The 57,671-nt window shown below is 67.2% G+C and carries 45 protein-coding genes and 2 pseudogenes (1 of these 47 running past the window's edge); 23 read left to right on the plus strand and 24 right to left on the minus strand.

From position 1 onward, the window contains the following. The first annotated feature begins 160 nt into the window (after positions 1-160). The 9 genes from A5651_RS06000 to katG all read left to right on the plus strand — a co-directional run bounded on the left by A5651_RS06000 (position 161) and on the right by katG (position 17,197). The gene (locus tag A5651_RS06000; RefSeq protein WP_066977272.1) at positions 161-559 is read left to right on the plus strand and encodes a GtrA family protein; all 399 of its coding nucleotides are present in this window, start codon (positions 161-163) and stop codon (positions 557-559) included. A 31-nt stretch (positions 560-590) separates the two neighbouring features. Further along, positions 591-1,961 carry an FAD-binding oxidoreductase gene (locus tag A5651_RS06005; protein ID WP_066976742.1) on the plus strand — a complete coding sequence of 457 codons (1,371 nt, stop codon included), beginning with the start codon at positions 591-593 and terminating at the stop codon, positions 1,959-1,961. A gap of 13 nt (positions 1,962-1,974) precedes the next feature. Then, the gene (locus tag A5651_RS06010; protein ID WP_066976745.1) at positions 1,975-2,757 is read left to right on the plus strand and encodes a decaprenylphospho-beta-D-erythro-pentofuranosid-2-ulose 2-reductase; all 783 of its coding nucleotides are present in this window, start codon (positions 1,975-1,977) and stop codon (positions 2,755-2,757) included. A 1-nt stretch (position 2,758) separates the two neighbouring features. Then, positions 2,759-4,615 carry a galactan 5-O-arabinofuranosyltransferase gene (locus tag A5651_RS06015; RefSeq protein WP_197496557.1) on the plus strand — a complete coding sequence of 619 codons (1,857 nt, stop codon included), beginning with the start codon at positions 2,759-2,761 and terminating at the stop codon, positions 4,613-4,615. An 11-nt stretch (positions 4,616-4,626) separates the two neighbouring features. Next, complete coding sequence (locus A5651_RS06020) at positions 4,627-7,854, plus strand: arabinosyltransferase domain-containing protein (protein ID WP_066976748.1); 3,228 nt, start codon at positions 4,627-4,629, stop codon at positions 7,852-7,854. Positions 7,855-7,878: 24 nt separating this feature from the next. Next, positions 7,879-11,160 carry an arabinosyltransferase domain-containing protein gene (locus A5651_RS06025; protein WP_066976750.1) on the plus strand — a complete coding sequence of 1,094 codons (3,282 nt, stop codon included), beginning with the start codon at positions 7,879-7,881 and terminating at the stop codon, positions 11,158-11,160. A gap of 32 nt (positions 11,161-11,192) precedes the next feature. After that, on the plus strand, positions 11,193-14,405 hold the full coding sequence (locus tag A5651_RS06030) for an arabinosyltransferase domain-containing protein (RefSeq protein WP_066976752.1): 3,213 nt from the start codon (positions 11,193-11,195) through the stop codon (positions 14,403-14,405). Between the two features lie 70 nt (positions 14,406-14,475). Then, the gene (locus A5651_RS06035; RefSeq protein WP_066976754.1) at positions 14,476-14,931 is read left to right on the plus strand and encodes a Fur family transcriptional regulator; all 456 of its coding nucleotides are present in this window, start codon (positions 14,476-14,478) and stop codon (positions 14,929-14,931) included. Positions 14,932-14,968: 37 nt separating this feature from the next. Continuing rightward, entirely contained in the window at positions 14,969-17,197 is a 2,229-nt protein-coding gene (gene katG / locus A5651_RS06040; protein WP_066976756.1) for a catalase/peroxidase HPI, read from the plus strand. 81 nt (positions 17,198-17,278) lie between these two features. Here the strand turns inward: katG and A5651_RS06045 are convergent, their stop codons facing one another. The 12 genes from A5651_RS06045 to glf all read right to left on the minus strand — a co-directional run bounded on the left by A5651_RS06045 (position 17,279) and on the right by glf (position 36,787). Next, a complete protein-coding gene (locus A5651_RS06045; RefSeq protein ID WP_066976758.1) occupies positions 17,279-18,832 on the minus strand; it encodes an acyl-CoA carboxylase subunit beta in 1,554 nt (517 codons plus the stop codon). Further along, positions 18,829-24,132, minus strand: a complete 5,304-nt coding sequence (gene pks13 / locus A5651_RS06050) for a polyketide synthase Pks13 (RefSeq protein WP_156662677.1) — start codon at positions 24,130-24,132, stop codon at positions 18,829-18,831. The genes A5651_RS06045 and pks13 overlap by 4 nt, the downstream gene beginning before the upstream one ends. A gap of 106 nt (positions 24,133-24,238) precedes the next feature. Beyond that, a complete protein-coding gene (gene fadD32 / locus A5651_RS06055) occupies positions 24,239-26,128 on the minus strand; it encodes a long-chain-fatty-acid--AMP ligase FadD32 (protein ID WP_066976760.1) in 1,890 nt (629 codons plus the stop codon). A 257-nt stretch (positions 26,129-26,385) separates the two neighbouring features. Beyond that, a complete protein-coding gene (locus tag A5651_RS06060; RefSeq protein WP_066976763.1) occupies positions 26,386-27,393 on the minus strand; it encodes a cutinase family protein in 1,008 nt (335 codons plus the stop codon). A 40-nt stretch (positions 27,394-27,433) separates the two neighbouring features. Next, positions 27,434-27,922 carry a hypothetical protein gene (locus A5651_RS06065; protein WP_066976766.1) on the minus strand — a complete coding sequence of 163 codons (489 nt, stop codon included), beginning with the start codon at positions 27,920-27,922 and terminating at the stop codon, positions 27,434-27,436. A 22-nt stretch (positions 27,923-27,944) separates the two neighbouring features. Then, positions 27,945-28,841, minus strand: coding sequence for an alpha/beta hydrolase-fold protein (locus tag A5651_RS06070; protein WP_231988581.1), 897 nt, complete (start codon positions 28,839-28,841; stop codon positions 27,945-27,947). 127 nt (positions 28,842-28,968) lie between these two features. Further along, complete coding sequence (locus tag A5651_RS06075; RefSeq protein ID WP_066976769.1) at positions 28,969-30,045, minus strand: esterase family protein; 1,077 nt, start codon at positions 30,043-30,045, stop codon at positions 28,969-28,971. A 202-nt stretch (positions 30,046-30,247) separates the two neighbouring features. Then, entirely contained in the window at positions 30,248-32,197 is a 1,950-nt protein-coding gene (gene zomB, locus A5651_RS06080; protein WP_066976771.1) for a flagellar motor control protein ZomB, read from the minus strand. Next, positions 32,175-33,089, minus strand: coding sequence for a decaprenyl-phosphate phosphoribosyltransferase (locus tag A5651_RS06085; protein ID WP_066976773.1), 915 nt, complete (start codon positions 33,087-33,089; stop codon positions 32,175-32,177). Before A5651_RS06085 ends, zomB begins: the two co-directional genes overlap by 23 nt. A gap of 38 nt (positions 33,090-33,127) precedes the next feature. Continuing rightward, complete coding sequence (locus A5651_RS06090) at positions 33,128-33,676, minus strand: phosphatase PAP2 family protein (protein ID WP_066976775.1); 549 nt, start codon at positions 33,674-33,676, stop codon at positions 33,128-33,130. Then, entirely contained in the window at positions 33,669-35,594 is a 1,926-nt protein-coding gene (locus A5651_RS06095; RefSeq protein WP_082943612.1) for a glycosyltransferase, read from the minus strand. The genes A5651_RS06090 and A5651_RS06095 overlap by 8 nt, the downstream gene beginning before the upstream one ends. Then, on the minus strand, positions 35,591-36,787 hold the full coding sequence (glf, locus tag A5651_RS06100; RefSeq protein ID WP_066976777.1) for a UDP-galactopyranose mutase: 1,197 nt from the start codon (positions 36,785-36,787) through the stop codon (positions 35,591-35,593). The genes A5651_RS06095 and glf overlap by 4 nt, the downstream gene beginning before the upstream one ends. A 165-nt stretch (positions 36,788-36,952) precedes the next feature. Between glf and A5651_RS06105 the strand changes: the two genes are divergently transcribed. After that, entirely contained in the window at positions 36,953-37,900 is a 948-nt protein-coding gene (locus A5651_RS06105; protein ID WP_066976779.1) for a hypothetical protein, read from the plus strand. A gap of 161 nt (positions 37,901-38,061) precedes the next feature. Beyond that, a complete protein-coding gene (locus A5651_RS06110) occupies positions 38,062-39,657 on the plus strand; it encodes an N-acetylmuramoyl-L-alanine amidase (protein ID WP_066976781.1) in 1,596 nt (531 codons plus the stop codon). Between the two features lie 9 nt (positions 39,658-39,666). Here the strand turns inward: A5651_RS06110 and A5651_RS06115 are convergent, their stop codons facing one another. Genes A5651_RS06115 through A5651_RS06125 form a run of 3 tightly spaced genes read right to left on the minus strand, consistent with a single transcriptional unit; the run spans position 39,667 to position 42,010 of the window. Next, positions 39,667-40,482 (minus strand): Cof-type HAD-IIB family hydrolase, encoded by an 816-nt coding sequence (locus tag A5651_RS06115; RefSeq protein WP_066976784.1) that lies wholly within the window; start codon positions 40,480-40,482, stop codon positions 39,667-39,669. Further along, the gene (locus tag A5651_RS06120; protein WP_066976787.1) at positions 40,479-41,231 is read right to left on the minus strand and encodes a 1-acyl-sn-glycerol-3-phosphate acyltransferase; all 753 of its coding nucleotides are present in this window, start codon (positions 41,229-41,231) and stop codon (positions 40,479-40,481) included. Before A5651_RS06120 ends, A5651_RS06115 begins: the two co-directional genes overlap by 4 nt. A 2-nt stretch (positions 41,232-41,233) precedes the next feature. After that, on the minus strand, positions 41,234-42,010 hold the full coding sequence (locus A5651_RS06125; RefSeq protein ID WP_066976790.1) for a 1-acyl-sn-glycerol-3-phosphate acyltransferase: 777 nt from the start codon (positions 42,008-42,010) through the stop codon (positions 41,234-41,236). A gap of 91 nt (positions 42,011-42,101) precedes the next feature. On the opposite strand from A5651_RS06125, the gene A5651_RS06130 reads away from it, so the two are divergent. Together A5651_RS06130 and A5651_RS06135 are read left to right on the plus strand one after the other, a co-directional pair. Continuing rightward, positions 42,102-43,679, plus strand: coding sequence for a Rieske 2Fe-2S domain-containing protein (locus tag A5651_RS06130; protein WP_066976793.1), 1,578 nt, complete (start codon positions 42,102-42,104; stop codon positions 43,677-43,679). Next, complete coding sequence (locus tag A5651_RS06135) at positions 43,676-44,017, plus strand: hypothetical protein (protein ID WP_066976798.1); 342 nt, start codon at positions 43,676-43,678, stop codon at positions 44,015-44,017. The genes A5651_RS06130 and A5651_RS06135 overlap by 4 nt, the downstream gene beginning before the upstream one ends. A 134-nt stretch (positions 44,018-44,151) precedes the next feature. Here the strand turns inward: A5651_RS06135 and A5651_RS24825 are convergent. Together A5651_RS24825 and serS are read right to left on the minus strand one after the other, a co-directional pair. Beyond that, positions 44,152-44,456, minus strand: a pseudogene (locus tag A5651_RS24825) (glutathione-dependent formaldehyde dehydrogenase); the annotation flags it as partial. A 35-nt stretch (positions 44,457-44,491) separates the two neighbouring features. Then, positions 44,492-45,749 (minus strand): annotated as a pseudogene (serS, locus tag A5651_RS06145) (serine--tRNA ligase). An 81-nt stretch (positions 45,750-45,830) separates the two neighbouring features. Here serS and A5651_RS06150 point away from each other — a divergent pair. The 3 genes from A5651_RS06150 to A5651_RS25910 are packed head-to-tail and all read left to right on the plus strand — an operon-like array spanning position 45,831 to position 47,867. Further along, a complete protein-coding gene (locus A5651_RS06150) occupies positions 45,831-47,246 on the plus strand; it encodes a septum formation family protein (protein ID WP_066976803.1) in 1,416 nt (471 codons plus the stop codon). Between the two features lie 6 nt (positions 47,247-47,252). Beyond that, on the plus strand, positions 47,253-47,603 hold the full coding sequence (locus A5651_RS06155; RefSeq protein ID WP_066976806.1) for a metallopeptidase family protein: 351 nt from the start codon (positions 47,253-47,255) through the stop codon (positions 47,601-47,603). A 54-nt stretch (positions 47,604-47,657) separates the two neighbouring features. Beyond that, positions 47,658-47,867, plus strand: a complete 210-nt coding sequence (locus A5651_RS25910; RefSeq protein ID WP_231988582.1) for a hypothetical protein — start codon at positions 47,658-47,660, stop codon at positions 47,865-47,867. Here A5651_RS25910 and A5651_RS06160 read toward each other — a convergent pair. Together A5651_RS06160 and pheA are read right to left on the minus strand one after the other, a co-directional pair. Continuing rightward, complete coding sequence (locus A5651_RS06160) at positions 47,822-48,508, minus strand: histidine phosphatase family protein (RefSeq protein ID WP_066977282.1); 687 nt, start codon at positions 48,506-48,508, stop codon at positions 47,822-47,824. The genes A5651_RS25910 and A5651_RS06160 overlap by 46 nt on opposite strands. Further along, on the minus strand, positions 48,505-49,413 hold the full coding sequence (pheA, locus tag A5651_RS06165; protein WP_066976809.1) for a prephenate dehydratase: 909 nt from the start codon (positions 49,411-49,413) through the stop codon (positions 48,505-48,507). The genes A5651_RS06160 and pheA overlap by 4 nt, the downstream gene beginning before the upstream one ends. A gap of 112 nt (positions 49,414-49,525) precedes the next feature. Between pheA and A5651_RS06170 the strand changes: the two genes are divergently transcribed. The 3 genes from A5651_RS06170 to A5651_RS06180 are packed head-to-tail and all read left to right on the plus strand — an operon-like array spanning position 49,526 to position 52,324. Next, complete coding sequence (locus tag A5651_RS06170; protein WP_066976813.1) at positions 49,526-50,332, plus strand: DUF2470 domain-containing protein; 807 nt, start codon at positions 49,526-49,528, stop codon at positions 50,330-50,332. 5 nt (positions 50,333-50,337) lie between these two features. After that, positions 50,338-51,099 carry a CPBP family intramembrane glutamic endopeptidase gene (locus A5651_RS06175; protein WP_066976816.1) on the plus strand — a complete coding sequence of 254 codons (762 nt, stop codon included), beginning with the start codon at positions 50,338-50,340 and terminating at the stop codon, positions 51,097-51,099. 22 nt (positions 51,100-51,121) lie between these two features. Continuing rightward, on the plus strand, positions 51,122-52,324 hold the full coding sequence (locus A5651_RS06180) for an LCP family protein (protein WP_369803913.1): 1,203 nt from the start codon (positions 51,122-51,124) through the stop codon (positions 52,322-52,324). On the opposite strand, the gene A5651_RS06185 is transcribed toward A5651_RS06180, so the two are convergent. The 3 genes from A5651_RS06185 to A5651_RS06195 are packed head-to-tail and all read right to left on the minus strand — an operon-like array spanning position 52,321 to position 54,564. Further along, complete coding sequence (locus A5651_RS06185; RefSeq protein ID WP_066976819.1) at positions 52,321-53,160, minus strand: glycerophosphodiester phosphodiesterase; 840 nt, start codon at positions 53,158-53,160, stop codon at positions 52,321-52,323. The two genes, A5651_RS06180 and A5651_RS06185, sit on opposite strands and share 4 nt — an antisense overlap. Before the next feature lie 4 nt (positions 53,161-53,164). Further along, positions 53,165-54,196, minus strand: coding sequence for a DUF4328 domain-containing protein (locus tag A5651_RS06190; protein WP_066976822.1), 1,032 nt, complete (start codon positions 54,194-54,196; stop codon positions 53,165-53,167). 23 nt (positions 54,197-54,219) lie between these two features. Continuing rightward, entirely contained in the window at positions 54,220-54,564 is a 345-nt protein-coding gene (locus A5651_RS06195; RefSeq protein ID WP_066976825.1) for a rhodanese-like domain-containing protein, read from the minus strand. A 347-nt stretch (positions 54,565-54,911) separates the two neighbouring features. Between A5651_RS06195 and A5651_RS25650 the strand changes: the two genes are divergently transcribed. Then, on the plus strand, positions 54,912-55,067 hold the full coding sequence (locus A5651_RS25650) for a hypothetical protein (protein ID WP_197496560.1): 156 nt from the start codon (positions 54,912-54,914) through the stop codon (positions 55,065-55,067). Between the two features lie 58 nt (positions 55,068-55,125). Here A5651_RS25650 and sodN read toward each other — a convergent pair whose 3' ends face one another. Then, positions 55,126-55,548: a superoxide dismutase, Ni gene (gene sodN, locus A5651_RS06200; protein WP_066976828.1), complete on the minus strand. Its 423-nt coding sequence runs from the start codon at positions 55,546-55,548 to the stop codon at positions 55,126-55,128. Between the two features lie 85 nt (positions 55,549-55,633). Here sodN and A5651_RS06205 point away from each other — a divergent pair, with 85 nt between their 5' ends. From A5651_RS06205 to A5651_RS06215, 3 genes are all read left to right on the plus strand, one after another. Beyond that, positions 55,634-55,912: a S26 family signal peptidase gene (locus A5651_RS06205; protein WP_231988595.1), complete on the plus strand. Its 279-nt coding sequence runs from the start codon at positions 55,634-55,636 to the stop codon at positions 55,910-55,912. 102 nt (positions 55,913-56,014) lie between these two features. Further along, positions 56,015-56,548: a peptidase gene (locus A5651_RS06210; RefSeq protein ID WP_066976834.1), complete on the plus strand. Its 534-nt coding sequence runs from the start codon at positions 56,015-56,017 to the stop codon at positions 56,546-56,548. Positions 56,549-56,993: 445 nt separating this feature from the next. Further along, on the plus strand, positions 56,994-57,392 hold the full coding sequence (locus tag A5651_RS06215) for a helix-turn-helix transcriptional regulator (RefSeq protein ID WP_066977288.1): 399 nt from the start codon (positions 56,994-56,996) through the stop codon (positions 57,390-57,392). Between the two features lie 51 nt (positions 57,393-57,443). Here A5651_RS06215 and A5651_RS06220 read toward each other — a convergent pair whose 3' ends face one another. Then, positions 57,444-57,671 carry the end of a hypothetical protein gene (locus A5651_RS06220; RefSeq protein ID WP_066976838.1) on the minus strand. The gene runs 954 nt beyond the window's last position, so 228 of the gene's 1,182 nt are visible here — the last part of the coding sequence; its start codon lies off the right edge, out of view; it ends in the stop codon at positions 57,444-57,446.

A 57,671-nucleotide genomic window follows, 5' to 3' on the forward strand; every position in this document is an offset into this window, starting at 1 on the left:
GCCATACCCCCACCCAGTTCCGGTGACCGCGCACTGATGATGCCCCGGCGCAAACGAACCCGCGCCGCCGACAACGCCGCCCGCATCACCGCCGAACGCACACTCAACCAACTCGACACTCCGCCCTTCTGAGTAGGCTGCCCGGGTGACCGAGCCGCCGATGCAGCCGAACCTGACGTTGACCACGCAGATATGGCGGTTCGTCGTGACTGGCGGGTTCTCGGCGATTGTCGACTTCGGGCTGTATGTGGTGCTCTACCGGATCGGCGGCATGCAACCAGACCTGGCCAAGATCATCGGCTGGATCGCGGGCACCACCACGGCGTATCTGCTGAACCGGCGCTGGACGTTCCAAGCGCCCCCGAGCAGGGCCCGGCTGGCCGCCGTGTGGGCCCTCTACATCACGACGTTCGTCGTGCAGGTCGGGCTCAACCACCTCTTCCTGCGGCTGCTCGACTACACCCCGACCGCCGTCGTCGTGGCCTTCGTCATCGCACAGGGCACGGCCACCGTGATCAACTTCGTTGTTCAGCGGTCGGTCATTTTCCGGCTGCGCTGAGGCGGAAGCGTCGCACGGTACCCTCGTCACGATGTTTCCGACCACCTCTCGACGCCTGACCGGCTGGGGCCGCACCGCCCCGTCAGTGGCTCAGGTGCTCTCGACGCCGGATCAGGAACTCATCGCCAAGGCCATCGCACACGCGGCCCACGGCGGCACCCGCGGTGTGATCGCCAGGGGCCTCGGCCGGTCCTACGGAGACAACGCGCAGAACGGCGGCGGCATCGTCGTCGACATGACGGCGCTGAACAAGATCCACTCAATCGATCGCGACAGCCACCTTGTCGACGTCGACGCGGGCGTGAACCTCGACCAGTTGATGCGCGCCGCGCTGCCCCTCGGCCTCTGGGTGCCGGTGCTGCCGGGCACCCGCCAGGTCACCGTCGGCGGCGCCATCGCCTGCGACATCCATGGCAAGAACCACCACAGCGCAGGCAGCTTCGGCAACCACGTGCGCTCGATGGAACTGCTGACCGCCGACGGCGAGGTCCGCCACCTCACTCCCGACGGCACCGACGCCGAATTGTTCTGGGCTACCGTCGGCGGCAACGGCCTGACCGGAATCATCCTGCGCGCCACCATCGCGATGACCCCGACGGAGACGGCGTACTTCATCGCCGACGGCGACGTCACCACGGGCCTTGATGAAACGATCGCCTTCCACAGCGACGGCAGCGAATCCAACTACACCTACTCGAGTGCATGGTTCGACGCCATCAGCGCGCCCCCGAAGCTGGGCCGCGCCGTAATCTCCCGCGGTTCGCTCGCCACCGTCGACCAGCTGCCGAAGAAGCTGCAGGCCGACCCACTGAAATTCGATGCGCCGCAATACTTCACCACGCCCGACATCTTCCCCAACGGCCTCGGCAACAAGCTGATCTTCGGGGCGATGACCGAACTGTGGTACCGCACCGGCAAGACCTACCGCCGCAAGGCGCAAAACCTGACGCAGTTCTACCACCCGCTTGACATGGTCGGTGAGTGGAACAGGGCCTACGGCGCAGTCGGTTTCACCCAGTACCAGTTCGTCGTGCCCACCGAGGCAGTCGAGCCGTTCAAAAACATCATGTACGACATCCAACGCTCGGGGCACTACTCGTTCCTCAACGTGTTCAAGCTGTTCGGCCCCGGCAACCAGGCGCCGCTGAGCTTCCCGATCCCCGGCTGGAACGTCTGCGTCGACTTCCAGGTCAAAGCCGGCCTCAATGAATTCCTCAACGAACTCGATCGACGCGTTCTCGAGTTCGGCGGGCGGCTCTACACCGCCAAGGACTCCCGCACCACCGCCGAGATGTTTCACGCCATGTATCCGCGGATCGACGAGTGGATCGCCGTGCGCCGCAAGGTCGATCCCGACGGCGTATTCGCCTCCGACATGGCCCGACGTTTGGAGCTCCTGTAAATGGTGTTGTCGCATGGTATTTGACGCCACAGGTAACCCGCAGGCCATTCTGCTGCTCGGCGGCACCTCGGAGATCGGACTGGCCATATGCGAGCGCTATCTGCGTAACGCGTCCGCCCGCATCGTGCTGGCCGACCTCCCCGACCACCCGAAGCGCGACGACGCCATCACCCAGATGAAGGCGGCCGGCGCCAAGTCCGTTGAGTGGATCGACTTCAACGGACTCGACACCGACAGCCATCCCGAGGTAATCAACCAGGCCTTTGCCAACGGTGATATCGACGTGGCGATCGTCGCGTTCGGCCTGCTCGGTGACGCCGAGGAACTCTGGCAGAACCAGCGCAAGGCGGTCCAGATCGCCGGAATCAACTACACGGCAGCGGTTTCGGTGGGTGTGCTGCTCGGCGAGAAGATGCGCGCACAGGGCTCCGGCCAGATCATCGCCATGAGCTCGGCGGCCGGAGAGCGGGTGCGGCGCTCCAACTTCGTCTACGGCTCCACCAAGGCCGGCCTCGACGGCTTCTACCTCGGCCTCGGAGAAGCGTTGCGCGAGCACGGAGTCCGCGTGCTCGTGATCCGGCCGGGCCAGGTCCGCACCTCAACCACCATCGAGCATTGGAAGGCCACCGGCACCAAGGAAGCGCCGTTCACCGTCGACAAGGAAGACGTCGCCGAGTTGGCGGTCACAGCTTCGGCCAAGGGTAAGGAGCTGGTGTGGGCGCCGGGAACGTTCCGGTACGTGATGATGGTGTTGCGGCACATCCCGCGGCCCATCTTCCGCAAGCTGCCCATCTGATATGACCGTGCTCGGCCGGATGACGGTGGCGGTCGTCGTCGCGCTGATCGTCTCGGCCGTCGCGCTGATCGCCATCGCCCGGGTGGAATGGCCCGCCTACAACTCGTCCAACCAACTGCACGCGCTCACCACCGTCGGTCAATTCTTTTGCCTGGCAGGGCTACTCGCATCGGGCTGGGTCTGGCGCCGCGGCCGCCGCGTCATAGCGCATGCGGGCGGGCTGATCTTCCTGTCCGCATTCTCGGTCGTCACGCTCGCGATGCCGCTGGGCGCCACCAAGCTCTACCTGTTCGGCATCTCCGTCGATCAGCAGTTCCGCACCGAGTACCTGACCCGCCTCACCGATACCAGCGCGCTGCGCGACATGACCTACTTCGGCCTGCCGCCGTACTATCCGGCCGGCTGGTTCTGGGTCGGCGGGCGCGCCGCGGCGCTGACCGGAACCCCCGCGTGGGAGATGTTCAAGCCGTGGGCGATCACTTCCATCACGGTCGCGATCGTGCTGGCATTCGTGGTGTGGGGGAGCATGATTCGGTTCGAGTACGCGCTGATCGTCACGACCGCCACCGCCGCCGCGACGCTGGCCTACTCGCCTGCGGAACCGTACGCCGCCGTCATCACCGTGCTGCTGCCGCCGGTGTTCGTGCTCGCGTGGTCCGGGCTGCGCGGGCGCACACGCTCCGGCGGTTGGGCGGCCGTCGTCGGTGTCGGTGTGTTCCTCGGCGTCGCCGCCCTGTCCTACACGCTGCTGCTGGCCTACGGCGCCTTCACCGTCGTCCTCATGGCCGTCGCTCTCGCGCTCGCCCGCCGCAGTCTGGAACCGCTCATACGGGTGGCAGTCATCGCGGCGATCGCCGTCGCCATCGCCCTGATCGGTTGGCTGCCCTACCTTTTGGCGGCCCTCCGCGGCTCACCCGCGGACTCCGGCACGGCCACGCACTACCTGCCGCCCGACGGCGCGCAGCTGTCGTTCCCGATGCTCGAGTTCACGCTGCTCGGCGCGCTCTGCATGCTCGGCACGCTCTGGCTCGTCGTACGCGCCGGTAGGTCGACGCGTGCCGGTGGGCTCGCCTTCGGTGTGGTCGCGGTCTACGTCTGGTCGCTGCTGTCGATGCTGGCCACCCTCGCCGGCACGACGCTGTTGTCGTTCCGGCTGCAGCCCACGTTGACCGTCCTGCTGACGGCGGCAGGCGCGTTCGGCTTCATCGAGCTGACGCTTGCGATCGCACGCCGCTACGAACAGCCAACCCATCGCCGAATCGTCGCAGCCACATCCGCTGTCGGCGTGCTCGGCGCCCTGACGTTCGCCCAGGACATCCCCGACGTGCTGCGCTCCGACATCGTCGTCGCCTACACCGACACCGACGGCTACGGCCAGCGCGCCGACCGCCGCCCGCCCGGCGCCGAGAAGTACTACCGCGAGATCGACGCGAAAATCCAGGAGGTGACCGGCAGACCGCGCAGCGACACCGTCGTGCTCACCGCCGACTACAGCTTTCTGTCGTACTACCCCTATTACGGGTTCCAGGGGCTCACGTCGCATTACGCCAACCCGTTGGCCCAGTTCGACGAGCGCGCCTCGGCGATCCAACGGTGGTCGACGCTAGAGCACCCCGACCAGTTCATCGCCGAGCTCGACGCGCTCCCGTGGCGGCCGCCGACGGTGTTCCTCATGCGTCGCGGCGGGGCGGGTGACACCGACGCCAGCTACACGTTGCGCCTGGCCGCCGACGTCTACCCTAACCAGCCCAACGTCCGTCGCTACCAGGTAGCGCTCGACGCCGCGTTGTTCGACGATCCGCGGTTCACCGTTTCCGAGATCGGACCGTTCGTGCTGGCGATCCGACTGCCCAATTAACATCTAGCCCCGTGGTCCACGACCGAAGGCCGGAAACCAATCACCGCACTGCGCGGTTGATCGCCGTCATCGCCGGTCTTCTGGGCGCCGCGCTGGCCGTGGCCACTCCGTTCCTTCCCGTCAAGCAGACGACCGCGCAGTTGAACTGGCCGCAGAACGGCGTCCTGCAGAGCGTGAACGCGCCGCTCATCGGCTACGTGGCCACCGACCTCGACATCAGCGTGCCCTGCTCGACGGCCGCCGGCCTGGCTGGTCCGCAGAACGCGGGCCGCACGGTGCTGCTGTCCACGGTGCCGAAACAGGCGCCCAAGGCCGTTGATCGCGGCCTGCTGATCGAGCGCGTCAACAACGACCTGCTCGTCATCGTCCGCAACACGCCGGTCGTCACCGCGCCGCTCAGCCAGGTGCTCAGCCCTGCCTGCCAGAAGCTGACGTTCACCGCGCACGCCGACAAAGTCACCGGTGAATTCGTCGGGCTGGTCACCGGACCCGAAACCAACGACCCCGGCAAACCGCTACGGGGTGAGCGCAGCGGCTACGACTTCCGGCCCCAGATCGTCGGAGTGTTCACCGATCTGGCCGGTCCCGCGCCGCCCGGCCTGAAGTTCTCGGCCACCATCGACTCCCGCTACAGCACCTCCCCGACGCTGCTGAAGCTGATCGTGATGATCGTCGGGGTGTTGATGACCGTCATCGCGCTCGGCGCACTACACGTCCTCGACACCGCCGACGGGATGCGGCACCGACGATTCCTTCCGCCGCGCTGGTGGTCGATCCGCCCGTTGGACGTGCTGGTCATCGCGGTGCTGGTGTGGTGGCACTTCGTCGGCGCCAACACCTCCGACGACGGCTACATCCTGACGATGGCCAGGGTGTCCGAGCACGCCGGCTACATGGCCAACTACTACCGGTGGTTCGGCACACCCGAGGCGCCGTTCGGCTGGTACTACGACCTGCTCGCGCTGTGGTCGCACGTCAGCGCCAACAGTGTCTGGGTCCGGCTGCCGACGCTGTTGATGGCGCTCACCTGCTGGTGGGTGATCAGTCGTGAGGTGATCCCGCGGCTCGGCCACGCGGTCAAGACCAACCCTGCGGCGAAATGGACTGCCGCGGGTATGTTCCTGGCCTTCTGGCTTCCGCTGAACAACGGCCTGCGGCCCGAACCGATCATCGCGCTGGGCATCCTGCTCACCTGGTGCTCGGTCGAGCGGGGGGTGGCCACCAGCCGGGTGCTGCCGGTGGCGATCGCGATCATCATCGGCGCGCTCACCCTGTTCTCCGGCCCCACCGGTATCGCCGCCGTCGGCGCTCTGCTGGTCGCGGTCGGGCCCTTGAAAACCATTGTCGCCAGCCATACTTCGCGGTTCGGCTACCTCGCCCTGCTGGCGCCCGTGCTTGCCGCCGCGACGGTGACGATCTTCCTGATCTTCCGCGACCAGACGTTCGCCGCCGAGATCCAGGCCAGCACGTTCAAGTCGGCGGTCGGGCCGAGCCTGAGCTGGTTCGACGAACACATCCGCTACGAACGGCTCTTCATGGCCACCCCCGACGGGTCGGTGGCCCGCCGCTTCGGGGTGTTGACGGTGCTACTGGCGCTGGCCGTGTCGGTCGCAATGACCTTGCGCAAGGGCAGGATTCCCGGCACCGCCGCAGGCCCGAGCCGCCGCATCATCGGCATCACCATCATCTCGTTCTTGGCGATGATGTTCACCCCGACCAAGTGGACCCACCACTTCGGCGTCTTCGCCGGGCTGGCCGGTTCGCTGGGCGCGTTGGCGGCGGTCGCCGTCACCGCAGCGGCGATGAAGTCACGCCGTAACCGAACGATCTTCGCCGCCGCCGTCCTGTTCGTCATGGCGCTGTCGTTCGCCAGCGTCAATGGCTGGTGGTACGTCTCCAACTTCGGTGTGCCGTGGTCAAACCAGTTCCCGGAATGGCACTTCGGGTTCACGACCATGCTGCTGGCGCTTGCCGTCATCGCTCTTCTGGTGGCCGCGTGGTTCCACTTCTACGGCCACGACCGGTCCCCGCCCCATGGCAGCCAACGGCGGCTGACGCGAATACTTCAGTCCCCGTTGGCAATTGCGACGTGGCTGCTGGTCGTGTTCGAAGTGTTGTCACTGACGCTCGGGATGATCGACCTGTGGCCGGGATGGTCGGTCGGCCGGTCGAATCTGGGTGCCATCGCCGGTAAGCGCTGCGGCCTCGCCGACTATGTGATGGTCGAGCAGAACCCCAACGTGGGCATGCTCACGCCCGTCGGCCCGCCGGCCGAGGCGCTCAGCGGTCCCACCTCAGAAGGCTTCGGCCCCAACGGCATTCCGACCAACCTTTCGGCCGACGAGGTCATCGGCGGTGGACCCGGCACGTCGAGCAATTTCGCCGACAGCGCCCAGGGCGACGAGGACGACACCGACCAGAGCGGCACCGAGGGCGGCACGACCGCCGGCGCAGGCATCAACGGGTCGCGGGCGCGGCTGCCGTTCAACCTCGACCCGGCGCGCACACCCGTGATGGGCAGCTGGCGCAGCGGCACCCAGCAACCCGCGGTGCTGCGGTCGGCGTGGTATCGCTTACCCGCCGACTGGAAGCAACTCGACCGGTCGTCCTCCATCCTCGTCGTGTCGGCGGCGGGCCGGTTCGACTCAGGCGATGTCGTGGTCCAGTGGGCCGGCGACGACGGCGAGGTGAAGGGCGGCGTCGGTTTCGCCGACGTCGGTGCGCCACCGGCGTGGCGCAATCTGCGGGCACCGCTGGGCGCCGTTCCCGCCGAGGCGACGCAGGTGCGCCTCGTCGCCACCGACGACGACCTGGCACCACAGCATTGGATAGCGGTCACCCCGCCACGGATCCCGCAACTGCGCACGCTGCAGGCGGTCGTCGGTTCTCAAGACCCGGTGCTGCTGGATTGGCTGGTCGGCATGGCGTTCCCCTGCCAGCGTCCGTACGGCCACCAGAACGGCGTCATGGAGGTACCGAAGTGGCGCATCATGCCCGACCGCTTCGGCACGGAGGCCAACTCGCCGGTGATGGACAACGTCGGCGGCGGCCCGCTGGGCATCAGCGAGCTGCTGCTGCGCGCCACCACCCTGCCGTCGTACCTGAAGGACGACTGGTTCCGCGACTGGGGCGAACTACAGCAGTTCACGCCGTGGTACCGCGACGCGCAGCCGGCCCGACTCGATCTCGGTTCGGCCACACGAAGCGGACTGTGGAGCCCGGCACCGCTGCGTCATTAATTCTGTCGCCTAACATCGACCCTCGTGCCACGCGACGACTCTGAGCGGCTGACCGCCATCGCCCGACTTGTCGCCGTCGTCGCTGGCATCGCCGGAGTCCTGCTGTGCGCGCTGGTCCCCCTGCTTCCGGTGAGGCAGACCACCGCAACGATCTCCTGGCCGCAGGCGCCGGGTTCGGACGGAATGGTGACCGACGTCACGGCCCCGCTGGTGTCCGGCGCTCCGCAGGCACTCGACATCTCTATCCCCTGCCCCGTGATTGCGACACTGCCCACGCAGGGCGGCGTCGTGCTGTCCACCGTGCCGAAGGACGCCAGTGACGCCACCAGGGGCGCATTGTTCGTCCGCGCGTCCGCCGACACGGTGTTCGTCGCGTTCCGTGATTCGGTCGCCGCCGCGGCGCCGCGGCCCGCGGTGGCGTCCGGCAAGTGCAGCGTGCTTCACGTCTGGGCCAACGTCGGCCAGGTCGGCGCCGACTTCGTGGGGATCCCTGGCGCCACCGGCACGCTGGCGCCGGAGAAGAAGCCTCAGATCGCCGGCATCTTCACCGACCTGAAGGTGGCTCCGCAGCCGGGCTTATCGGCGCGCATCGACATCGACACCCGGTTCATCACCTCACCGACGACGCTGAAGCTGGCCGTGATGGTGCTCGGTGTCGCCTGTGTGCTGGCGTCCATCGCGGCGCTCGCGGTGCTCGACCGGCGAGGTGGCCGACGTGTGCCCGGCGCATGGCGCCGCATCCTGCGCGCCCGGCCCATCACGTGGGTCACCGATGTCGGCGTGATCGGCACGCTGCTGCTGTGGCACGTCATCGGGGCCACGTCATCGGACGACGGCTACAACCTGGCGATCGCGCGGGTGTCCGCCGACGCCGGCTACACGGCGAACTACTACCGGTTCTTCGGCGCCAGCGAAGCGCCGTTCGACTGGTACCAGAGCGTGCTGGCCCACCTTGCCGCGATCAGCACCGCAGGCGTGTGGATGCGGCTACCCGCTACCGCGGCGGCAATCGCGACGTGGCTGATCATCAGCCGGTGGATCCTGCCCCGGCTCGGCAGGCGGGTGGCGGTCAACCGTGTCGCGGTACTCACCGCCGGCGCGGTGTACCTGGCCGCGTGGCTGCCGTTCAACAACGGCCTACGGCCCGAGCCGATCATCGCGTTCGGTGTCATCGCCGCGTGGGTGCTGGTGGAAAACGCGATCGGCACCCGCAGGCTGTGGCCCGCAGCGGTCGCGATCGTCATCGCCGTGTTCAGCGCCACCACCGCCCCGCAGGGGCTCATCGCGCTGGCCCCGATCCTGGTCGGCGCCAGGGCCATCGCCCGCAACATCCGGGCCCGCAGGCCCGTCGACGGCCTCCTCACACCCTTGGCGCCACTGGTGGCCTCGCTGTCGCTGATCTTCGTGGTGGTGTTCCGCGACCAGACGCTGGCCACGGTCGCCGAATCCGCCCGCATCAAATACGTCGTCGGCCCGACCATCGCCTGGTACCAGGAGTTCCTGCGCTACTACTTCCTAACCGTTGAGGACAGTGCCGACTCGTCGCTGACCCGCCGGTTCGCCGTGCTGGTGATGATGCTGTGCCTGTTCGGCATGATCGCGGTGCTGCTGCGCCGCGGGCACGTGCCCGGCGTCGCATCGGGTCCGGTGTGGCGGCTGCTCGGCGCATGCGCCGTCGGGCTGTTGCTGCTGACGTTCACGCCTACGAAGTGGGCCGTGCAGTTCGGCGCCTTCGCCGGCCTGGCGGGGGCGCTGGGCGCGGTGACGGCGTTCGCGTTCGCGCGCGTGGGTCTGCAAACCCGCCGCAACCTGGTCCTCTACGTAACCGCGTTGCTGTTCATCCTGGCGTGGGCCACATCGGGTCTCAACGCCTGGTTCTACACCGGCAACTACGGCGTGCCGTGGTTCGACAAACAGCCGGTGATCGCCAGCGTTCCGGTCACGTTCATCTTCCTGGTGCTCGCGGTGATAACCGGCCTGTTGGCGGGCTGGCTGCACTTCCGGATGGATTACGCCGGGCACACCGAGGTCGCCAATACGGGCCGCAACCGCGCCCTGGCGTCGACGCCTCTGCTCGTGGTGGCGGTCATCATGGTCGTGCTCGAGGTGGGGTCGATGGCCAAGGGCGCCGCGCAGCGGTACCCCGTCTACACCACGGCCAAGGCCAACGTGGCTGCCCTGACTGACCTTTTGTCCGGGGCGTCCGCCCCTAGCTGCGCCATGGCCGACGATGTCCTGGTGGAGCCGGACACCAATGCCGGTATGTTGCAACCGGTTCCGGGCCAGCGGTTCGGGCAGTACGGGCCGCTGGGCGGTGAGAACCCGGTCGGGTTCAACCCCAACGGCGTCAGCGACACGCTCGAGCCCGCCGAACCGGTGATCGCCAACCCCGGCACGGTCAACTCCGACGGCTCGCCCAACAAGCCGAACGCGGGCGTCGGCTACGCGGCGGGCACCAGCGGCGGCTACGGCCCCGAGGGCGTCAACGGGTCGCGGGTCTTCCTGCCGTTCGGTTTGGATCCGAAGCGCACACCGGTGATGGGCAGCTACAACGAGAACACTCTCGCCGCCAAGGCCACGTCGGCGTGGTACCAGTTGCCGCCCCGCACGCCGGATCGTCCGCTGGTGACCGTCGCCGCGGCCGGGGCGATCTGGTACTACGAGGAGGACCACTCCTTCAACTACGGCCAGTCACTGAAGCTGGAATGGGGCGTGCACCGCCCCGACGGGTCCTATCAGGCGCTGGGTCAGGTCCAGCCGATCGATATCTTCATGCAAAAGGCTTGGCGCAACCTGCGTTTCCCGTTGGCGTGGGCGCCGCCGGAGACCAACGTCGTGCGCATCGTCGCCGACGACCCCAACCTGTCCACCGACCAGTGGTTCGCGTTCACGCCGCCGAGGGTGCCGGTGCTCGAAACCGCGCAACAGATGATGGGATCAAATACCCCGGTGCTGATGGACATCGCCACTGCCGCGAACTTCCCATGCCAGCGCCCGTTCTCCGAACACCTCGGCGTGGCCCAACTTCCGGGGTTCCGCATTCTGCCCAACCTCAAGCAGACCGTGGTGTCGTCGAACCAGTGGCAGTCCAGCGAGGACGGCGGTCCACTGCTGATCACCCGCGCGCTGCTGCGGTCCGACTCCGTGCCGTCTTATCTGCGCGACGACTGGTACCGCGACTGGGGCGCCATCGAGCGCTACTACCGGCTGGTGCCCGAGCCGCAAGCCCCTGACGCGGTGATCGACCAGGGTTCGGTGACGGTGCACGGCTGGAGCCGCAGCGGACCGATCAGGGCGCTGCCGTGAGCCAAGCCGTGAGCCAAGCCGTGAGAGAACCCATGAGCCAAGCCGTGAGAGGTGACGTGAAGCTCACCCGGTGGGTGGCGACCATCGCCGGACTGATCGGGTTCGTGCTGTCGGTGGCCACGCCTCTGCTGCCGGTGGTGCAGACCACCGCGACGTTGAACTGGCCTCAGAACGGTCAGCTGAACAACGTTACGGCGCCGTTGATCTCGCAGGTTCCGGTGACGATGACGGTGACGGTGCCGTGCGACGTGATCCGCGCGATGCCGCCCAACGGCGGCACTGTGCTCGGCACCGCACCCAAGCGCGGTAAGGAAGCCGCGCTCGAAGCGCTGTTCGTCAACGTCACACCGCAGCGGGTGGACATCACCGACCGCAACGTGGTGATCGCGAGCGTGCCTCGCGCGCGGGTCGCCGGCGGCGGAACATCGCTGGGATGCTCGCGCATCGAGATCACCTCCACCGACGCAGGCACCTTCGCGACGTTCGTCGGCCTGACCGATCCGACCACCGGCAAGGAACTGCGCAGCGGGTTCGCCGACCCCAACCTGCGGCCGCAGATCGTTGGCGTCTTCACCGACCTGGTCGGCCCCGCCCCGCCGGGGTTGAGCCTGTCGGCGACCATCGACACCCGATTCACCAGCAAGCCAACAGCTTTGAAGCTGGGGGCGATGCTGGGTGCCATCGCGGCCACCGTCGTCGCGCTGCTGGCGCTGTGGCGGCTGGACCGGCTCGACGGCAGGCGGATGCACCGCCTCATTCCACAGCGCTGGCGCACCTTCACCGCCGCCGACGTCGTTGTGGTCGGCGGGTTCCTGCTGTGGCATGTCGCCGGCGCGAACTCTTCCGACGACGGCTACATCCTCGGCATGGCCCGGGTGGCCGACCATGCGGGCTACATGTCGAACTACTTCAGGTGGTTCGGTAGCCCTGAGGATCCGTTCGGCTGGTACTACAACGTGCTGGCGCTGATGACCCACGTCAGCGATGCGAGCATCTGGATCCGACTGCCGGATCTGATTGCGGCCCTGGTGTGTTGGCTACTGCTGTCTCGCGAGGTGCTGCCCCGGTTCGGCCCGGCGGTGGCGTCGTCCAAGGCGGCGATGTGGGCCGCGGGCCTGGTGCTGCTGGCCGCGTGGATGCCGTTCAACAACGGCCTGCGGCCCGAGGGGCAGATCGCCGTCGGCGCGTTGATCACCTATGTGCTGATCGAGCGCGCCATCAGCTCGGCGCGGATGACGCCTGCGGCCCTGGCCGTGATCGCCGCCGCATTCACCCTCGGCATTCAGCCCACCGGCCTGATCGCGGTGGCTGCGCTGCTCGCCGGTGGCCGACCGCTGCTGCGGATCCTGGTGCGCAGGCACCGCGTCGTGGGCACCTGGCCGTTGATCGCACCGCTGCTCGCGGCCGGCACCGTGATCCTCACCGTGGTCTTCGCCGACCAGACACTGGCAACGGTGTTGGAGGCCACCAGGATTCGCACCGCGATCGGCCCGAGCCAGGAGTGGTACACCGAGAACCTGCGGTACTACTACCTGTTCCTGCCGACGGTGGACGGCTCGCTGTCGCGGCGGTTCGGCTTCTTCGTGACCGCGCTGAGCTTGTTCACCTCGATGTTCATCCTGTTGCGGCGCAAGCGGATTGCCGGTGTGGCCCGTGGTCCGGCGTGGCGGCTGATCGGCATCATCTTCGGCACGATGTTCTTCCTGATGTTCACCCCGACCAAGTGGGTGCATCACTTCGGACTGTTCGCCGCCGTGGGCGCGGCGATGGCGGCGCTGGCCACCGTGCTGGTGTCGCCGAAGGTGCTGCGCTGGTCGCGCAACCGGATGACGGTGGTCACGGCGGTGCTGTTCCTGCTGGCGCTGTGCTTTGCGACGACCAACGGCTGGTGGTATGTCTCGAGCTTCGGGGTTCCGTTCAACAACGCGATGCCTAAGGTCGCCGGAATCACCATCAGCACAATCTTCTTCGCGTTGTCCGCGGTCGCGGCGGTCTACACCCTGTGGCTGCACTTCGCGCCGCGCGACCGCGGTGAGGGCCGTTTCGCACGCGCCCTGACTCTTGCGCCGATACCGCTGGCGGCGGGCTTTATGGTGATCGTGTTCGTGGCCTCGATGCTCGTCGGCGTGGTGCGCCAGTACCCGACGTATTCGAATGCGTGGGCTAACCTGCGCGCGTTCACCGGCGGCTGCGGATTGGCCGACGATGTGCTGGTCGAGCCCGACACCAATAACGGCTTCATGACGCCGCTGCCGGGAAACTACGGTCCGCTGGGTCCGCTCGGCGGCGAGAACCCCGTCGGTTTCAGTCCCAACGGTGTGCCCGATCACATTGTGGCAGAGTCGATTCGGCTCACGTTGCCGATGCCGGGCACCGACTACGACTGGGACGCGGCCGTCAAGCTCACCACCAAGGGCGTCAACGGGTCGACCGTGCCGTTGCCGTACGGGCTTGACCCGGCGCGGGTTCCCGTCGCGGGCACCTACGCCGAGGGTGTGCAGCAGCAGAGCAAGCTGGCGTCGGCCTGGTATCAGCTGCCCGCGGCCGACGACGCGCATCCGCTTGTGGTGATCACCGCGGCGGGCACCATCGCGGGCAACAGCGTGTTGAACGGCCACACCGACGGCCAGACCGTCGAGCTCGAGTATGCCCGGCCAGGCCCGGGCGGGGTTCCCGTGGCGGCCGGCAGGCTGGTGCCTGACGACATCGCCGTGGCGCCGTCGTGGCGGAATCTGCGGTTCGCGCGTTCGGACATTCCCGCCGACGCGGTCGCGGTGCGGGTGGTGGCCGAGGACCGCTCGCTGACGCCGGGCGACTGGATCGCCGTCACGCCTCCGCGGGTGCCCGAGCTACGGTCCCTGCAGGAGTACGTCGGCTCCAGCCAGCCCGTGCTGATGGACTGGGCCGTCGGTCTGGCGTTCCCGTGCCAGCAGCCGATGCTGCACGCCAACGGCGTGACCCAGGTGCCGAAGTTCCGGATCACCCCGGACTACACGGCCAAGAAGCAGGACACCGACACCTGGCAGGACGGCCGCAACGGCGGGCTGCTCGGCATCACCGACCTCCTGCTGCGGGCGCATGTGATGGCCACCTACCTGTCGCGCGACTGGGGCCGCGACTGGGGTTCGCTGCGCAGGTTCGACACCACTTGGATTGGCGGAGACGCCGTTCCGGCGCAGATCGAGCTCGGCACGGCAACCCGCAGCGGCCTGTGGAAGCCCAACAAGATCCGGATCGGCGCCTGACCGAAAATCGGGAAATTAGCATCCCGCGGATTTCTTGACTTATTCCAGAAAAGGGATAAGACTTTCCTACATGCGCACGTCGGAGGACTTCCAGCAGATGCTGCGAGGCGCCGCTTTGCGTGTGACCCGTCCGCGGGTCGCGGTGCTGACCGCGGTGCACGCCCACCCGCACGCCGACACCGATTCGATCATCCGTGCCGTGCGCGCGGACCTGCCCGAGGTATCCCATCAAGCCGTCTACGACTCGTTGAGCACGCTGACGGCCGCCGGCCTGGTGCGGCGCATCCAGCCGTCGGGCTCGGTGGCGCGCTACGAGTCGCGGGTCGGCGACAACCACCATCACGTCGTCTGCCGGTCCTGTGGCGTCATCGCCGACGTGGACTGCGCGGTCGGCGAGGCGCCCTGCCTGACCGCATCCGACGACGACGGCTCATTGGCCGGATTCGCCATCGACGAAGCCGAGGTCATCTACTGGGGCCTGTGCCCCGACTGTGCGGCCAGTCCGACTTCGCGATCACAACCGTGATCACAGCCCGTTGAAACCCACTCCCGGAAGGAATGTTGTGTCATCTGATACATCCGATGCTCGTCCCCCCGCTTCTGGCTCAGGCACCGCCAGCGTCAGCGAGAGCGAGAACCCGGTCGTCCCGTCGCCGAAGCCCAAGGCGCACGCTCCGCGGACCAACCAGGACTGGTGGCCCAACCAGGTCGACGTCTCTAAGCTGCACGCGCACGGCTCGGCCTCCAACCCTTACGGCGAGGACTTCGACTACGCCGAGGCGTTCAGCCAGCTCGACCCAGAGGCGCTCAAGGCCGACGTGATGGAGGTGATCACCACCTCACAGGACTGGTGGCCCGCCGATTACGGCAGCTACGCCGGATTGTTCATCCGCATGAGCTGGCACGCCGCGGGTACCTACCGCATCCACGACGGCCGCGGCGGCGGCGGTCAGGGCATGCAGCGCTTCGCCCCGCTCAACAGCTGGCCCGACAACGCCAACCTCGATAAGGCGCGCCGCCTGCTGTGGCCGGTGAAGCAGAAGTACGGCAACAAGATCTCGTGGGCCGACCTCATCGTGTTCGCGGGCAATGTGGCCCTGGAGTCGGCCGGCTTCAAGACGTTCGGCTTCGGCTTCGGTCGTCCCGACGTGTGGGAGCCCGAGGAGATCCTCTTCGGTGAGGAAGACGAATGGTTGGGCACCGACAAGCGGTACTCCGGTGACCGTGAGCTCGCCGAGCCGTACGGCGCCACCACCATGGGCCTCATCTACGTCAATCCCGAAGGGCCAGAAGGCAAGCCGGATCCGCTGGCGGCGGCCAAGGACATCAAGGACACCTTCGGCCGGATGGCGATGGACGTCGCGGAGACCGCCGCTCTGATCGTCGGTGGCCACACACTCGGCAAGACCCACGGCGCAGGCCCGGACGAGGGCATGGGCCCCGAGCCCGAGGGTGCCCCGATCGAGCAGCAAGGCCTGGGGTGGAAGTGCCCGTTCGGCTCCGGCAAGGGCGCCGACGCGGTCACCAGCGGGCTCGAGGTGGTGTGGACCAACACCCCCACCAAGTGGAGTAACGCCTACCTGGAGATCCTCTACGGCAACGAGTGGGAGCTGACCAAGAGCCCGGCCGGTGCGTGGCAGTTCGAAGCCAAGGACGCCGAGGCGACCATCCCCGACCCGTTCGGCGGCCCGCCCCGCAAGCCCACGATGCTGGTGACCGACGTCTCGATGCGGGTGGATCCCGAGTTCGGTGCGATCACGCGTCGTTGGCTTGATCACCCCGAAGAGCTCAACGAGGCATTTGCAAAGGCGTGGTACAAGCTGCTGCACCGCGACATGGGCCCGATCAGCCGCTACCTCGGACCGTGGGTGGCCGAGCCCCAGCTGTGGCAGGACCCGGTGCCTGCGGTCCAGGGTGAACTGATCGACGAGTCCGACATCAAGGCGTTGAAGGCCAAGGTGCTCGACTCCGGCCTGTCGGTCCAGCAGCTGATCAAGACGGCGTGGTCGTCGGCGGCCAGCTTCCGCAGCACCGATAAGCGCGGCGGTGCCAACGGTGCACGGATTCGCCTTGAGCCGCAGCGCACTTGGGAGGCCAATGAGCCGTCGGAGCTCGAGAAGGTGCTGCCGGTTCTCGTGCAGATCCAGCAGGACTTCAACAGCGCGGGCGGTAAGCAGGTTTCGCTGGCCGACCTGATCGTGCTGGCGGGTTCGGCGGCGGTGGAGAAGGCGGCGCGCGACGCCGGCTACGAGATCGACGTGCACTTCGCGCCCGGTCGTACCGATGCGTCGCAGGAGCAGACCGACGTCGACTCCTTCTCCGTGCTGGAGCCACGGGCCGACGGCTTCCGCAACTACGTCCGTCCGGGCGAGAAGGAACAGCTGGAGCAGCTGCTGATCGAGAAGGCATACATGCTCGATCTGACGGCACCCGAGCTGACCGTCCTGGTGGGTGGCCTGCGTGTGCTGGGCGCCAACCACGGCGGCACCAAGCACGGCGTGTTCACCGACAAGGTCGGCGTGCTGTCCAACGACTTCTTCGCCAACCTGCTCGACATGAGCACGGAATGGAAGTCGGGCACCGCGGAGAACGTTTACGAGGGCACCGACCGCGCAACCGGTCAGCCGAAGTGGACCGCGACCGCGAATGACCTTGTGTTCGGCTCGAACTCGCAACTGCGGGCGCTCGCCGAGCACTACGCCCAGGACGACAACAAGCAGAAGTTCGTCGAGGACTTCGTCGCGGCCTGGGTCAAGGTCATGAACAACGACCGGTTCGACCTGGAGAAGTAACAGCGCTGGAAGGCAACACCCCGCGGGCTCAAAGCTCGCGGGGTGTTTGCTTATGCGCGGCCGTTCATTGGTGGCGAGAGATTAGATCGGCAGCAGACCGTGCTTGCGCTGCACCCGGCCGTAGTGCTGCTTGTCGCGCAGCAGATGCAGCGATTTGCGCAGCAGCAGCCGGGTTTCGTGCGGCTCGATGACCGCGTCGATGAACCCGCGCTCGGCGGCGATCCACGGCGTGGCCATGTTCAGGTTGTAGCCCTCGATGAAGTCGGCGCGAATTTTCTGCACCTCCGGCGCGGTCGGATCCGGGAACCGCTTCACCAGCAGCTGCGCGGCGCCCTCGGCGCCGATCACCGCGATACGCGCCGTCGGCCACGCGAAGTTCAAGTCGGCCGACAACTGCTTGGAGCCCATCACCGCATACGCGCCGCCGTAGGACTTGCGGACGGTGATCGTCACTTTCGGCACGTCCGCCTCGACGACCGCGTTCAGGAAGCGGCCGCCGCGTTTGATGATGCCGCCCTTCTCCTGCGCCACACCGGGCAGAAAGCCGGGGGTGTCGACGACAAAAATCAGTGGCAGGTTGTAGGAGTCGCAGAATCGGATGAACCGGGCGGCCTTGTCTGATGCCTCGTTGTCGATCGAGCCCGACATGTGCATGGGTTGGTTGGCGACCACCCCGACCGGGCGGCCGTCGACCCGCGCGAACGCGGTGATCATCGCCTGCCCCTGCTGCTGTGCGACATCGAAAACATCGCCGTCGTCGAAGATCCGCAACAAGATCTCGTGCATGTCGTAGGCCTGGTTGTCGGAGTCCGGCACGATCGAATCGAGCTCGAGGTCGTGCGGGGTGATCTCCGGCTCGAGGCCGGGATTGACGATCGGTGCATCGTCGAAGGTGTTGGGCGGCAGGAAGCTCAGATAGTCGCGGACGTACTGGAACGCTGCCTTCTCGTCCTCGACGACCTGATGGATGTTGCCGTACCGGGCCTGGGCCTCGGCGCCGCCGAGCTCGTCGAGCGAGACGTCTTCACCCGTCACGTCCTTGATCACGTCGGGGCCGGTGACGAACATGTAGCCCTGATCGCGGACGGCCACCACCAGGTCGGTCTGGATCGGCGAATAGACCGCTCCGCCAGCGCATTTGCCGAGAATGATGGAGATCTCCGGCACGAAGCCGCGCAGCAGCTCGTGGCGGCGGCCGAGTTCGGCGTACCAGGCCAGCGAGGTGACGGCGTCCTGAATGCGGGCGCCGCCGGAGTCATTGATGCCGATGATGGGGCAGCCGACCATGGCCACCCACTCCATCAGCCGGGCCACCTTGCGGCCGAACATCTCACCGACGGTGCCCTGGAACACCGTCTGGTCGTGGCTGAAGACGCCGACGGGCCGGCCGTTGATGGTGCCGTGGCCGGTCACCACGCCGTCGCCGTACAGCGCGTTGGGATCACCGGGCGTCTTGCACAGCGCACCGATCTCCAGAAAGCTGCCGGGGTCGAGCAGCGCGTGGATGCGCGCCCGGGCACTCGGGATGCCTTTCTTCTCTCGCTTGGCGACGGCCTTCTCACCACCGGGTTCCTTTGCCAGCTCCAGCTTTTCGCGAAGTTCGGACAGAAGTTCCGCAGTGGGTTTGTTCGTCACTTGCTCTCGCTCTCGATCCGGTTGATCGCCTCGCTCATGTGGGCGCCGACCTTCGCAATGTACGGCTCGTCGATCGCCTGGATGTGCTCGCCCCCAATGGGCACGACCTCCAAGTCGGCCACGTACTCGCCCCAGCCGCCGTCGGGCTTGCGGGTGGCGTAACGCGGCTCGAAGAAGATCGCGTCGTCGTGGTAGCGGTCAGCCATGTAGAGCGTGACGTGTCCGTCGTAGGGCTTGATCTCCGCGGTCTCGAGCAAGCGGTTGTCCAGATACGACGTGCGCTGGTGCTCGATCACTCCGCCGGGGATCTCGACGCCGCTCGCCTTGACCGCGTCGAGGACGAACTGCACCTGTCCCTCGTCGTCGAGTTCCTCGAGCTCCTCATAGGGGATCGCGGGCACCTGCACGTTGAAGGTGCGCTCGGCGAACCGCGCGTAGCGGTCCCAGCGGGCGCGGGTCTCCTCCTTGGTCTGCGGCACCTCTTCACCGGGGCGAACGGTGTCGATCAGGCCGACGAACCGAACGTCCGCGCCGGCCTGCTCGAGCCCGATCGCGCACGCGTAGGCCATCGCGCCGCCCAGCGACCAGCCCGCCAGGATGAACGGTCCATCGTGCATCTCCAGCAGCTTGGGCACGTACTGCGCGGCGCGCTCCTCGACCGACCCCTCAACGCGCTCCATCCCGTACATCGGGGTGTCCGCCGGCAACCGCTTCAGTAGGGGCTCATAGACCACCGTCGAACCACCGGCCGGATGGAATACGAAGACAGGAACGGCTTTTGAGCCTTCCTTCGGCGCCCGCAGGGTACGGACGAAGCCGTCGAGCTCGCCCGCCTCGAGGTGCTCACGCACGATGGTCGCCAGCGCCTCGATGGTCGGCGAGTTCTTGACGTCCTCGACGGTGATCGTGCCTTCCGCGCGTTCCGAAAGACGGGCGGCCATCTTCTCGGCGGTTTCGTCGTCGAGCTGCGGCAGCGCGTTGAAGATGCCGCCCGGCGACTTGCCGGTGACGATCGCCCACGTCGCGAACGTCACGCGCTCGGCGGCCTCACGCGGTGGCACGTCGGCACCGAGCGCCTCGGTGACGGCCTCCTGGGTCAGCACCTGTGCGGCGAGCGCGGCCGCAGAGGCCTTGTCCCCGTTGGCCTTCGGACCTGACGGGTCGGTCGGGGGCGGCGGGATCGGCAGGTCGGATGCCGGTGGCGCCGCATCGGATTCGGGCTGGGTTTCCGGCTCGGCCTGCGGATCGGGCGCGGGCGCCGTCACCGTCTCGGGGCTGGCGCCGCTCAGCAGCTTGGCCTGCTCGGCGGCGATCTCCTCGGGAGTCTGCGTCTTCTGGTGCTCGTGAAGCTCCGCGACCTCGTCGCGGTGCTCGATCGCGTACTGGATGAGGCTCTCGACGTTGTAGAGGTTGGCATCCCGCACCGCCGTCAATTGGATCGGCGGCAGGTCGAAGTCGTATTCGACGCGGTTCTTGATCCGCACGGCCATCAGCGAATCCAGGCCGAGCTCGATCAGCGGCACCTCCCACGGGAGGTCCTCGGGCTCGTAACCCATTGCGCCGCCGACGATCGCGGCCAGCCGGTCGCGCACAGTCTCGCCGCTGTCGGGCGACCACTTGGCGAAACCGGCGCCCATGCCTGCACCCGCGGTGAGGTTGTCCTGCAAGATTTCTGCATCGGCGTCCTGGTCTTCCACGACTAACGGCGTGGCTTCGGTGACCGCCTGCTCGACCGCGGCACCCGCCGCAGCCGCGACCGGAAGGGCGCCACCCGCAGCACCGCCCCGCGCCACTCGGCTTACTACGGCGTCGTACACCAAGGTGAACGACTCGTCGACGCGGGCGTGCACCTGGATGCTGGCACCGCCGGGATGACGGGTCATGGTCGTCACCAGGCGGGCACCCTCACCCGGCACCGCGCGCTGTTCGGATGCCGTCAGCTTGGCATCCGGAAGCACCTGGGCGGCAGCGGCTTTCACCAGCGCGGCAAGATCGGTCGTGCCCTTCGGCGCGTACTCCCACACGTGGCGGCCGTCGGGCGTGGCCACGTGGTTCCCGGGCATCATCGTCGAGCTGTCGCCGGTGAAGTGCGCCTCCAGCCAGTGCGGCTTGCGGCGGAACTTCGTCGGCGGGATGTTCGCGTAGTCGAGTGCGCCGGCCAGGCCGCTGGACTTGCGCGGGAACAGTGTCCGGAAGTCCAGATCGTGGCCGTGCACGAAGAGCTGCGCCATGGCAGCGGTCATCGAGTCGACCTCGTCCTGCTTGCGGGCCAACGTCGCGATGAGCTGTGCGTCGTGCAGCCCCGCCGTGGCGGTGGTGAGCCCAACCTGCATGAGCGCCACGGGATTCGGTGCCAGTTCCAGGAATGTGGTGTGGCCGTTGTCGACGGCGTTGCGGATGCCGTGCGTGAAGTACACGCTGTGCCGCAGGCCCTTCTTCCAGTACTCCACGTCGTGGATCGGCTCGCCGCCCGGGCGGATGTAGCTGCCCTCGTGGACGGTGGAGAAGTAGCCGGTGTGCAGCGGACGCGGTTCGATGCCCTGCAATTCGGCGGCCAACTCGCCGAGCAGAGGATCCATCTGCTGGGTGTGGCTGGCGCCCTTGGTCTGGAACTTGCGGGCGAACTTGCCCTCTTTCTCGGCGCGTTCGATGATCGCGTCGACCTGGGCCGGCGGCCCGCCGATCACCGTCTGGGTCGGTGCGGCGTAGACGCACACCTCCAGATCGGGATAGTCGGAGAACACCGTTTTGATTTCGTCTGCCGAGTACTCGACCAGCGCCATCAACCGGATGTACTCGCCGAACAGCATCGCCTCGCCCTCGCCCATCAGGTGCGAGCGGGAGCAGATGGTGCGGGTGGCGTCGGCCAGCGACAGACCACCGGCGAAGTAGGCGGCCGCGGCCTCACCGAGCGACTGGCCCACCACCGCAGCGGGTTTGGCGCCGTGATGCTTGAGCAGTTCCCCGAGCGCGATCTGGATCGCGAAGATGACCAGCTGCACCTTCTCGATCGGCAGTTCGGTGGTTTCGTCGGTGTAGTCGACCGCATCGTCGAGGATGAGCTCGAGGATCGAGTGGCCGCGCTCGTCCTGCACCAGGGCGTCGACCTTGTTGATCCACTCTGCGAACACTTCGTTGCGCAGATACAGGCTCTTACCCATCTTGCGGTGCTGCGCACCGAATCCGGCGAGCACCCAGACGGGTCCATTGGTGACGGGGCCGTCGGCGCTGTAGACGTTCGGGCTCTGCTTGCCGTCGGCGAGCGCGCGCAGCGCCTTGATCGCTTCATCGTGGTCGTGGGCCATCACCACTGCGCGCGAGCGGCCGTGGTTGCGCCGCGACAGCGAACGGCCGATCGACTCGAGCGAGGAGGCCCGGCCCTCGGGGCTATCCATCCAGTCGGCGAGCTCAGCGGCGGCCAGCCGCTTGCGTGAGGTCAGGAACGCCGAAACTGCAAGTGGCACAACTGGCGTCGGCTGCTCTTGCGCCTCCATCTCCTCGCGGGCGACTTCAAGCAGCCGCTTGGCCTCGTCGGTGAGGCCGGGCAGTTCGGGTTCGGTGTCCGCGACGTGGGCGGGCGCGTCAAGCGCGTCGGCGTCATCAACGAACTCGCCGTACTCGTCCATCCGCACCCCGCCGACGAACACCGCGTCGGCATCGGACGCGGCGTGCTTGCCGTCGGAGGCGGGCTCTAATTCGGGTTCTGGCTCAACAAGATCTGAGGGCAGCACCTCGCGCAGCACCAGGTGGGCGTTGGCGCCGCCGAAGCCGAAGCCGGAAACGCCCGCGATGGCATGCCCGCTGTAGCGCGGCCAGTCGGTGACGGTGTCGGCGACCTTCAGCCGCACGTTTTCGAAGTCGATGTACGGGTTGGGCCCGCTGTAGTTGATCGACGGCGGAATCTTGTCGTTGCGCAACGCCAGCGTCATCTTCGCCAGGCTCGCCGCACCGGCCGCCGATTCCAGGTGTCCCACATTGGATTTCACCGCACCCAGCAGGGCGGGCTTGTCGGCGGGACGGCCGCGGCCGACCACCCGGCCCAGCGCGTCGGCCTCGATCGGGTCACCGAGGATGGTGCCGGTGCCGTGGGCCTCGATGTAGTCGACGTCGCGCGGGTTGATGCCGGCGTCCTTGTACGCCTTGCGCAGAACTTCGGCCTGCGCGTCCGGGTTGGGTGCCAGCAGGCCGTTGGACCGGCCGTCGTGGTTGACCGCGCTGCCCGCGATGACGGCGAGGATGTCGTCGCCGTCGCGACGCGCATCGGCAACACGCTTGAGCACCAGCATGCCGCCGCCCTCCGAGCGCGCGTAGCCGTCGGCGTCCTTGGAGAACGACTTGATCAGCCCGTCGGGCGCGAGCACGCCGCCGACCTCGTCGAAGCCCACCGTGACCAGCGGGGTGATCAGCGCGTTGACGCCGCCGACGATCGCAACGTCGGCCTCACCCGAACGCAGCGCAGCCACGCCCTGGTGCGCGGCGACCAGCGAGCTGGAGCACGCCGTGTCGACGGCCACCGACGGCCCGCGGAAGTCATAGAAGTACGACACCCGGTTCGCGATGATCGAGCTGGCCGTGCCCGTGATCGCATACGGGTGGGCGACCGACGGGTCCGACATCGCCAGGAAGCTGTAGTCGTTGGTGGAGCTGCCGATGTAGACACCGACGCTCTGGCCCCGCAGCGACGACGCGGGAATACGGGCGTGCTCCAACGCCTCCCACGTCAGCTCGAGCGCCATCCGCTGCTGCGGATCGATGTTGTCGGCCTCCATCTTCGACAGCGCGAAGAACTCGGCGTCAAAACCCTTGATGTCCTTCAGGTATCCGCCGCGGGTGCGCGCCTTGGCGACCCGCTCGGCGATCCGCGGCTCGTCGAGAAACTCCTCCCAGCGGCCCTCCGGCAGATCGGTGATGCCGCTGCGTCCCTCGAGCAGTGCCTGCCACGTCTCGTCCGGGGTGTTCATGTCGCCGGGGAAGCGGGTGGCCAGGCCCACAATGGCTATGTTCGCGATGTCCTCATCAACTTCGCGTGACCAGTCCTCGTCATCATCGGACAGCTCGACTTCGGGCTCACCCTCGACGATGACCGTGGCCAGCGATTCGATGGTCGGATGACGGAAGGCAACGGTGGCCGTCAGCGTCACACCGGTGAGATCTTCGATGTCGCTGGCCATCGCGACCGCATCGCGCGACGACAGGCCGAGTTCGACCATTGGGGTGGACTCGTCGATGGCGTCGGCCGACTGGCTGGTGGCGTTGGCGACCCAGTTGCGCAGCCATTCGCGCATCTCGGCGACGGTCATGTCGGTGCGGGCGGGCGTCGTGGGCCGCTCGGGCGCCAGCTGGAAACCCTCTGTGTTGCCCTGCGAATCCGGTTCTATATCAGCCATTTTCAGTATTCGTCGCTGTTCAGTCGGCTGCGTCGGGGAAGGCGTTGGCCACCTTCCCGCTGCGCAGGCTGCCATCGAGGTACGCGGCACGGCAGGCGCGGCGGCCGATCTTGCCGCTGGAGGTGCGCGGGATGGCGCCGGCCGGGGTCAGAAGCACGTCACGCACGGTCACGCCGTGCCGCACCGCGATCGCGGCGCGAATGGCGTCGGTCACCGGCGCCAAGTCCATCTTGTGCGAACCGGGTGCCCGCTCGCCGACGATGACGAGTTGTTCGGAGGTGTCGTCGGGGTCGCGCTTGAGACCCGCATGGGTGTTCTCGAACACCTCGTCGGGAAGCTGGTTGGCCGGCACCGAGAACGCCGCGACGAACCCTGTGCGCAAAGCCTTGGTCGCCTCCTGCGCCGAGTACTCGATGTCCTGCGGGTAGTGGTTGCGGCCGTCGATGATGATGAGGTCCTTGACGCGGCCGGTGATGTAGAGCTCGCCGTCGTGGTAGGCACCGTAATCGCCGGTGCGGACCCACGTCGCGTCGTCGGTCGCGCCCTCGGCGTGCGACGGGTTGGTGCGCGACTTCAGGATGTTCTGGAAGGTGGCAACGGTCTCCGCAGGCTTGCCCCAGTAGCCGGTGCCCATGTTCTGGCCGCTGATCCAGACCTCGCCGATCTGCCCGTCGGGCAGTTCGGTGGCGGTTTCGGCGTCGACGATCACGGCCCATTCGGCGATGCCGACCTTGCCCGCGCCGGCCTGGGCCACCGCGCTGGGCGAGTCCTCGGGCACCTCGACGAACGTGCCGGTGTTCAGCGCCTCGCGGTCGACGTGAACGATCTTCGGGTGGTCGCCCATCGGGGTCGTCGACACGAACAGGGTGGCTTCGGCCAGCCCGTAGGACGGTTTGATCGCCTGCGGCCGGAACCCGAACGGGCCGAACGCCTCGTTGAACCTCCGCACGGTGGCAGCCGAGATCGGCTCGCTGCCGTTGAGGATGCACTTCACGTTGCTGAGGTCGAGCTCGGGCTCGCCCTCTTTGGGCAGGCCGCGCAGGGCGGCGTGATCGAATGCGAAGTTCGGCGCGACCGAGATGACGCCGCCGGTGTCCTCGGGCGTGCGTGCCATCGCGCGGATCCAGCGGCCCGGCCGGCGGACGAACGCCGCGGGCGTCATGAACTCCACATAGTGGCCGATCATCGGCGAGATCATCGCGGTGATCAGGCCCATGTCGTGGAAGAACGGCAACCAGGACACCCCTCGGTCGCCCTCTTCGCCTTCGAGCGCCTCCATCACCTGGACCACGTTGGTGGCGAGGTTGAGGTGCGTGATCTGCACGCCGGTCGGGATGCGGGTGGAGCCGGAGGTGTACTGCAGATAGGCGATCGTGTCGGGTTCGACAGGCACGGGTTCCCAGGTGGCACCGACCTCGTCGGGGACGGCGTCGACGGCGATGACGCGCGGGCGTTCCTTGGCGGGCCTGCTGCGGAAGAACTTCCGGACGCCCTCGGCCGCCTCGGTGGTGGTGAGGATAGCCGACGGATGACAGTCGTCGATGACGGCGTGCAACCGGCCGACGTGGCCAGGCTCGCTCGGATCGAACAAGGGGACCGCTACCCGGCCGGAATACAGGGTGCCGAAGAACGCAACAAGGTACTCGAGGTTCTGCGGACAGAGGATGGCGACCCGATCCCCGGGTTCGGTCACCTGTTGTAGACGGGCGCCGACGGCGCGGTTGCGCTTGCCGAAGTCCGCCCAGTTCAGATCCCGTGCGACGCCGTCACGTTCGGTGGAGAAGTCCAGGAAGCGGTAGGCGAGCTTGTCTCCACGCACCTTCGTCCACCGTTCGACGTGAAGAACCAGGCTGCCGTTATCGGGAAACCTGATCTGTCCGTCCTTGAGGAACGGGTTGTGGAACCCCATCTCACTCTCCTGTCAAAGCACTCATCGCGACGCGGTCTCGCGTGCACCGTCCGGGCAGCCGCGGGCGTCGTGAGGGACTTCGTTGTCCAATTTGTCCCAGCGAAACCCAAACCTCCAAGATGTTACCGAGGCGTTGACTTTCGCTGTCGGGCCACGCTGTGACGAGCAGTTTTCATCCAGCCGTACGTGATTGGTCTTAGTTATTTCTTAATGTTATGCGAGGCGGTCCCGCAGGCCAAATCTATGCCGGTAACGCCTCAGCCATGTTTTGGATGCGGCGCGTTATCGACGACCTGGCCGGCCCAATCCAACGTCCACGTCGTGGCCGGTTGGCCGTCGAGGTTCCAGAACTGCGTGGTGTTGTACATGGCGTGCACGGGCTGGCCCGCCCCGCCGGCGAGCACCTCCAGTGTCTTGGGCAGGTTGGCGATCGAGAACGCCTCCTCGGGCGCCGAGCAGATCAGGTCACCCGTCGCGCAGATCTCGTTGACGCGTTCGTTGAGCACACCGAAGCCACCCGCCCGCGGACCCGTCATCGTCAGCCCCATCGACGACAGCATCGGCACCTCGTGCAGCGTGATCTCTGCACCCTGGCCGGGAGGATTGGGGCCGATGTCCTGACCGACGCCGGTCTGCCTGCGGCCGTCGGCTATCAACGTCACACCGAGCACGAGGTCGGCGTCGACCGGGCCGCGCCCGTTGCCGATGTCGCTGGCGATGTCGCCGGCGATGACGGCGCCCTGCGAGAAGCCGACGAGCACATAGCTGGTCAGCGGGCAGCGGTTGTTCATGTCGGTCATTGCCTGCACGGCGGTGCGGGTGCCTTCGGCCCGGCTGTCGTTGTAGTTCATCTGGCCGTCGGCGGACAACGGATTGTGGAACTGCGCGGTGTAGGGAACGGTGTACACCTCGACGCGGTCGTTGCCGAACTGTTGACGGATCGGGTTGGTCACGTTGAGCAGCAACGCGATCGGGAACTGTGTCGGGTTGAGCGGGTCGAGCGCCACCGACGACTCCCACGTGCCAGGGATAGACACCAACTGAACGTCGGGGCAGCTGGCGTCCTGGAACTCCGGACGCGGCTTGCCCGTCGTCGGCCCGCCCGTGGGTGGCACGCCGGTGGGTGGCACCGCATTCTCCGACTTCTCGGGCTGACGGATCATCACCCACACGACCACGACGACGAGCGCGACGACGAGCGCTATCGCCCCCGCAGCGATGAGCGCGAGGATCCGGTGGCGCTTGCGCCGACTATTGACTGGCATGGGTGTACTTCTGCTCCTTGCGGGCGGGGGTTGACGTGGGCTAGCAGAGACGCTCGGTGGCGATCTGAATGTAATCGGCGGTCAGCGCGTCGACCTGCGAGGGCGGCGGCGCGACGACGTTGAGCTGGTTGTCGTTGCGCAGATCGCTACGAACGAGCGGAGTCACGTAGTCGCGCACCGCCTGGTCGGATTGTTTGGCCGCGCGCGCCTGACAGACATACGAGCCGATGCTCAGCGCCAGCAGATCGGTCGACGGCCGCACCCCCGCGCCCCGCAGCGCATCGAGATAGGCACGCTGCTGCGGTGTCACGGTCAACGCGCCGGGCTGGCGGCCTGCGGCCTGCGGACCGACGAATTGCGGCGCTGCCCGCGTCGGCGTGGACGCCGGCGGCGGCACCGACATCGTCGGCAGCATGCCGTCCGCGGACGTGCATGCGGTGAGCACCGGCGCGACGAGTGATGTCGCTACGAATGTCGCCCCAAGGGCGCCGACCGACCACCTCGGCCAACGACGAACCCTGTGCAGCACTCCTCCAAGGTACCGGCGCTCGTCACCTGATCGTCGTGACGAGCTCGCCGGACATCGCGGCCAGTTGCGGGCCCCATGTTCCCCAGTCGTGCTGGCCGCTCGGCGGGAAGTCGAAGTGCCCGTTGTGGCCGCCGACGGTGCGGTAGTGCTGGTAGAAGCTGCGGTTGCTGCCCTGGGCCTGGTCGCAGTAGCCGATCATGGCCGCAGGGTCGCTGCACGTCAGCGTGGTCGGGCTGAACACCCACAGCCGGGTGTTGTTGTCGGCGAGCAACTGGATGTGGACGTCGGGGTCGTGCCACTTCCAGCGGCCGAGTTGTGGCAAACCCCACATGTTGCGGATGTCGACGCCGCCGAACCGGGCGAGCCCGTCGGTGATCGCACCGTTCATAGTGGTGGCTGACGGGGTGAGGAAACCCGACAGCGAGCCGGCGTAGCGGTATCGATCGGGGTGGAAAGCCGCAAGGGCCATCGCGGCGTAACCGCCCTGGGCGGGGCCGACGACGCCGTGCCCGTTGGGTGCAAGGCCCTTGTTGGCGGCCAGCCAGTCGGGCAACTCATCGGCCAGGAAGGTTTCCCACTGCTTGCTGCCGTCCTGTTCCCAGTTGGTGTACATGCTCCATGCGCCACCCGCGGGAGCGGCCACCGAAATGCCCTTGCCGGCCAAGGTGTTGAACGCGCCGGCACCCACCCAGTTGCTGACGTCCGGGGCGGCGTTGAAGGCGTCGAGTAGGACGACCGCGTGCGGGCCACCGCCTTGGAAGGCGACGGGGATGTCGCGTCCCATGGCCGCCGAGGGCACCATCAGCATCTCGATGCCGTCGGCCTTGGCGACCGGCGCCGTAGCCGACCACAGGCCGGCCGCGAGCACCACGGCGAAGACCGCTCGAATCAGTCCACTCAGCGCCTTCGTTTTCTGCATCTACCCACCCTCACCAGTTGGCTGTCCCCGCGCATTGCAGTGAACCACATCGCGATGCTGCTCGGAAACCGGCTGACGGCGGTGACCCGTGGGGATCACCGCCGTCAGACGCATAGCTATCGAGTGCTTAGCCGCCTGTGGTGGCAGAAGCCGTCTGGGTCGACGCCGACGCGGCAGTCGCGATCGGAGTCGACGGCTGCGGAGTCGCACCGAGCACCCGCTGGATGTCCGGCTTCATCTGCTGCAGCTGTGCTCCCCAGTAGCCCCAGTCGTGGGTGCCGTTCGACGGGAAGTTGAAGACACCGTTCTTGCCGCCGGCGGCGATGTACTGCTCCTGGAACGTCTTGTTCGTGCGGAGGGTGAAGCCCTCCAGGAACTTGGCGTTGAAGTTATCGCCGATGACGCCCTGCCCGTTGCCGATGTCGGCGGGCTTGCCGTTACCACAGAACACCCAGACGCGGGTGCCGTTGGCGACCAGCTTGGAGATGTTGACCATCGGGTCGTTGCGCTTCCACGCCGGATCGCTCGAGTCGCCCCACATGTCCTTAGACTTGTAGCCACCAGCGTCGCCCATCGACACGCCGACCAGCATCGGCCACCAGCCCTCGGAGAGGTTCAGGAAGCCCGACAGCGATGCGGCGTACTGGAACTGCTGCGGGTAGTAGATCGCCAGCGTCATCGCGGCCGAACCGGCCATCGACAGACCCACCGCGGCGTTGCGGTTCGGGTTCACGCCCTTGTTGGCGGCGAGGTAAGCGGGCAGCTCCTGGGTCAGGAACGTCTCCCACTTGTAGGTCTGGCAACCCGCCTTGCCGCAGGCCGGGGCGTACCAGTCGCTGTAGAAGCTGGACTGTCCACCGACCGGCATGATCGTGGCGAGACCGGAGTCGACGTACCACTCGAACGCCGCGGTGTTGATGTCCCAACCGTTGAAGTCATCCTGCGCGCGAAGACCGTCGAGCAGATACACACCTGGCGCGTTGGGACCGCCGTTTTGGAACTGGACCTTGATGTCGCGTCCCATCCCCGCTGATGGAACCATCAGATATTCGACCGGCAGACCCGGCCGTGAGAAAGCCCCTGCAGTCGCCGAGCCTCCGACGGCGCCCACCAGGCCGGGCAGCACGGCGGCTGCGAGTGCCGCGACCGTGAGCCGGCGCGGCAAGGCTTTCGCCGCGCCACGGATTTTGCCAACGAACTTCATGCTTCATCTATCCCATCTGTCGTATGCCGCGCCCGAGATCTCAAGACCCATTCGGCTCGGACGCCCGTGTAGTCAACCACACCTTGCTGTGATATCTCTCCTCAGCCGCTGTCGCCGCTGGTCGCCGCCCTTCGCTGTTGAGGGCTCTGACCTGCTCGGATGGTGACGGCCGTTTCGCTTATCGTCCCTTTGGAGTGACTCGTTACGGACCGCTGGCGGGCAGCCCGGTGTAGGCGGGCACCGACGGAGGCGGAATCGGCAGCCCGCACCGGATGAGGTCATACATCGGCACACGGTCGATGCGGTACTTCGTGAACTGGTACGCGTGCACCAGATTCGACAGGAATCGCCGCGGGCTCATCGGGCCGCGGATCGACGTCAGCATGGCTTCGGTGCGCGGACACTTCAGCGCCGCTTCCGCCTGGGCGATCCAGTCCCGGTCCAGGTACGTCGGAATCCAGGGCGGCTTCTTCAGGAAGGGACCTTCGGCCACCGCCCAGTCCGGAAACAGGTTCTTGTCGTGCCCGATTCGGCCGTCCTCCAGCCGCGCGGTATGTGCGGCAAGGGGATTGGCCAGGCCGATCTGATCGATCACGCGAATGTCGAGGCCGACGTTCATGCCGACCATGCCGAGGTTGGTGAAAAACACTGTGTGCGGGCCGATGTAGGCGGCGCGCTCCTGCGGCGTCATGCCCGGCGGTGGCGGTATCGCCGGGACGACATCCCACACGTCGTAGTTACCTGAGGGCAGCAGCAGCGCGCCGTCGGGAGTGTTCTCGAGCGCGACCAGTACCGCCCGCATCCGCGGGTAGTCCAGATAGTCGGCGGCGGTCAACGGGTGGGCGTGGCCGGTGGCCTGCGAGTAGAAGCGCCGCTCGTCGACGATGCCCGTGTAGGTCACCCGGGTGGCGTCGGGTCCCATGCCCGGTGAATTGGCCGTCCACAGCGACCAGCCCACCACGGCCAGCCACAACACCGAGGTGATGCCTGCGAGCTGGTAACCGACTCCGCGGCTGAACTTTTCACCGTCGGGCAGCAGCACCGGTATCACCGCTACCGGAGTCAGCAGGAGGAACATCGGCGTCAGCAGCACTCTGCCGTGCATGAAGTCGCCGCCCTGCCGGATCCAGTAGAGGGCCTGCAGAACGCCGCTGAACACGAACAACACCACGACCGCCGGCGGACTGGCCACGATGCGCGCGATCCTGCCGTATCCGTACGGCACCTCGCGCCGGATCCACCAGGGCCGGCTCCGGGTGGTCACCAGGACCAACGCGAGCGCGATCAGCAGAAGGGCCGGGATCCACAGTAGGTAGGGATCGTCGAAGTTGGTGAGATAGATCCAGCCCTGGGCCCACTTGTCGCCCGAGGCGTCCTTCGCCAAAGCCGTTTGGGGAACCAGCAATCCGTAGTAGCCCATGCGGAAGATCTGGTAGGCGACGGGAAGCAGGCCGCCCGCGACGATGATCAGCACCCGGCGCCGCCAACCCCTTGCCGCGATGAGCATCATGATCAGCGCGAGGCCGCCGACCAACGCCAGTTCGGGTCGCACCAGCACCGACAGCCCCGCCACCATCGCGAGCGCGCCATCGAACCGGTTGCTGACCGCATTGGGCTGTGCCGGGTCATGCGGTGCGCGCAACGCCTGCGACCAGCAGACCATCATCCACCACAGCAGGCCGAGATAGGCCAGCACCAAACCGTTTTCGAGTCCCGAGGTGGCGAAGTCGCGTGCCGGCGGCACCGCCATGTAGACCAGCACGCCCGCAGGCAGCAGCAGGGCGCGACGGCCCTGCAGGCTCGGTGCGTAGAGCCGGCCCGCGCCGAGCATCGCGAACACGACACCGGCGACGCTGAGCACCAGGGCCAGCCATAGGGCGATGTATTCCAGCTGCGTGGGGCCGCCGATCAAGGCGCCAACATAGTTGAGGTAGGTCCACAGCGCCGAGGTGTTGGACTCCACCCGCTCGCCCGCGTTGAACACCGGGCCGTTGCCCGCCAGCAGGTTTCGCACTGTGCGCAGCACGATCAACCCGTCGTCGGCGATCCAGCGACGCTGCCACGCTCCCCAGGCGAACAGGGCAGCGGCCACGATCACGCTGAGCGTCAGGCTGATCCTGGCCGAGCGCTCAACCGAGGAGAACTGCGGCACCAATGGTTCCGATCCACGCAACGGCCAGCAGCTGAAGCACCCGGTCCTTCAGTGCGATCTCCTCCGGTTCCCCCGCCAGTCCCCCGTCGACGTCAACGGCGTAGCGCAGGATCGCGATTGTGAACGGGATCATCGTGATCGCATACCACGAGGCGTTCGCGCCGTCGCGTTCGAAGGCCCACAACCCGTAGCAGACCACCATCGCGGTGGCCGACAGCGTCCAGACAAACCGGAGGTAGGTCGACGTATAGCTCTCGAGCGACTTGCGGATCTTGGCGCCGGTCTTCTCGGCGAGCTGCAGTTCCGCGTAGCGCTTTCCTGCCACCATGAACAGCGAGCCGAAGGTCATGACGAGTAGAAACCATTGCGACAGCAGGATGCTCGCAGCGACACCACCGGCGATCGCCCTGATCAGGTACGCCGAGGACACGATGCAGATGTCAAGCACGGCTTGATGTTTGAGGCCGAAGCAGTACGCGAGCTGCATCGCGATGTAGACGCCGATCACCACGGCGAGGTTCGGCGTGGCCAGCAGCGACACCGCGAACGCCGCGGCGGCCAGCACCACCGCCGTGCAATAAGCCAGCCACGGCGGCACCACGCCCGCGGCGATGGGCCGGAACCGCTTGGTCGGGTGCGCGCGGTCGGCCTCGACGTCGCGCGCGTCGTTGACGAGGTAGATCGACGACGCGCCGAGGGAGAACGCCACGAACGCGATCGACACCTTGACCGCGACCTCACGCCAGTCGTAGGAGACGTCGCTGCCGAGTGCGGCAACGGGCGCGATGAGCACGAGCAGGTTCTTGACCCACTGGCGCGGCCGGGCAGCCTTGATCAGGCCGGTGACGACGTTGCGGGGTGGGCCCTTGACCGGTGCCGGTTCTTCACTCATCTTTGCCGCCCTGGATGCACTGCTGTCACTTGAAATGCTCATGAGGCTCCTCCGGCCCGGCGCGCGAAATAGCCGACCGTCTTAGCGACGGCCGCGCCGACCGCCACGCCGGTGATCACGTCGCTGGGATAGTGCACGCCGAGGACCAGACGCGACAACGCCATTGGCGGGACGAGCAGCGCCGGCAGCGGCAACCCCGTCGCCCGGGACAAGAGGATCGACGCCGCGGTGGTCGACGTGGCATGCGCGGACGGGAAGCTCAGCCGGCTCGGCGTGCCGACATTGACGGCGATGCTCGGGTGGTGCGGCCGTTCCCGTCGCACCACCCGTTTGATGATGACGGCCGCCGCATGCGCGGCGAACGCGCCGAACCCGGCGGCCAGCCACGCGAGCCGGTTGCGTGGCTGCAGCAGCGCGCCGACGGCCGCGACGGCTACCCAGCCGATGCTGTGCTCGCCGAAATGCGACAGCGCGCGGGCCCCGGCGAGCACGCCGGGGCGGTCGGCCAATGCCGATTGCACAGCCACCAACGCGGCCTCTTCGCCGCTGGGCCCCCACGCGGAGCGTAGAGGAGGACTCTCACCCATTGGCGGAGTCCGCCGAAATCCCCCGGTCGCTACGCTCCTGCCCCCGGGGATCGAACACAGCCTCCCACTGCTGCACACCCGACAGCATCGGCAGCGCATCGCGATAGGTCTTACGCAGCTCGTCGAAGCGGCGCAGCAGCTTGCGTTGACGGATCAGCGAGGCGCGCAGCAACGCGAACATCTTGGCGCGGTCGCGCTGGCGGTACACCACGCCGCGGCTGTCTGCGGTCGTGACGGTCACACCGTCGACGGTGCACAGCAGAAACCACCGTGAGTCCTGGGTCGGCACGTTCAGCTGCGGGCGCTCATGATGCGCGGGGTCGGCCTTCGACAGGTTGTGCAGCACTCCGCGGAGAAGGCGAATCGCCTTGCCGGGGGCGGTTTTCGGCTCTCCGACACGGCCGACCATCCCCGACGGTGGCGGCAGTTCGGTGGCCGACGGCAGGATCACCGCGTCGGGGTAATTCTTGCGCAGGCGGTGCACCTCCGGCAACGCCGACTCCAGAATGGAAAAGATGTGCTCGGGCCCGGCGAGGAAGTCGTCCATGGCCTTGTTCTGGATCGCGACCGTCGAATACTCAAGGCACAACAGGTGTTTCAGCGTCGCCTTCAAGTGGCTGCGGACCAACCCGCGCACGTCACCATCCCAGTGCAGCGCGGCGACCACCAACCTGTTGCGCAGGTGGAAGTAGGCCTGCCAATCGATCGCGTCGTCCTTGTCGCTCCACGCCATGTGCCAGATCGCGGTGCCCGGCATGGTGACGGTCGGATAGCCGTGCTCGGCGGCCCGCAGGCCGTAGTCGGCGTCGTCCCACTTGATGAACAGCGGCAGCGGCTGACCGAGCTCGTCGGCGATGGCGCGCGGGATCATGCACATCCACCAACCGTTGTAGTCGACGTCGATGCGGCGGTGCAGCAGCTTGCTGTCCGAATACCGGTCGTTCAACGGATTTCGCGCGAAGTCATGGTCGTACTTGGTGTGCGGCGCGTTGGTCCACATGAAGTCGTGCCTGCCGACCACCTCGCCCATCACGTGCAGGTGCGCCGGGTCCTGCAGGTTGAGCATCTGGCCACCGACCAGCATCGGTGTCTTGGCGAACCGGTTCATCGCCAGCGCCCGCAGGATCGAGTCGGGCTCGACGCGGATGTCGTCGTCCATGAACAGGATCTGTTGGCAATCGGTGTTTTTCAGTGCCTCGTACATCACGCGGCTGTAACCGCCCGAGCCGCCGAGGTTCGGCTGGTCGTGGATAGACAGCCGGCTGCCCAGCGGCGCGGCGGCGTCGGCGAACTCCGGATGATCGCGCAGTTTGCGCGTTCCCTGATCGGGCACGATCACCGCACCGATGACCTGGCCGACCAACGGGTCCGACGTCAGCGCGCGCAGCGTGTTCACGCAGTCGTCGGGCCGGTTGAAGGTCGGCATGCCCACCACGACGTTCGCGGTGCCTGGCGCGGGCACCGGCGCGTACCAGCCGGCGTTCGTCAGCGTGACCGCGCTGTCGGTGGTGATGTCGAACCAGATCCAGCCGCCGTCCTCGAACGGTTCCAGTCCGATCTCGAACTCGACCGGGCCTCGACTGTCCTCGTGGTGAAAGGGCTTGCCCTCGATGAAGATCCGGGCACCGGTGGCCTTGCTGCGGTACACGTCGACACGGCCGGTGCCGGCCAGTTCGGCGCGCAACACCACCGAGCCCAGCGTCGACCAGCGCCGCCAGTAGCTGGCGGGAAACGCGTTGAAGTAGGTCGCGAACGAGACCTCGGACTCCGCGCCGATCTGCAGGGTCGTCCTGGTTTCGGCGTGTGCGCGCCGCGCGTTGGTGGTCGACTCCTCGAGGTAGAGCTTGCGGACGTCGAGCGGTTCGCCGGGGCGCGGCAGGATGATGCGGGCAAGCAGACTGACCGCCGCTTGACTCATGCCTCGGCTCCGCTTTCGTGCAGCGGTTCACCGTCGCGCAGATGCGGGGCGAGGATGTTGTCGTACATGTTCAGCGCGCTGGCGATCGCCATGTGCATGTCGAGATACTGGTATGTCCCCAGGCGACCGCCGAACAACACTTTGGCGCTGGTGGTTTCGGCCTTGGCCCTGGCGCGGTAGGCCGCCAGCACGGCGCGGTCGCGCTCGGTGTTGATCGGGTAGTACGGCTCGTCGTCGTCGTTGGCGAAGCGGGAGTACTCCCGCATGATGACGGTCTTGTCGGTCGGGTACTCACGCTCGGGATGGAAGTGGCGAAACTCGTGGATGCGCGTGTAGGGCACGTCCTCGTCGTTGTAGTTCATCACCGGGGTGCCCTGGAAGTCACCGGTGGGCAACACGTCGAGTTCGAAATCCAGTGTGCGCCAGCCTAACCGGCCTTCGGCATAGTCGAAGTAGCGGTCCAGTGGCCCGGTATAAACGACTGGAGCCGACGGGGCCTCACGGCGCAGCTGGTCGCGCACGTCGAACCAGTCGGTGTCCAGCCGCACCTCGATACGGTCGTCGGCGGCCATGTTCTGCAGCCACACGGTGTAACCGTCGATCGGCAGACCCTCGTAGGTGTCGTTGAAGTAGCGGTTATCGAACGTGTAGCGCACAGGCAGCCGAGTGATGTTGCTGGCCGGCAGTTCCTTTGGATCGGTCTGCCACTGCTTGGCGGTGTAGTGCTTGACGAACGCCTCATAGAGCGGACGGCCGATCAGGCTGATCGCCTTCTCCTCGAGGTTCTTGGCATCGGCGGTCTCGATTTCGGCCGCCTGCTCCTTGATCAGCGCACGGGCCTCGTCGGGGGTGAAGTACCGACCGAAGAACTGCGACACCAGGCCCAGCCCCATCGGGAACTGGTAGGCCTGGCCGTTGTGCATCGCGAACACGCGGTGCTGATAGCCGGTGAACTCGGTGAACTGCCGGACGTAGTCCCACACCTTCTTATTGGAGGTGTGAAACAGGTGCGCGCCGTAGCGGTGCACCTCGATGCCGGTCTGAGGCTCCGGCTCGGAGTAAGCGTTGCCGCCGATGTGCGGGCGCCGTTCGAGCACCAGGACTCGCTTGTCCAGCTGGGTCGCCACGCGCTCGGCGATCGTCAGGCCGAAGAAGCCGGAACCGACGACGAAGAGGTCATAACGAGCGGTCATCGGCAGCCAGGGTATCCGACCAGCCGCGACCCACCCGAATCCAATAGGGACTCAATGTCGCGATTCGCTCACAATTACATCTCGTCACTCTAGTCACAACTGTCACGCCCGTACCATCGTTCACGTACCGCTCTACACGTAGTCCACATATTGAGGAGACTTCCCGTGCCAAACCGACGTCGACGCAGGCTCTCGACAGCCACGAGCGCAGTCGCCGCCCTGGCCGTCGTGAGTCCATTCGCCTATTCCGCCATCTCCGATATGAAGCCCGCGCCGCAGCCGCGCGAGTTCCAGTCTGCCGCCATGGTGACCGACTTGCCCAACGAGCTGATGTCCGCGCTGTCGCAGGGCCTGTCGCAGTTTGGCATCAACCTGCCGGCCATGCCGTCGGCACTCACCGGTTCCAATGCTGCGGCGCCGACGACGCTGACCGCCCCTGGCGGCCTCACGTCGCCCATGACCTCTCCTGGGCTGGGCACCGCCACACCTGGGCTGGGTGCGACATCGCCGCTGCCCGCGGCCACCACGCCCGCCCTCGGTGCGACCAATCCGGCACTCGCCGCCGCACCGGGACTCAATGACCCGACGCTGGCCAATCCAGCGTTGACCAGTCCTGCGCCGGCACCACCGGGGGGTCCGGCGGGGATGCCCGGGTTGGCCGCTGCGCCGGCCAATCCGGCATCCAATCCGGCCCTGAGCCCCGCGTTGAGTCCGACCGGGGCGCTTCCCGGCGGTTTGACGACGCCTCCGGTCACCGGAGTCGATCCAGCGCTGGCGGCCACGACGCCGCTCTCGAACGCGGCGGGCCTGCCCAACCCGGGTGAGGTGCCGATCTCGGCGCCGATCGGCCTGGACCCCGCCGGCACCAGTCTCGGCGGCACCAGTCTCGGCGGCACCAGTCTCGGCGTCGATCCCGGTCTGGGACTGGGCGCCGCGCCTGCGGCCATCGGCGGCGGCAGCGGCGGTCTACTCAGCGATCTCAGCAGCGCCGCTCAACAGCTGGGCGCCGGCCAGGCGATCGACCTGCTCAAGGGCGTGGTGATGCCGATGATCACCTCGGCCATGAAGGCGCCTGCCGCGGCCGTGCCCGCACCGCCGCCCCCGGCCGGCTAGACCTGTCCCCCTAGAACGGCGCCGCAGAGCCCGCCACTGGCTCTGCGGCGCCGTCGCAGGAATACACGCATGGCACCGAGAGAACAGTGCGCAGTTCGGCCGTGTCGAAACACTGGCAACAACTGACACTTACGTAACATCGGTGCGTGCGCAGACACCCGATGCTCTTCACCGCTCTCGCGGGCACCGTGGTGATCCTGCCGTGGGCGCTGCCGAGCACACCGTTCGACGAGGACCGCCGCCCGCTCGCCGAACAGACACAGCTGGTGGAGCAGACGCTGACCGGCCTCGGCGGCGGCGAAACGATCCGCGAGGTCCATCAGGACACCCCATTCTCGCTCGTCGCCCTCACCGCGGCCGACCTCAGCGGCACCTCGGCGCGGGTGCGGGCGAAGAAATCCGACGGTTCGTGGGGTCCCTGGTACGAGGCCGAGAACCTCGACGGAGTCGGCGACGGCTCCTCCGCGGCGCGCGGCACCGAGCCGGTCTTCGTCGGTCTCACCACCACCGTGCAGATCGCCGTGACGCGGCCGGGCGGCCCCACCGCATCGGCACCGCAGCAACCCGCCGAGGCGCGGCCGGCCGGGCCGGGCCTCGGCTACGTGCCGGCCACCACCCACCAGCCGATCGGACAGAACGTCAACGCGGTCCTGATCAGCCCGCCGCAGGCACCGATCGGCGACCTGCCGCTGCCGAACGCCGTGACCCCGCCCGGTCAGCCGCCCGCCGTCATCACGCGCGCGCAGTGGGGCGCCGACGAATCGATGAAGTGCCCGAACACCGTCTATGACAACGGGGTACGGGCCGGGATCGTGCACCACACCGCGGGCAGCAACGACTACCGGCCCGAGGACTCCGCCGCGATCGTGCGGTCGATCTACGCGTACCACACCCGCACGCTGGGCTGGTGCGACATCGCCTACAACGCGCTGGTGGACAAGTACGGGCAGGTCTTCGAAGGCCGGGCGGGCGGCATAGACAAACCCGTCGAGGGCGCCCACACCGGCGGGTTCAACAAGGACACCTGGGGCGTGGCGATGCTCGGCAACTTCGACGTCGAACCGCCCACCCCGATCCTGCTGCGCACGGTCGGCCGACTGCTGGGCTGGCGGCTGAGTCTGGATCACGTCAACCCAAGAGGCACAGTCGTTTTGACCTCTGACGGCTCATCGTTCACCCACTTCCCCAAAGGGGCGAGCCCTACCCTGCCGTCGATCTTCACCCACCGCGATGTCGGCAACACCGAATGCCCGGGTAACGCCGCCTACGCGGCGATGGACCAAATACGCGATATCGCAGCACGTTTCAACGAGCCGCCCGCGCCGCCGTCGTTGAAGGATCTTCTGCGCGGCGGTGCCATCCTGGCCAAGTGGGAGTCGATGGGGGGCGACAACAGCATCCTCGGTGCGCCGAGATCACCGGAGGCCGCGGGCGAATTCGACACCCGCTACGCCACATTCGAAAAGGGCGCGGTGTACTGGTCCCCGGTGAGCGGGGCCCAACCGCTGACCGGTGCGATCTACAACGCGTGGGCGTCGCTGGGCTACGAGCGCGGCGCGCTGGGCCTACCGACCAGCGGCGAGACTTCCGAGCCGCAATGGATCGTCCAGAACTTCCAGCACGGCACACTGAACTTCGACCGTGAACGCGGCACTGTGACAAGAGTTATCGACGGAGTGCCCGAGGAGCTGCCACCGCTGTCGGATGACGGGCCGCCCGTGCAGCTCGAGCGCATCAAGCCGATCGACGCGGCCTAGGCCCGATTCTCACAGCCACCAACGCTCGAGCACTCGCGCCAGGCCGTCGTCACTGTTTGACGCCGTCACCTCATCGGCGGCAGCCAACGCTTCGACGTGGGCATTGCCCATCGCCACCCCGAGGCCGGCCCAGCGCAACATCGGAATGTCGTTGGGCATGTCGCCGAACGCCACCACGTCCTCGGCGGTGATGCCGTGGGGCCGCGCGACCTCCTCGACACCGGTGGCCTTGCTGACGCCTCGCGGCACCACCTCGATCAGGCCGTTGTTGGTGGAGTAGGTGATATCACCGTGCAGGCCAACATGTTTCACCAGCTCGGCGGCCATGTCGGCGCTGCGCGCACCGGCCTTGCGGATCAGCAGCTTGATCGCCGGCGCGGATAGCAGGTCCTGAACCGACACCTCGGTGTTGTCCGGGTTCAACCACGCGTGCTCGTAGCCGGGTGAGCTGACGAACTGCGGGGTGGCGGCGTCGTGAGCGCTGCGCCCCACCCGCTCCACCGCCAGGCCCGCACCGGGGATGACGCGCGTCGCGATCTCGGCGAGTGCACCCAACTCGTCGACCGACAGCGTCCGCGCCGACACGATGCGGTCGGTGGACGGGTTGTAGATCACCGCACCGTTGGCGCAGACCGCCATCGGCGCGAACCCGAGCTCGTCGACGACGGGCTGCACCCAGCGCGGCGGTCGGCCCGTCGCCAACACGAAGTCGGCGCCCGCGTCCACCGCGGCGAGCACGGCGCTGCGGGTACGGTCGGTGACGTTCTCGTCGTCGTCAAGAAGCGTGCCGTCCACATCCGTGGCGACCAACGCGGGCGTCTTCACTTTGCTTGCCGCTCCGCCTGTTTCCGCGCCCGCTCGGCCAACTCGGCGGCGTCGAGTTCCTTGGCCTCGGCCATCGTCGGCGCCGAACCACCCAATCGGCGCGGCACCCAGTAGGCGCCTTCGGGATGCTCGTAGGACTCCTGCGCATCGTGCAGAAGCCTGGTCATCACCTCGCGCATCGCGGCGTCCGTCTGCGCAACCGTCTCCTTCGGCAGCACCGGCGGTCCGACCTTGACCGTGACCGGGATCTTCGCCCGGCCCAGCGTGCGTGGATGGTCTTTGGTCCAGCGCCGGTGGGCGCCCCAGACGATCATCGGGATGATCGGCACCTGCGCCTCGATCGCCATGCGGGCAGCGCCGGTCTTGAATTCCTTGAGCTCGAAGCTGCGGCTGATGGTGGCCTCTGGGTACACGGCGACCAGCTCACCGGCGCGCAGCCGCTGCACCGCGACGCCGTATGCGCCGCTGCCGGCGTTCCGGTCGACCGGAATGGTGCCGGTGCGCTTGATCAGGAAGTTGACAATCTTCACGTCCGACATTTCCTGCTTGATCATGAAGCGCAGCCGCCGCTTGCGCTGGTAGGCGGCCAGCGCCGCAGGCATCCAGTCGAGGTAGCTGGTGTGGTTGATCGCCACCACGGCACCACCACGATCAGGAATGTTCTCCAGCCACTCATAGGTGATGCGGGTTCCCGATACGGCAACACCTGTGCTGCAGGCGATTTCCAGCGTGCGGAAAACAGGTTCCATCGCTAGCCCGAAGCCCCCGCGGGGTCACCAGGCTGCTCGCGGCGGGCAGCCTTGCGCGCGGCCTCTTCAGCGTCCATCCGGTTCGCCTCGGCCAGTGACGGGGCGCCACCGCCGAGCCGCCGCGGCACCCAGAACTCGCCGGGCGGATGCGGGCCGTAGGCGTCCTGCACCTGTTCGAGGAGGTGCTGCATGCGCGAATGCAGCAGCGCGGTCAACTCGGGCGCGGGCAGAGTGGGCATGATCGGTTCGCCGACGGCCACCGAGATCGGCACCTTCGGCCGCCACAGTTTCTTCGGGTGGTCCTTGGTCCAGATGCGCTGAGCACCCCAGACGATGTGCGGCACGATCGGAACGTCACACGCGATGGCCATGCGCGCGGCGCCGGACTTGCATTCCTTGATCTCGAAGCTGCGGCTGATGGTCGCCTCGGGGTAGACGCCGACGAGTTCGCCTTCCTTGAGCGCCATGCAGGCCGCCTGGAAGGACGCCGACCCGTCTGCGCGGTCCACCTCGATGTGCCGCAGGCTGCGCATGATCGGGCCGGTGATCTTGTGGTCGAAGACTTCCTTCTTGGCCATGAACCGGACCTTGCGGCCGCGCTTCTGCTTGTAGGCGGGCAGGCCCGCGAAGGTGAAGTCGAAGTAGCTGGTGTGGTTGATCGCGATGACGGCGCCGCCGCTGACCGGCAGATTCTCCACTCCCGTGACGGTGAAGGTCAGCCCCTGCAGCTTCCAGACCAGCCGTGCGAGTTGGATGACAGTGCCGTATACCGGTTCCACACTGGCAGCCTAGCGCGGGCGTGTGGCGTGCTCCCGTCCCAGCGGGGACTAAACTCAACGCGAACCCCCCGCACCGCAGGAAAGGCAATACGTGCAGGTCACCAGCGTCGGCCACGCCGGTTTTCGCATCGACACCAAGGCCGGAAGCATCCTGTGCGACCCGTGGGTGAACCCGGCGTACTTCGCCTCGTGGTTCCCGTTTCCCGACAACAGTGGGCTGGACTGGAACGTGCTCGGCGACTGCGACTATCTCTACATCTCGCATCTGCACTCCGACCACTTCGATCCCGAGAACCTGCGCGCGCACGTCAACAAGGACGCCGTCGTGCTGCTGCCCGACTTCCCGGTGCCGGATTTGCGGCGCGAACTGGAGAAGCTGGGCTTTCACCGGTTCTTCGAGACCACCGACAGCGTCAAGCACACCGTCAGCGGCCCCAAAGGCGAGCTGGCGGTGATGATCATCGCATTGCGCGCCCCCGCCGACGGCCCGATCGGCGACTCCGGCCTCATCGTCGACGACGGAGAGACCGTGGCGTTCAACATGAACGACGCCCGCCCGGTCGACCTGGACACGGTGCACGCGGACTTCGGTCAGGTCGATGTCCACATGCTGCAGTACTCGGGTGCCATCTGGTATCCGATGGTCTACGACATGCCTGCGCGGGCCAAGGAGGCGTTCGGCACGCAGAAGCGGCAACGCCAGATGGACCGCTGCCGCCAGTACATCAGCCAGGTCGGGGCCAGATGGGTGATCCCGTCCGCGGGACCGCCGTGCTTCCTCGACGAGGAGCTGCGCGACCTCAACGACGACCACGGCGACCCGGCGAACATCTTTCCCGACCAGATGGTGTTCCTGGACCAGATGCGCGCCCACGGCCATGACGGCGGCCTGCTGCTGATCCCCGGTTCGATCGCCGATCTCACCGGCTCTCAACTGAATTCGGTGACCCACCCGATACCCGAGGATGAGGTCACGGCGATGTTCACCTCGGGCAAGGCCGACTACATCGCGGCCTACGCCGAGCGCATGGCGCCGGTGCTGGCGGCCGAGAAGGCGCGCTGGGCACCAGCCGAGGGTGAGCCGCTGCTGGAACCGCTGCGCGCCCGGTTCGAGCCCGTCATGAGCCAGAGCGACCAGATCTGCGACGGCATCGGCTATCCCGTCGAGCTCCGGCTAGGGCCCGAAACCGTGGTGCTGGACTTCCCGAAACGGGCTGTGCGCGAACCGATTCCGGACGAGAAGTTCCGCTACGGCTTCGCCATCGCCCCGGAGCTGGTGCGGACGGTGCTTCGCGACGAGGAGCCCGACTGGGTCAACACGATCTTCCTGTCGACGCGGTTCCGGGCGTGGCGGGTCGGCGGCTACAACGAATACCTGTACACGTTCTTCAAGTGCCTGACCGATGAGCGCATCGCGTATGCCGACGGCTGGTTCGCCGAGGCGCATGACGACACCGCGACCATCGAGATGGCCGGCTATCGCATGCAGCGGCGCTGCCCACACCTCAAGGCCGACCTGTCGAAGTTCGGGGTGGTCGAGGGCGCGACACTGACGTGCAACCTGCATGGCTGGCACTGGAACCTGGAGAACGGTCGCTGTCTGACATCGAAGGGCCACGAGCTTCGCTGCGCACGCATAGAGCAGGACAGCGGAAGCGAGAAGATATGAGCGCCGCGCCCGAGCAGTTGTACGACGACGGGCTGATCCAGCTCGACCAGCAAGCAATCACCTTGCGGCGCTACCACTTTCCCTCGGGAACGTCGAAGATCATTCCGCTGTCGGCGATCCGCGGGTACAAGGCCGAGTCGCTGGGAATGTTCAACGCGCGGTTCCGCATCTGGGGCAGCGCCGATCTGCGCCGCTGGCTGCCATTGGACGTGTGGCGGCCGATCAAGTCCACGCTGGTGACCCTCGACGTCGACGGCACACGGCCCAAGCCGGCGTTCACACCGCAGCGGCCCAAGGAGTTTCTGGCCAAGCTCGACGAGGTGCTTCAGGCGCGTTAGCAGAATTTGTGCGCGCGCCTGCGGACCGCGCGGACCGCGTTGGCCGCGACGACACCGCCGAGCAGATACGGCGCCCCGACGATCAGCGGGTCGATCCAATTGTGCGCCTTGTCAACCCGATTGGAGGGCGTCCTGGTGCGCATCAGCGCGTCCTCGTCGGACATCCAATCCGGGGTGATCGCCGGTCCGACGTCCGCGAACGGCACGCGCACGAATTCCGCCTCGCCGCCGTCGTATCCGCCGCACGTGTGGGAGTAGCCGTAGATGCCGCCGACGGCCGTCGCGTTCGGGTTCACGTTGTGGCAGTTGGAGTACAGGCCGCGGGCGCAGAAGTAACACGAACCGCCGCGACGATCGCATCGTTGGGATGCTCGATGGACGGGATGTCCTTTTCCTCGACCCGTATCTTGTACGGGCCGCGATAGACCATCGCTTGCATCACTGTCCGATACCCGGCGACGGCCGGGAGAAGCCTCAGCGCGGCTGCAGCACGTCGGTGCCGACGAACGGCACCAGCGCTTCGGGCACCCGCACGCTGCCGTCGGGCTGCTGGTGATTCTCCAGGATCGCCACCAGCCAGCGTGTGGTCGCCAGGGTGCCGTTGAGGGTGGCCGCCGGTTGCGGTCTGCCGTTCTCGTCGCGGTAGCGGATCGCCAGCCGGCGAGCCTGAAACGTCGTGCAGTTCGACGTCGAGGTCAGCTCCCGGTAGGTCTGTTGCGTCGGGATCCATGCCTCGCAGTCGTACTTGCGGGCCGCCGAAGCACCGAGATCGCCCGCGGCGATGTCGATCACCCGGTAGGGCACTCCGATGGTCTCAAGCATCCGGCGCTCCCAGCCGAGCAGCCGATCGTGTTCGGCCACAGCGTCTTCGGGCTTGCAGTAGACGAACCCTTCGACCTTGTCGAACTGGTGCACGCGGATGATGCCGCGGGTGTCCTTGCCGTGGCTACCCGCCTCGCGCCGAAAGCATGACGACCAGCCCGCGTAACGCAGCGGACCGGCCGACAAGTCCAGGATCTCGTTTGAGTGGTACCCGGCCAGCGGCACCTCCGAGGTGCCCACCAAATAGAGGTCGTCGGCCTCGAGCCGGTACACCTCCTCGCTGTGCGCGCCAAGAAACCCGGTGCCCTCCATGATCTCGGGGCGAACCAGCACCGGCGGGATCATCAGCGTGAAGCCGTTGTCAGCGGCGAGGCGCACCGCGAGCTGCATGATGCCGAGCTGCAGCAGTGCCCCGTATCCGGTGAGGAAGTAGAACCGCGCCCCTGACACCTTCGCGCCACGCTCGAGGTCGAACAGCCCCAGCGATTCACCAAGAGCTACATGGTCTTTCGGGTCCGGAATCTGGGGCGGCTCGCCGACGGTGTCGAGCACCACGAAGTCGTCTTCACCACCGGCGGGCACGCCGGCGAGGACCACGTTGGATATCGCCATGTGCGCCGCGGTGAAAGCCTTATCCGCCTCGGCCTGCGCCGCCTCGGCGGCCTTTACCTTGTCGGCCAGCGCCTTGGCCTGATCCAGCAGCTTCGGTCGGTCCTCCGTTGACAGGCGCGCCGACCAACTTGCTCGCGGCCTTCTGCTCGGCACGCAGGTTGTCGGCGGCCGACACCGCGGCGCGACGGGCCGCGTCGGCCTCCAGCAAAGCGTCGACGAGGCCGGGGTCCTCACCACGGGAGCGTTGTGACGCCCGTACCGCATCCGGATCTTCGCGCAGCGTTTTGAGGTCGATCACGGCGCAACCCTACCGTCGAGGGCACAACCCCATAACTTTACATCTGCCTCACTTGTCACATGGGTCGGCGCGCCTGTCACAATAGAGCAGATGTTGCATGCACCCGAGCGGGTAGAAGCTCCCGGCGACCCCACCGGATCAGTGGCTAAACAGCCCACTGAAAAGGTGGCGTGGTGGCGCAGTTTGCAAGCCACGTCCACCCGTCGCGCGCTGCTGTTGACCGCGCTGGGCGGGCTGCTGATCGCGGGCGTGCTGACCGCGCTGCCGCGGGGGGAGGGTCCCCACGCAGGCCCGGCCAACGCGATCGCCCTGGGGCTGCGCGGTGCGGAGACCTTCAGCAAGGCCAAGGCCGGTGACTGCCTGAACTGGCCGGAGCGCAACCCGGATGCGGCCGAAGTCGTCGACTGCAAGGGCGAGCACCGTTTCGAGGTGGCCGAATCGGTCGACATGCGCACCTTCCCCGGCAGCGAGTACGGGCCCGACGCCCCGCCGCCGTCGCCGTCGCGCATCCAGCAGATCAGCCAGGAGCAGTGCCAGGTGTCGGTGCGCCGCTACCTCGGCGATCGCTTCGACCCCAACAGCCGGTTCACCGTCAGCATGATGTGGGCCGGTGACAAGGCCTGGAAGCAGTCGGGCGAACGGCGCATGCTGTGCGGTCTACAGCTACCTGGGCCCAACAACACCCAGCTCGCATTCCAGGGCAAGGTCGCCGAGACCGACCAGTCCAAGGTGTGGCCGGCGGGCACATGCCTGGGCATCGACCCGTCCACCAACCAGCCGACCGACATCCCGGTGGACTGTGCGGGGCCGCATGCCATGGAGGTGACCGGCTCGGTCAACGTCGCCGAGAAGTTCCCCAACGGCCTGCCGCCCGAACCCGAGCAGGACGCATACATCAAGGACGCCTGCACGCGCATGACGGATGCCTACCTGGCGCCCATCCAGCTGCGCAGCACCACGCTGACGCTGATCTACAGCACCCTGTCGCTGCCGAGCTGGGCCGCAGGCAGCCACCAGGTGTCGTGCAGCATCGGCGCCACACTCGGCAACGGCGGCTGGTCCACGTTGCTCAATAGCGCCAAGGGTCCGCTGCAGATCAACGGCCAGCCCCCGGTCCCGCCGCCGGACATCCCCGAGGAGCGGCTGAACTTCCCGCCGATCCCAATGCCCGACACGTCGTCGTCGGCCGGTTCGAGCAGCGGCACCTACGACCAGAGCGATTCGAGCCAGTCGTCCCAGTCGACGCAGTCCACTCAGTCCACACAGACGCAGCACGGCCAGCAGAGTCAGGCCACGGCTACCCAGTCGCCGTCGACGTCCGCGCCGCCTGCACCGGGTGGCAATACCTACCTCAACGGTCCGCCGCCCGGCGAAGCGCCCCCGCCCGGTGACGCCGGGGCCGCCGCGCCGCCGCCCGCGGAAGCTCCGCCTGTCGAGCAGGCCCCACCGGCGGCACCTGCGCCCGCCGAGCCCGTCATTCCGCCGCCGGGGGCGTAGTCTCCAGTGGCCGTGCGGATGAGCCCGCAACGGTTTGAAGAGCTGGTGGGTGACGCGCTGGACCTGATCCCGCCCGAGCTTGCCGCGGCTATCGACAACGTGGTCGTCCTCGTCGAGGGCCGCAACGCGGAGGAACCCGACCTTCTCGGCCTGTACCACGGTGTCGCGCTCACCGAAAGAGACTCGTGGTATGCGGGGTCGCTGCCCGACACCATCACCATCTATCGCGACGCGCTGCTAGACATCTGCCAGTCCGAGGATGAGGTCGTCGACGAGGTGGCCATCACCGTGATCCACGAGATCGCCCACCACTTCGGCATCGACGACGACCGGCTGCACGAGCTCGGCTGGGGGTGAGCCCTTCAGCGCGGCAACCACGGATTGTCTGGCGTTGGTGCTATGAACGGGCCTATGGATGTTGATTGCCGCGGATGTCGAGACAGCCTCGACCACTGCCATGGCACGGTCATCCACCACGCGCTGGCGTGGACGGAATGCACAGAGGACGGCTGCGTGACACCCGAAGTCGTGCACGCCTTCGTCATCGACTGCGAGGCGATCGGCTGCACTTGCGCTCAACCCATCGGGTCGACCGACTGGAGCGCGTCCTCGACGGGGTGACGTTCGGGCTCCGGGTAGAACGGCGGCGCCAGCTCGCCCCAATGCAGGCAGCTCCACCGGCCATCCGTAATCGGCGCCAGCACAACGGATTCGGCGTTGCCAAGGTGATGGTCAAGAGCGAACCCGGCGTCGACGCCGGCCAGCGTCGCGGCCGTGAGCCGGATCGCCGCGCCGTGGCTCACCACGACGATGTCCCCGCGCCACGCGTCGTCGTCGAGGTAGCGCAGCCGCAGCTGGGTCAATGCGGGGACGTAACGGTCGAGCACGTCGCGTCCGCTCTCGCCACCGGGCAACCGGGCGTCGAGGTCACCCCGGTGCCACCGGTGATACACCGTCTGGAAGTCCGCGATGGCGGCGTCGTCGTCGCGGTCTTCCAGCTCGCCGACCTGAGCCTCGTGGATGCCCTCGATCGCCACCGGCGCCAGCCCACGCTCGTCGGCGATCTCGGTCGCCGTCTGCGTGGCACGCACCGCGATCGAATGCGCAACCAACCCGATATCGTGCCGCCAACTGCGGGCGAAGGTGCGGGCCTGCGCACGCCCGAGATCTGTCAGCTCCGCGCCTGGCGGGCGGGTGTCGAGTCGGTGGGCGACGTTGCTGTATGACTGGCCGTGTCGGACCAGCACCAGCCGCCCACTCATGTCCTGCCTTTCCTCAGTGCGTTCACCCAGCGAGTCGCCTCGTCCAGCCGCGGCGGCGGTGCCCCGGCGGCCGATCCCGTCGGCCATGACCCCAGATATCTCACACCTGCACAACGTCGATGCAGCGCTTTGAGTGCCTCGGCGACAGGGTCGTCCTCAATGTGCCCAACACAGTCGAGGAAGAAAACATAGGTGCCCAATTCTTTTCGGGTGGGCCGGGACTCGATGCGGGTGAGGTCGATGTCGCGGATGGAGAACTCGGTCATCGCCGACACCAGCGCGCCGGGCACATTGTCGAGTTCGAGCACCACCGACGTGCGATCGGCACCGGTGCTCGCCGGCGGCGGACCCGGCGGGCCGACCAGGACGAAGCGCGTCTTGGCATTGGGTTCGTCGACGACGCCGGACGCCAGCACCTCGAGCCCGTAGCGCTGGGCGGCCAGGACGGTCGTGACCGCGGCGTCGGCGCGGCCGTCGGCGACGTCGGCGGCCGCCGCGGCGTTGGAGTCGGCGGGCTGGAATGTGGTGTGCGGCAGATTTTCCGAAGCCCACCGGGCCACCTGTGCGCGCGCCACCGGATAGGCGGCGATCGTTTCAGGTGCGGTGACACCGGCGCGCACCGCGATGGTGAATGCGATCTCGAGGGTGAACTCGGCGACGATCTGGACGGGGGGACCGCTGGCGAGGCTGTCCAGCGTCGGCAGCACGGACCCCTCGATCGAGTTCTCGATGGGCACACACGCGTAGTCGGCCTCGCCGCCGCGCAGCATCTCCACCGCGCCCGCCGGGCTCGTCGCGGGGATGGCGTCGAACTCGGCCAACGGCACCAAGTTCGCCGCTGTCATCTCGCGTAACGCCGCCTCGGTGAACGTTCCTTCTGGCCCGAGGTATGCGATGCGCGGCACCGTCCAACCCTATCGGCTGGGCGGCGAATCCCTGGTGAAGCTGCGACGAAGGCCTTGCCGGACAAGTTAGGGTCCGCTAACTTAGGGCCACCTAACGATGGGAAGGCACGGTATGGCTGCACCGGCAACGACTGGCACCACGACGAAGGCACCAACGACGGCCGAGCGGATCCGCAGCACCTGCGTGTGCGCCGGCGGCGCGATGATCGCGGTCGAGGGGGTCGAGCCGGTTGCCACCGCGGTGCACCACCTGCTCGACGACGGCTCGTTCGCCGTCACCATCCCCGTGCACGGCGTCGTCGCCGAGAGGACGGTCACCGCGGGCGCAGCCGGCGTGCCTGCCGTGCTGGAGATGACCGATTATGCCCCGCTGCCGCTGAGGGAGCCGGTGCGATCGCTGGTGTGGATCCGGGGCGCGCTGCAGGCCGTGCCCGACTCGGAGATCACCGGGATGCTGGACCTGATCGCCGCCGCCGACCCCAACCCGGCGCTGCTGGGGGTGAACACCACCGACGGCGACACCAAGCTCACCCTGGTTCGCCTCGAGGTCGAGTCTGTCGTCGTCGCGGACTCCACCGGAGCCGAGGCCGTCGGCGTCTCCGCGCTGCTACAGGCGCGTCCCGACCCGTTCTGCGCCATGGAGTCCACCTGGTTGCAGCATCTCGAGTCGGCCCACCGCGACGTCATCGACCGGCTCGCCGACCGGCTGCCTACACCGCTGCGGCGTGGCCGGGTGCGGCCGCTGGGGCTGGACCGCTATGGGATGCGGCTGCGGGTGGAGAACGAGGACGGCGACCACGACGTGCGGCTGGCTTTCCCGAGCCCGGTCGACGACGTCACCGGGCTCAGCCGGGCGATCAGGATCCTGATGGGGTGCCCGTTCCTCAACGGCCTGCGGGCGAGACGCCCGCTAGCCTAGCTTCGGTGACCGCGCCCGAGGAGAGCTCCGATGCCGACCGGCGCGCGTTGCGCCTCGAGATCGCCGTCGTGCTGGCGGTGACGTTCGGGCTCAGCGCCTACACCGCGAGCCTCGACCTCATCGAGGCGATCCTGCTCAACCTGTCCCAGCAGACCGTTGCGCTGAACCCGCGGCTATCCCCCTTCGACCTGATCAACCTCGGGCTGAATCTGGCCCGTGTCGCACAACTCGTGGCATGGGGGGCGTTGGGCCTATACCTATTGTGGCGCAGCGGTATTGGGCTGGCCCGCATCGGGCTGGGCCGGATCCGCGGGCTCGATGTGCTGGGCGGCCTCGGGCTGGCCGCGCTCATCGGCCTGCCCGGTCTCGGTTTGTACGTCGGCGCGCGGGCGTTGGGCCTGAGCGTCTCGGTGGTGCCCTCCACGCACGAGAACCCGTGGTGGTACATCCCGGTGCTGATCCTGCTTGCGTTCGCCAATGGCTGGGCCGAAGAGGTCATCGTCGTCGGCTTCCTGCTCACCCGCCTGCAACAGCTGCGGGTGCGCCCCGCCGTGGCGCTGCTGGCAACCAGCCTGCTGCGCGGCGCGTACCACCTCTATCAGGGTTGGGGCGCGGGCCTCGGTAACGCGGCGATGGGCCTGGTGTTCGGCCACACCTGGCGGCGTACCGGACGGCTGTGGCCGCTCGTCATCGCCCACGGGGTGATCGACACCGTCGCGTTCGTGGGATACCTCCTGCTCGCGAGGCATCTCAACTGGCTGACGTGACCGAACCGCGTACATTCTCTGTGTGAACGGCGATCGACGGCCTCCGCCGCCGCGGCGGCGCGAGCCGTCCCAGGTCATCCGTCGCGACCCGAATCGCCCGCCGCCGACCTGGCCGCCCAATCCGCCGACTCCGCAGCGGCGTTACCCTTCCGTTCCGCCCCCGCCGCCACCGCCGCGTCAGTGGCCGAATCCCGTTGTGCGCCAACCCCCGCCGCCACGGCGACCGCCCGCCCCGCCGGCGCCGCGCCGCAAGCCCAGGCGCCGTTTGCGCCGCATCATGCTGTCGCTGTTCCTGGTGGCGGTGCTGCTCACGGTGGGTGTGATCGGCACCGCGTTCTGGGTCGATATTAAGCTGCACCGGATTCCGGCGCTCACCGCCTACACCGACCGGCCCGCCGAGGGCAGGGGCACCACCTGGCTGCTGGTCGGCTCGGACAGCCGCCAGGGGCTGACACCCGAACAGCAAGAGGAATTGGGCACCGGCGGCGATATCGGCAACGGTCACACCGACACGATCATGCTCGTGCACATCCCGGCGCCCTGGTCGGGGACCCCGACCACCATGGTCTCGATCCCCCGCGACTCGTATGTCGAGATCCCCGACTACGGCACCGACAAGATCAACGCCTCGTTCTCGTTCGGCGGCGCGCCGCTTCTTGCGCAGACCGTCGAGCAGGCCACCGGTGTGCGGTTGGATCACTACGCCGAGGTCGAATTCGACGGCTTCGCAAGGCTTGTCGACGCCGTTGGCGGGGTGACGATGTGTCCGCCGGAGCCGATTTCCGATCCGCTGGCGGGCATCGACCTGCCCGCGGGCTGTCAGGAACTCGACGGCCGCAACGCGCTCGGGTATGTCCGCACCCGCGCCACACCCCGCGCCGACCTGGACCGGATGGCCAACCAACGGCAGTTCATGTCGACGCTGATGCACCGTGCGAGCAGTCCGAGCGTCTGGCTCAACCCGTTGCGCTGGTACCCGATGGCACATGCCGCCGCGGACTCGCTGACGGTCGACACCGGCGCCCACGTCTGGGATCTGGCCCGGCTCGCGTGGGCCCTGCGCGGTGACATCACCAGGACCACGGTGCCGATCGGTGAATTCACCGGAAGCGATTCGGGTTCGGTCGTGGTCTGGGACGAGGAGATCGCCGACCAGTTGTTCGCCGCGCTGCGATCGGACACCCGGGTGCCTCAGGATGTGCTCGACGCGGCCGCGATCCGTTAGTCCCGGCCCGCCGCCCCGGTCAGGCCGTTCTGCAGCCAGTCCTTGGTGCGGCCGGGATGGTTGGTCGCCACCCAGGCCACGCCGAGGTCGCGGCAGTAGCGGACATCCTCGTAATGGTCGACGGTCCAGCAGTACATCGCGCGGCCCTGGGCGGCTGCACGGTCGACGAGTTCGGGGTGTGCACGCAACGTCATGATCGACGGCCCGACCGCGGTGGCACCGACGGTGGTGGCAGCACTGCCGCCGAGATAGCGTGACGTCTCGCCCAGTAGCACGGTGGGCAGCATCGGCGCCGCGCGCCGGATCCGCCAGACGGCCGCCGCCGAGAAAGACATCACCACCGCACGCGATAAATCCGCCGACGCTGGCGAGGCGATGCCGTAGCGGTGCAGCAGTGCGAGCACCTTGCTCTCGACCAGCGCCCCATAACGCACGGGATGTTTGGTCTCGATGAAGATCTTCACCGGCCGGTGCCAGTCGAGCACCAGCTTGACCAGATCGTCGAGGGTGAGCAGACCGGTGTCGCCCTGTGTGCCGTCGGCCCGCCAGCTGGCGTGCCAGGATCCGTAGTCCAGGGCCTTCAACTGGGCCAGCGACATCTCGCTGACCAGACCGGTGCCGTTGGAGGTGCGGTCCACCCGGCGGTCGTGCAAGCACACCAGGTGCCCGTCGCGGGTCAGCCGGACGTCACATTCGACGCCGTCGGCGCCTTCCTGCAACGCCAACTCGTATGCGGCCAGCGTGTGCTCGGGGCGGTCCGCCGACGCGCCCCGGTGGGCCACCACGAAGGGGTGACCGCCGAGGCCCTGGCCGGCGCCGGCGTCACCCGAATTCATAGGGCTATGCTGCCGGGTTCTGGCCGTGGGTCTCAACTGGACCGCTGGATTCGGGGTCAGATTGGTCGGGGACGACCACCCATCGCGTGGCCGGCTTCTCGACCGGACGGCGCTCGAAGCCCAGCACGACCCGCGCCACCAGCACCAGAGTCGCCATCGCGATGAGGTAGGCGACGATCGTCGTCACCGTGTTGTCGGCGATGCCCTGCGCATCGGTGGTGAAGCTGGTGGCGATCGAGAAGATCGACACCGCGGTGGACAGCACCCAGACGATCCACCACACCGTGATCGGTCGACGCAGTCGGCTGAGCGCATCTTCGACGCTGGCCAGTTCGAACACGAAGACCGGCGCCCACGCCAAGTTCACGAACGGCACCAGACAGCCGACCCACAATGCCCATATCGGCCGATGTTCTTGTCGCCCAACATGATTGAAGGCCGCCGCGCGCCGGGCGATCAGCCAGTTGGTCAACAGCACGAACGTCGCGAACAACAGGAACAGCGCTGCCACGCTGGTGACGACGCCCAGCCAGGTCGCGGCCCACGCCACGATCGGATTGAGCAACACGTCGCGGTTGATGATCAACAGCACGTACCGCACGATGTGCACGAAGGCCGCGACCCCGAACACCGCAATCGTGGCGATCAGGGTGGCTCGCAGCGCTGCTGACGACGGGCCGCGCCGCAGGGCGTCCTGCTGGCGGGCCTGGTCGGTGTCGAAGTGCTCGACGAGGCCCCAGCGCGGAATCGTGGCGTAGCGCGGCGTGGGACCGAGATGACGCGGCCGTCTGCGCGGCGGCGGGGCAGCGCCGGGGCGCACCGCGATCCAGCGGTAGCCCGGCGGCAGCCGCGGCGGGTTCTTCGGGACGGCGTGTCCGGTGGGCGGAACCGGGGGCGCGGACGGGCGTGCGCTCCACTCCGACGGCGGTGGCGTGGTGCCCGGCGCCAGCAGGCTGCCGTTACAGCGCGGGCACCAGACACGCTGCCTGTCGCGCACGTTCCACCGCGTCCCGCAGCGGGAACACACCTGGATCATTCGACCAGCCTAGCGACGGTCGCTCAGACGGTGCCCGCACCGCCGCCGTCGGTGACCACCGGCCTGCCCGCCTCGGCCCACGCCTGCATGCCGCCGGTGACGTTGATCGGCGTGTAGCCGTTCTGCGCGAGATATTGGGCCACCCGCATGGATCGGCCGCCGAGATGACAGACGACATAGAGGTCAGCGTCGGCGTCGAGCTCGCCGAGACGCGCAGGCACCTCGCCCATGGGAATGTGCCGCGCGCCGGGGGCATGGCCCCGCTGCCACTCGTCGTGCTCCCTGACATCGAGCAGGACGACCGAGTCGTCGAAAGTCGTCGGAACGTCTGACACCTCTGCCTGCCGAACGCTTGCTGGCCCCGCCATGCCCTCATGCTACGAGGCCGAAGTTTATCGACACACGTCAAGCAGCAATGTGTGGCTATCCACAGTTTCCACAGATTCATCCACAGGGCCTCACTGGCCGGAAGCCCCCTGAGCTTTCGAATCTGTGCGTTTCCTTGGCGTGGCTGTGGATAACCCGCCACCGTTATCAAACGGTGATCAACAGCTGAGCAGGCTCTTAGCGAAATCGCTTGCCGCTCTAACCTTTGCAACCCTAATGGGCCGATTGTTCGTTCGGCATCCAACCGGCTATGATCGGCGTCACAAGAGCCAGTTGTGATAGATCTCACCGGGGTGGGCACGTGTTTTTGCAGTTCAGGGGGTTCTAGATGACGTCGCATCCGGTCGGACCCGGGTCCGCAACGTCGTCTGAGTGGCAGTCGTCCACTCCCGCATATACGCGCAGCCAGCTCATAGCCTGCGTGCGTGCGGGCCTGATCGCGCTCGTGCTGCTGGTGGTCCTCGCCTTGATCGTCTTGTTCTGACACACCAAAACAGCGCTGGTTCTCGCCATGAGAGCCAGGGCCGCTTCGTGTCAGGGGATCAGGCCGGCGGGTAGACGCCCATCTGCTTGCCCTTGTCGGTCTGCCAGAAGATGTCGGCGATCTCGTCGATGGTCTTCAGCAGCTTCTCGGCGACGGCGGCGTCGAGTGACTTCTTGACGTCACCGGCGCCGTGCACGCCCTCCCAGAACAACTGGTGCAGGTTCGGGAACTGTTCGAAGTGGTCCTTGGTGAAGAAGTCGGCCCACAGCACCATCAGGTGATGCTTGACCTCCTCGGCCTGGCGCTCCTTGATGATGATCGCGCGGGCCTTGAAATGGTCGTCGTCTGAGTCGTGGTACTTCTGGATCGTCTTCAGGCACGACAGCGCCTCGATCTTGGCCTGGGCCGGATCATAGACACCGCAGTACAGGTCGCAGTGGGCATGGGCTTCAGTGGCGTTGGAGAAGAGTCGATGCAGCATGGCCCTAACCTACCCTTCCACTGTGCGGTGCAACCATGCCCTTCGCCTTCGGCCGCTACGGACATTCCGGGTGGTCGACGAGTCCATGCGCCCGGCGCTCGATCCCGGCGACGGCTTGGTGGCCCTGCGGGGCGGGCGCCTGCGGCGGGGGCAGTTGCGGGTGTTCCGGGACCCGCGGAAGTCGAGCCGCTGGCTCATCAAGCGCGTCGGCGATGTCTACGGCCGCGGCCGAGGCGCGATATTCGAAGCGCGCTCGGACAATTCACGCGCGGCCGGGGCGGCGGACTCCCACGAATTCGGTTGGGTGCCCGCGGCCGGTTCCTACCGCGTGGTGTGGACGGTGAAGACGAAAATCGCGCCCTAACCGCCGTGTTCCGCTTGCGACCAGGTTTGACCTGCCCCATTCTGGTCAAATCGATCCACAGCCGTGTCGGGTAACCGAACACCGTAGGCGCGGAGGCATGAGATGGAGATGGGCTCAGGTCGGGCGATCGAGATCGCGCCCTTCCATTCGCGCGGTTCACTCAAGGGATTCGTGGTGTCCGGTCGTTGGCCGGACTCGACCAAGGAGTGGGCACAGGTCTTGAAGGTCGCCGTGCGCGTCGCCTCGCTCCCCGGATTGCTGGCCACCACAACGATTTTCGGCGCCCGCGAAGAGCTGCCGGATTCCCCCGAGCCCGGTACCGTCGGCCTTGTCGTGGCCGAAGGCCCCGTCGTCGGCGAGAACGCGGTTGCGCCAGGGCATTTCGCTGAGCACCAACCGCCCGCGCTGCTGATGCTGCATCCGCCGTCGGAGACCACGCCGTCGTTGCCGGAGTGCTCGGGCGCCGCCTCGGGCTGCGTGCTGCTGCCGGGTCTACCGCACCTCGGGCTCGAACACCGGGCCGCATGGGTGGAGGCCGAATCGGACGGCACGGTCACCTCGATGGTGAGCCGGGTCGGCATCGATCCGATCAGCGATCCCGACACCGCCATCCTGGCAATGCTGCTCGCCGCCTAGCGCGACAGCAAAAGCGACGACAAGACGGGCGGCAACAGCGGCAGCAATGCCGGGCGCCTGCGGCTGGCAATCGCCGCAGTGGCGCCGACCCCCGCGCGCGCATGAGCTGATCCGAGAGGGTATGAATCCAGCAAACATTCTGACTCGCTATTGTGCTGGGCCGACTCGTTGCCCGGAGCTGTCGAAATCGACCGCTGGCCAGTGGGCGCGGACCTCGGAGCTAAGAGTCTGGAACGCCTCGGTCGGAATTTGCTTGACCACAACTTGAGACATCCTTGCGATATAGTCCAAACCCGCTGCTTATTGCACTATCGAGGGCCCCGGCAAAACAGCTGGGTTAACTTTTCCGTGGTTTGCACTTGGTTGTTGGCACAACTCTCGCTACGATGATCAGCAAATACGCCGCCTAGAAAAATCGCTCTTGCCAGCAGTGGAGGTCAAATCGATGAGCAAGACGTTCTCCGCCCGCCTAAACCGCCTGTTCGACACGGTTTACCCGCCCGGGCGAGGCCCTCACACGTCGGCGGAGGTGATCGCGGCTCTCAAGGCGGAGGGCATCACCATGTCGGCTCCGTACCTCTCTCAGCTGCGTTCAGGCAACCGTACGAATCCATCGGCAGCCACCATGGCAGCGCTTGCCAACTTCTTCCGGATCAAGCCGGCTTACTTCACCGACGACGAGTACTACGAGAAGCTGGACAAGGAATTGACCTGGCTGGCCAACATGCGTGACGAGGGCGTCCGCCGTATTGCGGCAAGGACGGTCGGCCTATCCGCTGAAGCGCAACAGGACATTGTCCAAAAGGTCGACGAACTGCGCCGCAGGGAACACCTCGACGATTAGCCCGCGGGGCGTCTCAACGCGACCCCCGGCGAAGTAACCGGGGGTTCACCCTCAGGTTCCGGCGTCGACACCCGCCCTTTCCAGGTCCCGGTACTGCTTAGCGATGGCAAGAATCCACTCCCGGTCTGAGTAGGTGGTTGGCTGGCGCAACCAGCCCAGGCCGGGAAACAGCGCACGCTTGGTTTCCGCGTCCGTTTCGCCGCGGCCCGCGTAGATCCACTCCGCCACCGCGTGCGCCTGCTCTTCAGGTTCCACGTCGGGCGGCTCGACGTCGGACAA

This window comes from Mycobacterium sp. 1274761.0 (genome assembly GCF_001668615.1).
Classification (GTDB): Bacteria; Actinomycetota; Actinomycetes; order Mycobacteriales; family Mycobacteriaceae; genus Mycobacterium.

Bases quoted from the DNA above. Each gene is read 5' to 3' on its own strand.
- A5651_RS06075 (WP_066976769.1), bottom strand. From the start codon at position 30,045: ATGAAGTTCGTTGGCAAAATCCGTGGCGCGGCGAAAGCCTTGCCGCGC.
- A5651_RS06070 (WP_231988581.1), bottom strand. From the start codon at position 28,841: ATGCAGAAAACGAAGGCGCTGAGTGGACTGATTCGAGCGGTCTTCGCC.
- A5651_RS06170 (WP_066976813.1), top strand. From the start codon at position 49,526: ATGGCTGCACCGGCAACGACTGGCACCACGACGAAGGCACCAACGACG.
- A5651_RS06030 (WP_066976752.1), top strand. From the start codon at position 11,193: ATGAGCCAAGCCGTGAGAGGTGACGTGAAGCTCACCCGGTGGGTGGCG.
- A5651_RS06035 (WP_066976754.1), top strand. From the start codon at position 14,476: ATGCGCACGTCGGAGGACTTCCAGCAGATGCTGCGAGGCGCCGCTTTG.
- A5651_RS06000 (WP_066977272.1), top strand. From the start codon at position 161: ATGCAGCCGAACCTGACGTTGACCACGCAGATATGGCGGTTCGTCGTG.
- fadD32 (WP_066976760.1), bottom strand. From the start codon at position 26,128: ATGGGGTTCCACAACCCGTTCCTCAAGGACGGACAGATCAGGTTTCCC.
- A5651_RS06195 (WP_066976825.1), bottom strand. From the start codon at position 54,564: ATGGCGGGGCCAGCAAGCGTTCGGCAGGCAGAGGTGTCAGACGTTCCG.
- A5651_RS06090 (WP_066976775.1), bottom strand. From the start codon at position 33,676: ATGGGTGAGAGTCCTCCTCTACGCTCCGCGTGGGGGCCCAGCGGCGAA.
- A5651_RS25650 (WP_197496560.1), top strand. From the start codon at position 54,912: ATGACGTCGCATCCGGTCGGACCCGGGTCCGCAACGTCGTCTGAGTGG.
- A5651_RS06085 (WP_066976773.1), bottom strand. From the start codon at position 33,089: ATGAGTGAAGAACCGGCACCGGTCAAGGGCCCACCCCGCAACGTCGTC.
- A5651_RS06015 (WP_197496557.1), top strand. From the start codon at position 2,759: ATGACCGTGCTCGGCCGGATGACGGTGGCGGTCGTCGTCGCGCTGATC.
- A5651_RS06160 (WP_066977282.1), bottom strand. From the start codon at position 48,508: ATGAGTGGGCGGCTGGTGCTGGTCCGACACGGCCAGTCATACAGCAAC.
- A5651_RS06210 (WP_066976834.1), top strand. From the start codon at position 56,015: ATGGAGATGGGCTCAGGTCGGGCGATCGAGATCGCGCCCTTCCATTCG.
- pks13 (WP_156662677.1), bottom strand. From the start codon at position 24,132: ATGACCGTCGCCGAGATGCGCGAATGGCTGCGCAACTGGGTCGCCAAC.
- A5651_RS06215 (WP_066977288.1), top strand. From the start codon at position 56,994: ATGAGCAAGACGTTCTCCGCCCGCCTAAACCGCCTGTTCGACACGGTT.
- A5651_RS06185 (WP_066976819.1), bottom strand. From the start codon at position 53,160: ATGAATTCGGGTGACGCCGGCGCCGGCCAGGGCCTCGGCGGTCACCCC.
- A5651_RS06010 (WP_066976745.1), top strand. From the start codon at position 1,975: ATGGTATTTGACGCCACAGGTAACCCGCAGGCCATTCTGCTGCTCGGC.
- A5651_RS06060 (WP_066976763.1), bottom strand. From the start codon at position 27,393: ATGCCAGTCAATAGTCGGCGCAAGCGCCACCGGATCCTCGCGCTCATC.
- A5651_RS06120 (WP_066976787.1), bottom strand. From the start codon at position 41,231: ATGGAACCTGTTTTCCGCACGCTGGAAATCGCCTGCAGCACAGGTGTT.
- glf (WP_066976777.1), bottom strand. From the start codon at position 36,787: ATGACCGCTCGTTATGACCTCTTCGTCGTCGGTTCCGGCTTCTTCGGC.
- A5651_RS06005 (WP_066976742.1), top strand. From the start codon at position 591: ATGTTTCCGACCACCTCTCGACGCCTGACCGGCTGGGGCCGCACCGCC.
- A5651_RS06135 (WP_066976798.1), top strand. From the start codon at position 43,676: ATGAGCGCCGCGCCCGAGCAGTTGTACGACGACGGGCTGATCCAGCTC.
- A5651_RS06205 (WP_231988595.1), top strand. From the start codon at position 55,634: ATGCGCCCGGCGCTCGATCCCGGCGACGGCTTGGTGGCCCTGCGGGGC.
- A5651_RS25910 (WP_231988582.1), top strand. From the start codon at position 47,658: ATGGATGTTGATTGCCGCGGATGTCGAGACAGCCTCGACCACTGCCAT.
- A5651_RS06110 (WP_066976781.1), top strand. From the start codon at position 38,062: ATGCTCTTCACCGCTCTCGCGGGCACCGTGGTGATCCTGCCGTGGGCG.
- A5651_RS06095 (WP_082943612.1), bottom strand. From the start codon at position 35,594: ATGAGTCAAGCGGCGGTCAGTCTGCTTGCCCGCATCATCCTGCCGCGC.
- A5651_RS06190 (WP_066976822.1), bottom strand. From the start codon at position 54,196: ATGATCCAGGTGTGTTCCCGCTGCGGGACGCGGTGGAACGTGCGCGAC.
- sodN (WP_066976828.1), bottom strand. From the start codon at position 55,548: ATGCTGCATCGACTCTTCTCCAACGCCACTGAAGCCCATGCCCACTGC.